This is a genomic window from Streptomyces herbicida (assembly GCF_032656585.1).
GTDB classification, from domain to species: Bacteria; Actinomycetota; Actinomycetes; order Streptomycetales; family Streptomycetaceae; genus Streptomyces; species Streptomyces herbicida.
Genome location: NZ_JAUYWJ010000030.1, coordinates 55,241 through 106,957 on the forward strand (window position 1 = coordinate 55,241; position 51,717 = coordinate 106,957).

Sequence of the window (51,717 nt, forward strand, 5' to 3'; positions counted from 1 at the left end):
CCGCCGTCTGGCTGGTCGTCGCCGCGCTCGGCTCCTACGCCATCGCCCACCGCTTCTATTCACGGTTCATCGCCCGCCGGGTCCTTCAGGTCGACGACACCCGCGCCACTCCGGCCGAGCGGCTGGAGGACGGGATCGACTACCACCCCACCGACCGGCGGGTGCTGTTCGGCCATCACTTCGCGGCCATCGCCGGCGCCGGGCCGCTGGTGGGCCCGGTGCTGGCCGCGCAGATGGGCTATCTGCCGGGCACCGTCTGGATCATCGCGGGCGTGATCTTCGGCGGCGCCGTCCAGGACATGATCGTCCTGTTCCTCTCCATGCGCCGGGACGGCAAGAGCCTCGGCCAGATGGCCCGGGACGAGATCGGCAGGGTGGGCGGTGCCGCCGCGCTGATCGGCGTCTTCGCCATCATGATCATCCTGCTCGCGGTGCTGGCGATGGTCGTCGTCAACGCGCTGGCCGAATCCGCCTGGGGCACCTTCTCGGTCACCATGACCATCCCCATCGCCCTCTTCATGGGCTTCTGCCTCCGCTACCTGAGGCCGGGCAGGGTCGTGGAGACCAGCGTCATCGGTGTGGGGCTGCTGCTGCTCGCCATCCTCGGCGGCGGCTGGATCCAGAACTCCTCGCTCGCCGACTACTTCGTCTGGAGCCCCACCACCCTGGTGTTCTGCCTGGTCGGTTACGGCTTCATCGCCTCCGTGCTCCCCGTGTGGATGCTCCTGGCCCCGCGCGACTATCTCTCGACCTTCATGAAGGTCGGCACCATCGCCCTGATGGCCGTCGGCGTAGTGATCGCCGCGCCCACCCTCAAGGCCGCCGACGTGACCGAGTTCGCCCGCACCGGCACCGGGCCGGTGTTCGCCGGATCGTTGTTCCCCTTCCTGTTCATCACCGTCGCCTGTGGCGCCCTGTCCGGCTTCCATGCGCTGGTCTCCTCCGGCACCACACCCAAGCTGATCCAGAAGGAGTCCCAGGTCCGGCTGATCGGGTACGGCTCCATGCTCACGGAGTCCTTCGTCGCCGTCATGGCGCTGATCGCCGCCTGTGTGCTCGAACCGGGCCTGTACTACGCGATGAACTCCCCGGCCGCGCTGCTCGGCCCGACCGTGGAGAGCGCGTCGCAGGCGGTGAAGGGCCTCGGGTTCACCATCACCCCGGACCAGTTGACGGCCGCGGCCAAGGCGGTCCAGGAGCAGACGCTGGTCGGGCGCTCCGGCGGCGCCCCCACCCTGGCCGTGGGCATGTCGGAGATCTTCTCCGGGGTGTTCGGCGGCGGGATGAAGGCCTTCTGGTACCACTTCGCCATCATGTTCGAGGCGCTGTTCATCCTCACCACGGTGGACGCGGGCACCCGGGTGGGCCGCTTCATGCTGCAGGACATGCTGGGCAACGTCTGGAAGCCGATCGGCCGGGTCACCTGGAAGCCGGGCATCTGGATCACCAGCGCCCTGGTCGTCGGCGCCTGGGGCTACTTCCTCTACGCCGGTGTCACCGACCCGCTCGGCGGCATCAAGCAGCTCTTCCCGCTGTTCGGCATCGCGAACCAGCTGCTGGCCGCGGTCGCCCTGGCCGTCACCACGACCGTGCTCATCAAGTCCGGCAAGCTGCGCTGGGCCTGGGTGACCGGCATCCCGCTGGTCTGGGACGTGGCCGTCACCTTCACCGCCGGCCGGCAGAAGATCTTCTCCGCCGACCCGAAGATCGGCTTCTTCGCCCAGCGCGACCTCTACGCCGACGCCATCGACGCCGGCCGGCTCCTGCCGGGTGCCGCGGACCTGGACGACATGCACACCATCGTCCTCAACAACACCGTCGACGGTGTGCTCATGGCGATCTTCCTGCTGCTGGTCCTGATCGTCCTGGTCAACTGCGCGGTGGTGTGCGCCCGCGCCCTGCGGGCCACCGGGCCGCTGCCGACGACCGAGGCACCCTACGTCGAGTCGCGCATCGGCGTGCCGGCCCAGCGCAGCGACGACACGCTGGTGGGGGCGGGCTCATGAGGACCGTACGGAAGGTACTGGACACAGCGCTCCGGTACGCGCGGGAACTGACCGGCGAGGCGGAGTACGACCGCTACTGCGAGCGGCACCTCCGCCACCACCCGCACGCACCGTTGCCGACCCGCCGGGAGTACGAGCGGATGCGCACCACGCGGCGCGAGTACGAGTCACCCGGCCGCTGCTGCTGATCCCACGGCGCTCCGACCGCGAGACGGGCGTGCCCTCCCGGCACCGGTGGCACGCCCGCCCCGTGGGCAGATGTGCGGGACGGCTCACACCACGGCCGGCTCCGGGTCCTCGCTCGGCCGCTCCGCCGCCTCGACCCGGTCGCGCAGCTCCCGTCGTACGAGAACCCACCAGCCGACCGGGACGCCCGCGGCGAACAGCCACCACTGGATCATGTACGCGTAGTTCAGCGGAGCGTCCTCCTTGCCGGGCCGGCCGATCAGCTCCGGGGTGTCGCCCTTCGGCTCGGGTGCCGTCTGCGCGATGTAGCCGCCGAGCACCTGGGCGCCGAGGCGCCGGGCCTCCTGTTCGCTGTTGATCAGCATGATCTGCCGGTCCGGCAGCCCCTTGAGGTCCTTGATGCCGCTCGCCGCGGTCGTCTCGTCGGGCATCAGCCGGCCGGTGACGGTGAGCTCGCCGCGGGGCGGGGCGGGGATCTCGGGGAACGCGGTCTGGCTCCTGCCGTTCGCAGGGATCCACCCCCGGTTGATCAGCAGTACCTTGCCGTCCGTCAGGACGAACGGGGTCAGGACGTGGTAGCCGATCTCGTCGTCGGAGTTGGTGCGGCGGCGCACCACGACCTCGCGGTCGGTGTCGAAGCGGCCCTTGGCGGTCACGGTGTGGTACCGCTCGCCGGAGGTCACGGTGTGCCCCGGCGAGGTCAGCTTCTCCACGGATACCGGCTTGGCGTTCAGCGCGTCGGAGACCAGCTGGTTGCGCGCGCTGCGCTCCTGGTACCGGTGCTCCTGCCAGAAGCCGAGCCTGATCATCGTCGGGATCAGTGCGATCGCGACGAGGGTGAGGATCACCCACTGGCGGGTCAGCAGGAAGCGGTAGCGGTGCACCCCACGACGGTACAACTCGGTCGTGGGGTGCAGTCGCGCGGGTACGGCTCACACGCGGTCGACGATCCCCACCTTCCCCGCCTCGCGGGCGCAGTGGGCGCCGCAGTAGAAGTTGCCGTCGGCCTCGGCGCCCTGGCCGATGATCGAGACCTTGCAGTGCTCGCAGACCGGGGCCATGCGGTGGATCGCACAGGAGAAGCAGTCGAAGACGTGCACCGCGCCCTGGGCATGGACCTCGAAGGTCATTCCGTAGTCATTGCCGCAAACTTCGCATTTCGCCATGGGCCACAGGGTGAGCGGTCGCCGTCGCCCGGGCGAGCGGGCTCCGGGCGAGTCGCACGGCAATCACCCATCCGTACGGTCACTTCTCCGACGCGGGCTCGACATCCCTGAGGAGTTGCCCGAACGCCGCCTCGTCCATCACCGGCGTCCCGAACTGCCGGGCCTTGACCACCTTCGACGTGCCCGAGTCGGGGTCGTTGGTGACCAGCAGACTGGTCAGCCGGGAGATGCTCGTCGCGACATGCAGCCCGGCCTCGACCGCCCGGTCCTCCAGCAGTTCGCGGTCGACCGAGGTGTCCCCGGAGAACGCGACCCGCATGCCCTGCTTGAGGCGTTTGCCGTCTTCGTACCGCCCGGGGTTGGGGTGGGGGCACGCGGGCCGCTTGCGGGACGGACGCCAACTCGTCGGCCGGTAGCCACCGTAGCCACCGCTCGTCTGACGGCCGATCAGGGCCGTCGGCCGGTCGCTCCACTCGGTCAGCGGCCGGCACTCCAGCAGCGGCAGCCGCACGCCGCCCTCCGCCGCGGCCCGCAGACTGGGCCGGAACGCCTCCGCCAGCACACGCGCGTCGTCCAGCGCGTGGTGCGCCCGCTGCTGTACGACACCGAAGTGCGCGGCGAGGGACTCCAGCTTGTGGTTGGGCAGCGGCAGGCCCAGCTCCTTGGAGAGTGCGATGGTGCACAGCCGCTGCCGCACCGGAGCCTCACGCTTCGCGCGCGCGTACTCGCGCGCGATCATCTGCCAGTCGAAGACCGCGTTGTGCGCGACGAGCACCCGGCCGTCGAGACGGGCGCCGAACTCCTCGGCGATGTCGTCGAAGAGCGGCGCGCCCTCCAGCACATCGCTCGTCAGACCGTGGATCCACACCGGGCCCGGATCGCGCTCCGGATTGACCAGCGTGTACCAGTGGTCCTCGACCTCGCCGCGCGCGTCCAGCCGGTAGACGGCCGCGGAGATTATCCGGTCGTCCCGGGCCAGGCCGGTGGTCTCCACGTCAACGACCGCGTATCCCTTCGGATACGCGGCCGGCCACCGGGTGGGGGAGGACGCTGCGGTCGTACGGTCATCGAGCATGGTCATTGAGGATACGGGCCGCGACCGACAGTCCCTTCCCCGGCCGTTTTCCTGACGCCTCGCCATGGCGGCCCGTGCGCACACCGCGCGCGCGTGCCGTGAATGGCGCGAATGTCGGGGCCCGCGGCTATGGACCTTTTCACCGCCCGGTGCAAGCGTGCTGCCGCCCGGGCGGATGACGGTCGACGGAAGGGCGGTACGGCGTATGGCACGCGTACGGTACGGCGCACGGACCGAGGCGGAGATCGCCGCCGCGCGCACCGCGAGCGCGAAGCTCCCCGACATCTGGTCCACCGGTGTGGTGGCCGTCTGGGAGACCGACCCGGACGCGGTCGCCGCGGTCCTGCCGCCCCCGCTCAAACCGACGGCACGGCCACTCGTCCGAGTGAACGTCAGCAAGGTCGATCTGCCCGGATACCCGCTAGGCGCCGGTTCGTTCGCGGTCGCCGCCGCCCATGACTCGGTCGAGGGCTGGTACCCGCTCGTCATGCCGATGACCCACGAGCGCGCCCTCACCGGGGGCCGCGAGGTCTTCGGGGAGCCCAAGAAGCTCGGTGAGGTGACCGTGGAGCGCGACGGACTCGTCGTCCGCGCCGCGCTCGCCCGGCACGGCATCGCCTTCGTGGAGGTGCGCGGGGCGGTGACCGGCCCCTTGCCCCTGCCGGAGCCCTCCCGGAAGACCGACTTCTACTTCAAGTTCCTTCCCGCGGTGGACGGTTCCGGCTTCGACGCCGACCCCGTCCTCGTGCACTGCGTGCGCCACGAGAAGGTCCGCAGGCTGGAGGGGATCACCGGGGACGTCGTCCTGCGGGAGTCCATGTACGACCCGGTCGCGGACCTGCCCGTGCGCCGCCTCCTGGAGATCACCCTCGCCGAGAAGACCAGCGACCAGAGCGGCCGGGTCGTCGAACGGGTGGACGCCCAGGCCCTGTTGCCGTACGTCCACCAGCGCTACGACGATCCGCGGCAGGTTCTCGACGCGTCTCCCGAGGGGAGCGTCTGATGGAACTGAGGGCGGGACAGGTCGCCGTCGTCACCGGAGCGGCGAGCGGGATCGGGCTGGCGATGGCCCGGCGGTTCGCCGCGGAGGGTCTCAGGGTGGTCCTCGCCGACGTCGAGGAGACCGCACTGGAGAAGGCCGCGTCGGACCTGCGCGCGGACGGCGCGCACGTGCACGCGCGCGTGGTCGACGTCGGCGAGCGCGAACAGGTCCTGGACCTCGCGGAGTCGGCGTACGACGCCTACGGAGCCGTCCACGTCCTGTGCAACAACGCCGGGGTCGGCTCGGGCGCCGAGGGGCGCATGTGGGAGCACGACCCGAACGACTGGCAGTGGGCGTTCTCGGTGAACGTGTGGGGCGTCTTCCACGGCATCCAGGCGTTCCTGCCGCGCATGCTCGCCTCGGGCGAGCCCGGTCACGTCGTCAACACCTCCTCCGGTGACGGCGGCATCGCCCCGCTCCCCACGGCCTCCGTGTACGCCGTCACCAAGGCGGCCGTCGTCACCATGACCGAGTCCTTGTACGCCCATCTCAGGGCGGAGCACGCGCGGGTGGGCGCCTCGGTGCTGTTCCCCGGGCCGCACATGCTGCGCACGGGCCTGTGGGAGTCGCACCGCAACCGGCCCGCCCGGTACGCCAAGCTGCGGCCCCGCAGAACCCCGTACCGCAGCCTCGGCCAGTGGGAGGCCGCGATGCGCGAGTCGGGCAAGGAGGTGCGCTTCACGCCGGTCGAGGAGGTCGCGGACCTCGTCGTGGACGGCATCCGCGCGGACCGCTTCTGGCTGCTGCCCGAGAGCGAGCACAGCGACGCCCAGATCCGGGCCCGGGCGCGGTCGATGCTCGACCGCGCGAACCCGTCGTACCTCGAGAGCTTCATCCTGGACCGAGACTGAGGAGGCCGCCGTGACCGGCCAGGACCCGTACCTGATCATCTCCTCCGACTGCCACGCCGGGCTGCCCACCGAGGAGTACCGCCCCTATCTGGACTCCCGCTTCCACCGGGAGTTCGACGAGTTCCTCGCGGGCCGCGAACGGCGCCGCGAGGAGATGACACGGCTCGGCATCCGCAACGAGTCGTTCGCGAGCAAGTGGTTCCAGGACAACGAGGAGGGGCTGCGCGGCGGCTGGGACGCCGCGCAGCGTCTGAAGGAGCTCGACGGGGACGGGGTGGCGGCCGAGGTGGTCTTCCCGGACGCCGACGCCGTGGACAGCGGGACGGCCGCGCCCTTCGGGGTCGGCCTGGGACTGTCCGGCGACCAGGACCCGGAGCTGGGCATGGCGGGCGCGCGGGCGCACAACCGCTGGCTGGCGGACTTCGTGTCGCGGCACCCCGAACGGCACTGCGGGGTCGCCCTGTTGCCGATCACGGGCGAGGTCTGCGACGTCGTCGCCGAGGTCCACCGGGCCAGGGAGTCCGGCCTGGGCGCCCTGATGATCCCGTCCATGTGGGTCGACAAGGAGCCCTATCACGACCGCCGTTACGACCCCGTGTGGGCGGCGGCCGCCGAGTGCGGGATGCCCGTGGTCACCCACTCCGGCGCGGCCCCGCGCCACGAGTACGGCGACCACCTGGGCATCTATGTCGCCGAGGTCACCTGGTGGCCCGCGCGGCCGCTCTGGTTCCTGCTGTGGTCGGGCGTGTTCGAGCGGCACCCCGGTCTGCGGTTCGGTGTCGCCGAGTCGGGCTGCTGGTGGCTGCCCAACCTGCTGTGGTTCATGGACCGGCTCTACCTCGGCGCGCACGGCGGCAAGAAGCTCTCCCCCTTCGAGGAACTGAGGCGCCCGCCGCACGAGTACCTCGACCGCCAGGTCTTCATCTGCGCGACCAACACCAAGCGCCGGGAACTCGCCCAGCGCTACGAGATCGGCGTCGACAACATCCTTTGGGGCAGCGACTTCCCGCACCCCGAGGGCACCTGGCCGGACACGCGCGCGTGGCTGCGGCGCACCTTCCACGACATCCCGGTCACCGAGACGCGCCGCATGCTGGGCCTGGCGGCGGCCGAGGTCTTCGGCCTCGACGTCGAGCGGCTCACCCCGCTGGCTCGCCGCATCGGCCCCACACCCGCCGACCTCGGCCAGCCGGACGACCAGGCTGCCGTCGAGGCGTCCTGGGCCCGCTCGCGCGAGGCGGGCCGGCACTGGCTGACGGACAACGACTTCCCGGTCCTGGGGGTGACGCCATGAGCGACGACCGCTACACGGTGATCTCGGCCGACTGCCACGCGGGGGCCGATCTGCTCGACTACAAGCCCTACTTGGAGAAGCGGCACCACGACGAGTTCGACGCGTGGGCGGCCACCTACGTCAACCCGTACGAGGACCTGCTCGCCGACACGGCCGACAGGAACTGGAACTCCGAGCGCCGTCTCGCGGAGCTGGAGCGGGACGGCATCGTCGCCGAGGTCGTCTTCCCGAACACCATCCCGCCGTTCTTCCCTTCCGGCTCGCTGATGGCCCCGGCACCGACCGCGGCGGAGTTCGGGATGCGCTGGGCGGGTCTGCGCGCCCACAACCGCTGGCTGGCGGACTTCTGCGCGGCAGCGCCGGGCCGCCGGGCGGGCGTCTTCCAGATCCTCCTGGGCGATGTGGAGGAGGCCGTGAAGGAGATCCGGTGGGCGGTGGCGGCGGGCCTCAGAGGCGGCCCGATGCTGCCCGGCACACCGCCCGGCTCCGGCCTGCCCGAGCTGTACTCGAAGGCGTACGACCCGATCTGGGCCGTCTGCGCGGAACTGGGCGTCCCCGTCAACCACCACGCGGGCTCGGCCTCCCCGCCGCTCGGCGACGAGGCGGCCGCCCGCGCGGTCTTCATGGTCGAGACGACCTGGTTCTCCCACCGCGCGCTGTGGCACCTCGTCTTCGGCGGCGCCTTCCGCCGTCACCCGGGGCTGAAGCTGGTCCTGACCGAGCAGGGTTCGGGCTGGATCCCCGGTGTGCTCGACATGCTGGACTACTACCACGGCCGCATGGTCGCGGCGGCGGCGCAGGCGTCCACGGCGGAGGCCAAGTTCGGTGCCGGCCTCGCGGCCGGCATGGGCGAGGCGCCGTCCCGGGTGTGGCGCGACAACTGCTTCGTCGGCGCGAGCTTCATGCGCCCGCACGAGGTGCCACTGCGCAACCGCATCGGCCTCGACAAGATCATGTGGGGCAGCGACTACCCGCACGACGAGGGCACCTACCCCTACTCCCGGGAAGGACTGCGCTTCGCGTTCGCGGGCGTGCCGCGAGAGGAGGTCGCCGCGATGCTCGGGGGCAACGCGGCCCGGGTGTACGGCTTCGACCTGGACTTCCTCGACCCGATCGCGGCGAAGGCGGGCCCCACGGTCGAGGAGCTGGCGGAGCCCCTGGCCGAGCCGCCCGCGGACGCCACGAGCCCGGTGTTCGCGCGGGGAGCGTCGGTACGGGTCTGGTGACACCGGGGGTGCGATCCTCGGTCATGTGACCGAACCAACCCATGACGAGGCGCACAGCGGTGCGCTCGGCTCCCGGCTGAACTGGCTGCGGGCCGCGGTACTGGGCGCGAACGACGGCATCGTGTCCACCGCGGGGCTCGTCGTCGGGGTGGCCGGGGCGACGGACGACCGGGGCGCCCTGCTGACGGCGGGCCTGGCCGGGCTGCTCGCCGGGTCGATGTCGATGGCGGCGGGCGAGTACGTGTCCGTCTCCACCCAGCGCGACTCGGAACTGGCCGCGCTGGCCCTGGAGAAGCGGGAGCTGAGGGAGTCGCCGGACGCCGAACTGGAGGAGCTGACCGGGCTGCTGGAAGAGCGCGGGCTCACCCGGGACGTGGCGCGGGAGGCGGCGGTCCAGCTGACGGAACGGGACGCGCTGAAGGCCCACGCGCGCGTGGAGCTCGGAATCGACCCGGACGAACTGACCAATCCCTGGCACGCGGCCTGGGCGAGCTTCCTGGCCTTCACCGTCGGCGCCCTGCTGCCGCTGCTCGCGATCGTCCTGCCGCCGGCCCAGGTACGGCTCGCGGTCACCGTGGCGTCCGTGCTGGCCGCGCTCGTCATCACCGGGTGGAGCAGCGCCCGGCTGGGCGCGGCCGACCCGAGGCGTGCGGTGCTGCGCAACGTGGCGGGCGGGGCGCTGGCCATGGGCGTCACCTATGCCGCCGGAAGTCTGCTGGGGGCGGCGGGCGTCTAGACCGCCCTGCGGGTCGCTTGGCGGAGATCGATAACAAGCAAGCGCGTACCCCCGGTAATACTTGTGGGTAGCAACCTCTAGGCGCGGTGCACGGGCGGCCCTACGGTGCACGCATGCCGAACCTCCCCGATGTAGTGCTCTGGTCCATACCGGCCTTCGTGCTGCTCACCGTCGTCGAGCTGATCAGCGTCCGCCTCCATCCCGACGAGGAGACGGCCGGATACGCGCCGAAGGACACCGCGGCCAGCCTCTCCATGGGGCTCGGCAGCCTGTTCTTCGACGCCATGTGGAAGATCCCGATCGTCGCGATCTACTCGGCGATCTACGCGCTCACCCCGCTGCGCCTGCCCGTCCTGTGGTGGACGGTGCCGCTGATGCTGCTCGCGCAGGACTTCTTCTACTACTGGTCCCATCGCGGTCACCACGTCATCCGCATCCTGTGGGCCTGTCACGTCGTGCACCACTCCAGCAGGAAGTTCAACCTCAGCACCGCGCTGCGCCAGCCCTGGACGAGCCTCACCTCCTGGCCGTTCTACGTCCCGCTGGTCGCCGCGGGCGTGCACCCGGCCGCCGTCGCCTTCTGCTCCTCGGTGAGCCTCGTCTACCAGTTCTGGATCCACACGGAGCGGATCGACAAGCTGCCCCGCTGGTACGAATTCGTGTTCAACACGCCCTCGCACCACCGGGTGCACCACGCGTCCCAGGGCGGCTATCTGGACCGCAACTTCGGCGGCGTCCTGATCGTCTGGGACCGCCTCTTCGGGTCCTTCGTGCCCGAGGCCGAACGCCCCGTGTACGGGTTGACCAAGAACATCAACACGTTCAACCCGATCAAGGTCGCCACGCACGAGTACGTCGCCATCGCCAAGGACCTGAAGGCCGCGCGCGGTTGGCGGGAGCGCGCGGGACGGGTGTTCGCGGGGCCGGGCTGGCAGCCGATGCCGATGCCGGTGGCGGACGCGGCCGAGGAGACCGCGACCGCGTGAGAGAGTCCCGTGTCCTGCTCGCCGCCTTCGCCCTCGCCACCGTCGTCGACCTCGTCTCCCTCGCGGTGGGGTCCGACGCGGGGCACATGACGGCCAAGCCCCTCCTGATGCCTCTGCTCGCCGCCCACGCTGCCCGCGGCGGCGCCCCTCGCCTCCTGCTCGCCGCCCTGCTGTGCGGCTGGGGCGGAGACGTCCTGCTCCTGTCGGACGCGCAGCCCGCCTTCATGGCCGGCATGGCCTGCTTCGCGGCGGGACACGTCTGCTACCTGGTCCTCTTCCGCGGTTACGGCCCCGCACGCGCGGGCGGCGGGCTTCTGGCCCCCGGCTACGCCGTCACCCTCGTCGTCACGATCGCCCTCCTGTGGCCGGACCTGCCCGCCGGCCTCCGTGTCCCCATCGCCTGTTACAGCACCCTGCTGACCGCCATGGCATACGGCGCGGCCGTCCGGCTCGGCCTCGTCGCCGGCCTCGGCGGTGCGCTCTTCATGCTCTCCGACACGCTCATCGCGACGGGCATCGCCGCCTGGCCACAGCCGCCCCGGCCCGACCTCTGGATCATGCTCACCTATGCCCTGGCACAGTCCCTGCTGGTCCGGGGCACCCTCCGCGAGCGGCCCGCGCCGGCGACGGCGTACCGTGAAGTGCGCTCGACCACCCCCTGAGCGCACTCGGAACCGCAGATCAGAGAAGGACCCTCGCCATGCGCGCCACCACCATCCACGCCCCGTACGACATGCGCGTGGAGGACGTCCCCGAGCCCGTGGTGCAGTTGCCCACCGACGCCGTGGTGCGCGTGCTGCGCGCCTGCATCTGCGGCAGCGACCTGTGGGCCTACCGCGGTGAGGCGGCCCGGCAGCCGGGCCAGCGGATCGGCCACGAGTTCCTCGGCATCGTCGAGGAGACCGGCTCCGAGGTGAGCACCGTGCGGCGCGGTGACCTGGTCGTCGCCCCCTTCATGTGGTCCGACGGCGTCTGCGACTACTGCCGCGAGGGCCTGACCACCTCCTGCGAGCACGGCGGCTTCTGGGGCTCCGTCGGTTACGACGGCGGCCAGGGCGAGGCCGTGCGCGTCCCGTTCGCCGACGGCACCCTCGTCCGGCTGCCCAAGGACGCGGCCTCCGACGACCACCTGCTGTCCGCCCTGCTGACCCTGTCCGACGTGCTCGGCACCGGCCACCACGCCGCCCTCGGCGCGGGTGCCCGGCCCGGCGCCACCGTCGCCGTCGTCGGGGACGGTGCCGTCGGCCTGTGCGCCGTGCTGGCCGCCAAGCGCCTCGGTGCCGAGCGGATCATCGCGCTCGGCCGCCACCAGGTCCGTACCGACATCGCCCGCCGCTTCGGCGCCACCGACGTCGTCGCCGAGCGCGGCGACGCGGCCGTCGAGGCGGTCCGTGAACTCACCCGCGGCCAGGGCGCGCACGCCGTCGTCGAGGCCGTCGGCACCGAGCAGTCGATGCGCACGGCGGTCAACATCACCCGCGACGGCGGCGCGATCGGCTTCGTCGGCGTACCCCACGGCAGCGGCACCGGCCTCGACCTCGGCGTCATGTTCGACCGCAACATCGCCCTGCGCGGCGGCGTCGCACCGGTCCGCGCGTACATCCCGGAGCTGCTGCCCGACGTCCTGGACGGCACCGTCGACCCGTCGCCGGTCTTCGACCTGACGGTCGGCCTGGAAGGCGTACCGGACGGCTACAAGGCCATGGACGAGCGCACCGCGCTCAAGGTCCTCGTCACCAACTGAGCCGTCGGCCGGTCACCAGCGGATCGGCAGCGGCAGCGCCGTCAGCAGCCCCGACACCGTGACGACCAGGCCGAGGGCGACGACCTCGGCCCGTGCGGGCACGCACGCGGTCAGCGGGTCGGGCGCCCGGCGCAGCCGGATCCGCGCCCACAGGGCGAGCAGGGCGACGACGGTCACCAGGATCACCTTGGCGAGCAGGGCACGACCGTAGGCGGTCGCCGTCAGCTGGTGCAGCACCGTGTCCGCCGGCATCCGGCGCAGGGTGCTCCACAGGCCGGTGGCGGTGATCGCCGCGAGCAGTACGGTGGCCACGCGCGCGTAGAGCCCCAGCAGCGCGGCGCCCGCCTCGCCGCCGCGGCCGGGCCAGAGCCGCAGGGTCCGCAGCACGTGCAGCAGGGCGCCCGCCCACAGGGCCGCGCACGTCAGATGCGCGAGCGTCAGGCCCGAGCCGACCAGCGGGCCGTGCTCCGTGGTGGGGTGTGCGCGCAGGGCCTCCGCGAGGACGACCGCGGCCAGTGGCCAGATCTGGGTGCCGGGCCGGCGCGACAGGGCGCACAGACCGGCGACGATGAACGCGTTGACCTCGATCAGCGCGAGCGCGCCTTCGCGTGTGGAGTACAGGCCCCCGATGTCGATCTGGGACAGGCTGTGCGGCACCAGGTTTCCCGTCGCCACGACCGAGGCGAGGCCGAGCGCGGCGACGAAACCCGTCGCGGCCGCGTAGGGGGACCAGCTGCGCGGTGTGTCCGGGGGAGCGCCGGGCAGCCGATGGGCCAGCCGGTTCACGAACAGCTCGCCCATCGGTATGCCCAGGGCCGTGAACAGCGCCGTGCGCAGCAGGGCCAGGCCGCCGACGCCGGGCGCGGCGGCCTCACCGGTGCCGTGCAGCGCGGCGGACGGCCCCAGCAGGGATATCAGGGCGGTCGACGTCACCAGGGCCAGGACGGCGGCGGCCCGGACCACTGCGGTCCGGCGGCCGGCCGGGCTCTCGCCGTCCGCCTTCGCGGTCGGTCGTATCAACGTCACCCCTGGATCCTCGCCAGTGGTCACAAAACAGGGCAAGTAAAGGACAGCAACCGGGGGATGGGCGGTCCGCCCACTGATACGGTTCCGGCCACCCCTGCGCTCAGGACCACCGGGGCGCGTCCGCCCCCCAGGATCCCGGCGGCCGCGCCCAGTCGACCGGCCCGCCGGCGAAGGACACCGGCGGCGGAGCGTACCGCAGCCGTCCCAGCGCGCTGTCCCGCTCGGCGAGCCGGGGGTGTGCCGCGTCGTGGGCGGTGTCGCCCGCCGGGCCGTGCTCGATCCCCTGCGTCAGCCAGGCCCCGGTCCGGGCCAGCGCAAGCCGCACGAACCGGCTGCCACCGTCGTACGACTGCTCCGTCAGCGCCCGCAGCACCGCGGCCGCCAGCAGATAGCCCGTGCCGTGGTCCAGGGCCTGCGCGGGCAGGGCACCGGGCTGCCCGGCGCACCCCTCGATCGCCGCGATGCCGGTCGCGACCTGCACCAGGCTGTCGAAGCCCCGCCGCCCGCCCCACGGCCCGTACGTGCCCCACGCCGATACCTGTGCCACGACCAGCCCGGGGCGCCGCTCGGCCAGCGCCTGGGGGGACAGCCCGAAGCGGTCCAGGGAGCCCGGCCGGTAGCCGGTGATCACGACGTCCGCCTCGGCCAGCAGTTCCTCGAAGACCGTGCGATCGGCGGCGAGATCCAGCGTCGCCGAGCGCTTCCCGATGTCCGTGTCCGCGTGCAGGTCCGGGAGTTCGGGCAGCCGCGGGGCGTCCACGCGCAGCACGTCCGCGCCGAGCAGGGCGAGTGTGCGGGTGGCGACCGGGCCCGCGAGGACCCGGGTCAGGTCCAGCACCCGCAGCCCGGCGGCCGGCAGCAGGGGAGTGCCCTCGACCGGTGCGAGCACACGCGCGGGTGCCGAGTCCAGCCGCTCGCGCTCCACCAGCGGCCGCTGCGCCAGCGCGGCGGACTGCTCGTGTGCGGCCCACTCCTCGGGAGTGCGCAGGGCGACGGCGAGGCCTCCGGCGCCGTACACCGCCTCCTCCACCTCCAGGGCGGACCGCTCGGCGAGCCGGGCGGCGACGTCCTCCACCGGGGCCGCGGCGTCCTCCGGCAGCCCCAGCGCGCCCAGCAGCCGCGCCCGGTGGTGCGGATAGTTGGCGTGGGTGCGCACCCAGCCGTCCGCGGTCCGCCAGAACCGGGACAGGGGCGCGAAGACGACCGGCGCCCGTCCGTCCACCTGCAGCAGCCGCTCACTGTGGAAGGCGGCCGCGACCGCCGCGTCGTCGACCCGGACCTCCGGCACCTCGGCGAGCCCGGCCCGCCGCGCGCCCAGCTCGGCGGCGGCCAGCGCGCAGGTGCCCACACAGGTGCGCGCCAACTCCCTGACGGGCAGCCTCGCTTCGAGCGCTCCCCGGCGTACGACGGTCGACACACGCGAGAGCAGAGCGGGATCGCCGCCCACCGCGTCCCAGGCGTACTTGGTTTCTGTCATGACTGCACTATGCAGTATTGATTCAATCAACCTTGGACGCAGCGGCCCACCACAGGCGCACCTCCTTGCCGACATCGGTGGGGCGCAGCTCCCAGCCCTGGGCGAGGGCGGCTTCGGCGACGTAGCGTCCGCCCACTCCGCGGTAGTCGCGCAGCGGTATCGCACACTCGACCGGCGGTCGCGGCTTCTTCGGCACGACCGGCCCCGAGGCCCGCCCGGTCCAGTCGGCGACCGTCTTGTCGACCCGCGCCCGGTAGTAGTCGGTGTCGCCCTCATGCCGCAGTTCAGGCCAGGTCACGCACCAGGAGGGCAGTCTCATCGTCCGGTCCAGCACTCGGTCCATGAACGTGTCGAACCACCGCTCGGAGTCGCTGAACGCGGCGATCACCTCGGCCACCAGCCCCACGGCGAAGAGGAAGGCCCACGACGCCGGGGCAAGCAGACACAGCACGGGCAGGTACGCGACAGTGGCCAGGAAGCGGAGCGCCAACTGTCCCCGGGGCCGGACCGGTTCGGGTCTCCAGGTCAGGGGATCTTCATACTCGAGCATGACGGAGATCCTGCCGCACGAGACGCCCGGGCCGGGCGGTCGTCCCGCCCGGCCCGGGTCATCTGCACACAGGCTCTACTTGGTCACCGCGGCCAGCGCATCCGCCGTGCCCCAGCCGTAGAAGCCGTTGTAGTTCTTCACGCCCTCGCACACCGCGTCGACCTTGCCGTCGCCGTTGATGTCGTACGGGTCCGTGCACGGCGTGGCGTCCGCCTCGGCGTACAGCAGCGCCTTCACCAGAGCCGCCGGGGCATGCGGATGCGTTGACTTGATCAATGCGGCCACACCGGCGACATGCGGGGTCGCCATCGACGTACCCGCCATGTAGCCCCACTTGCCGCCCGGCAGCGGGCCCAGGATCAGACCGCTGGTCGCCGGGGGCGCCGGCTTCTGGTAGGCCGTCGAGTCACCGCCGGGCGCGGCGATGTCGACGACCCCGAGGCCGTAGTTGGAGAAGGACGACTTGATGCCCTTGGCGCCGGTCGCCGCGACCGTCACGACACCGGGCAGCTGGGTCGGTATGTCGTAGCACTTGTGCGGGTCGATCACCCGGTCGCTGGGCGTGCCGTCGTTCGGCGAGACCGGGTCGGTGATCGAGTCGGACGCGAGGTCGTAGCTCTCGTTGCCCGCCGCCGCGACGTTGACCGTGCCCTTCTTCTCCGCGTACCAGGAGGCCCGGGTGATGGCGTCGACGAGCGCCCTCTGGTCCGGGTCGTCCTTGCAGTTGAAGTACCACGGGTCGGTGTAATAGCTGTTGTTGGTCACGTCCACGCCGTGCTCGGCCGCCCACATGAAGCCGCAGACCACGGCCTCCGTGTAGAAGTAGCCGGCCGTGGTGGCCACCTTGATGCCGGCAACCTTGACGCCGGGCGCGACACCGGTGATGCCGACGCCGTTCTTGGCGCCCGCGATCTCGCCCGCCACATGCGTGCCGTGCGGGCTCTCCGCCGCGCTGGGCCGCCAGGAGCCGTCGGTCGTGTCCGGCTTGCCCGACACACAGTTGGCGGAGGCGTCCCGGTCGAAGTTGGGCGCGATGTCGGGGTGGGTGTCGTCGACGCCGGTGTCGATGACGGCGACGGTCACGTCCCGGCTGCCGAGGGTCTTCTCGTGCGCCTTGTCCGCCTTGATGGCGGGCAGGTCCCACTGCAGCGGCTCCAACGGGTCCTGCCCGTCGGCCGCCTGCGCGTTCGCGACCTCTTCGGCGCCGAGCACCTTCGGCGTGCCGACGTCGGTGGTCGACTGCGCGGGCAGCGGCGCGTTGCGCGTGGCACCGGCGGAGTCGACCCCGTGCACCGTGCGGACGGTCTTGGCGAAGTCGGGGTTCGACGAGTGGACGACGATCACGCCGATCCGGTCGTACGAGATCACGACCGTGCCGCCGGCCTCGGCGATGGCCTTCTTCACTTGCGCGGAAACGCCGTGCCCGGGGCGGACATTGACGACATAGCTGAGCGAGGGTGCGTCATCGGCCACCGCCGTCGTGGCGTCGGCCGCGGACGCCGTGACGTTGGGCAGGAACGCGAGGGCCGTCGCCATGGCCATCCCGACCGGGATCGCCATGGCACGGCGGTAGCGCGACTGGGGCGCTGTCATGGTGTCTGTGTCTCCAGTTCGTTCGCGGTACTGGTGGTGCCGTGCGGGAAGTCCTGGAAGCCGGGCCTTACTTGACCGCGCGCAGCGCGTTGACCACGCCGAACCCGTAGAAGCCGTTGACGCGCTTGCCGCCGACGCAGGTGGCGTCCACGACCCCGTCGCCGTCACCGTCGTACGGGTCGCTCGGGCAGCCCGGGTTGTCCGCCTCTGCCTTGAGAAGGGCCTGCAACTGGGCCGGGGAGGCGTGCGGGTGGGTGGACTTCAGCAGCGCGGCCACGGCGGCCACGTGCGGGGACGCCATCGAGGTGCCCTGGAGGAAGCCGTACTGGTTGTTGGGCAGCGTGGACAGGATCCGGCCGTTCTTCGACGGCGTGTCCGGGATCTGGTACTTGTCGCCGCCCGGCCCCGCGACGTCGACGACGCCCCTGCCGTAGCTGGAGTAGTACGACTTGCTGCCCTTGACGCCCACCGCGCTCACGGTGACCACACCGGGCAGCTGGGTCGGCACGTCGAAGCACTTGTGCGGGTCGACCGTCCGGGTGGTGGCGGTCGAGTCGTCGGGGCTGGAGTCGTCGACGAGGGCGTCCGAGTCGAGGTCGTCGTTGGAGTTGCCCGCCGAGGCGACGTTGAGCGTGCCCTTGTGCTGGGCGTACATCTGGGCCCTGTTGACCGCGTCGACGATGGCACGTTGATCGGGGTCGTCCATGCAGTTGTACAGCCACGGGTCAACGTAGTAGCTGTTGTTGGTGATCTCCACGCCGTGGTCGGCGGCGAACACGAAGGCGCAGACGACGCTCTCCGGGTAGAACAGCTGCGTCGAGTCGGGCTGGGCGACGGTGATGCTCGCGACCTTCACCCCGGGGGCGACACCCGCAACCCCGATGCCGTTGCGGGCCGCGGCTATCTCGCCCGCCACATGCGTGCCGTGGTAGTGGGCGGCGTCCACCGGCCGCCAGGCGCCGTACGTCGTGTCGGCCTTGCCGCTCACACAGTTCGCCGACTGGGACGGGGAGAAGTTCGGGGCGATGTCCGGGTGGGTGTCGTCGACACCGGTGTCGATGATGCCCACAGTGACGTTCCTGCTGCCGGGGTCGATCGTGGCGGCCTTGTCGGCGCCGATCGCCCGCAGGTCCCACTGGTCGGCCTCGAGGGGCTCCTCGCCTGCCGCCGAGGTCTGCGCGACCTTCGCGGCCTCCGCCTTCGACAGGACCTGCACCGCGCCCTCGTCGGTCGTCCCCGCGGCGCTGAGCGGCGCGGTACGCGTGGCGCCGGCCGACTGCACCCCGCGCACGGCGCGCATCTGCTTGCCGAAGTCCGGGTTCGCGGAGTGGACGACGATCACGCCGATCCTGTCGTACGTCGCGACGACGGTTCCGCCGTTCGCGGATATCGCCTTCTGCACCGCCTCGATCGTCCAGTGGTCCGTCCGGGTGTTGACCACGTACGCGAGGTTGGGGCCGTCCGCCGTCCGGGACGCCCCGGCCGTCAGCGGGGCCGCCGAGGCCGCCGACGGCAGAAAGCCGAGCGAGGCGGTCAGCGACAGCACGACCGGCACGGCGAGAGCGAGCCGGCGTCTGGAGCGCAGATGAGCCATGGGATCTCCACATCATCCTGAAACGAAACCGCCCGGGCACAGGTGGTGCTCGGGCGGGTACATGACGGGTGGTGCAGGGCGAAGCTATCTCCCTGTCTCATTGGCCAGCAATGACTTGGTCAAGATGAGTTCTGAAAGAACTCATAGGACTTGAACCGGTCCTCGCGTGGCGCCGTGGACCTTCGACAGGGAGCACGAGCACGATCGGACTCCCCCCGTCGCACCCACCCGCAGCACGAGGAGAATCCGTGGCTACCGAGACACCGCCCCCCTCGAAAGCGCAAGCCCAACTCCCCTCCAGCGAGGAGTTCGCCGAGGTGCAGCAGAGCTCGGAGTTCGGTGATCTGCGCCGCTCCTACCGCTCCTTCGCCTTCCCGCTGACCGTCGCCTTCATCGCCTGGTACCTGCTGTACGTCCTGCTCTCCAACTACGCGGACGACTTCATGGGCACCAAGGTGGTCGGCAACATCAACGTCGCCCTGGTCCTGGGCCTCGCCCAGTTCCTCACCACGTTCCTCATCGCCTGGTGGTACGCGCACCACGCCGCCGCGAAGCTCGACCCCAAGGCGGAGGCCATCAAGTCCCGGATGGAGGGCGGCGCATGAGCATCGCGCAGCAGAGCGTGCTGGCGGCCGGCGAGGCAAGTGAGCACCGGCCGCTGATCATCACCCTGTTCGCGGTGTTCGTCGCCGCGACCCTGGTCATCACCGTCTGGGCGGGTCGCCAGACCAAGGACGCCGCCGACTTCTACGCGGGCGGACGGCAGTTCACCGGCTTCCAGAACGGCCTCGCCGTCTCCGGCGACTACATGTCCGCCGCGTCCTTCCTCGGCATCGCGGGCGCCATCGCCCTCTTCGGCTACGACGGCTTCCTGTACTCCATCGGCTTCCTGGTCGCCTGGCTGGTCGCCCTGCTCCTGGTCGCCGAGCCGCTGCGGAACTCGGGCCGCTACACGATGGGCGACGTCCTCGCCTACCGGATGCGCCAGCGCCCGGTCCGTACGGCGGCCGGCACCTCCACCATCGTCGTGTCGATCTTCTACCTGCTGGCCCAGATGGCGGGCGCGGGCGTCCTGGTCTCCCTGCTGCTGGGCATCACCAGCGACGGCGGCAAGATCGGCATCGTCGCCCTGGTCGGCGTGCTGATGATCGTGTACGTGACCATCGGCGGCATGAAGGGCACCACCTGGGTCCAGATGGTCAAGGCCGTGCTCCTGATCGCCGGCGCGATCCTGCTGACCTTCCTGGTCCTGCTGAAGTTTCACTTCAACGTCTCCGATCTGCTCGGCAAGGCGGCCGACAACAGCGGCAAGGGCGCCGCGTTCCTGGAGCCCGGCCTGAAGTACGGCGCGACGGGCACCACCAAGCTGGACTTCATCTCGCTCGGCATCGCCCTGGTGCTGGGCACCGCGGGCCTGCCGCACATCCTGATTCGCTTCTACACCGTGCCCACCGCCAAGGCCGCCCGTAAGTCGGTCATCTGGGCTATCGGCCTCATCGGCGCCTTCTACCTGATGACCCTCGCCCTCGGCTTCGGCGCGGCCGCGCTGATCAAACCGGACGAGATCATCGCCTCCAACAAGGCGGGCAACACGGCGGCTCCGCTGCTGGCCCTGCACCTGGGCGGAGTGGACTCCAGTTGGGGCGCCATCCTGCTCGCCACCATCTCGGCGGTCGCCTTCGCCACGATCCTCGCGGTCGTCGCGGGCCTGACCCTGGCCTCGTCCTCCTCGTTCGCCCACGACATCTACGCCAATGTCATCAAGAAGGGTCAGGCCGGCGAGAAGCAGGAGGTCAACGCGGCCCGGTACGCCACCGTCGGCATCGGCGCCGTCTCGATCCTGCTCGGCGCCCTGGCCCGCGACCTGAATGTGGCCGGCCTGGTCGCCCTGGCCTTCGCGGTCGCCGCCTCCGCCAACCTGCCGACGATCCTCTACAGCCTCTTCTGGAAGAGGTTCACCACGTCCGGCGCCCTGTGGTCGATCTACGGCGGCCTGGTCACCGCCGTCGGACTCGTCCTGTTCTCGCCGGTCGTCTCCGGCAAGCCCACGTCGATGTTCCCGGACGTGGACTTCCACTGGTTCCCGCTGGAGAACCCCGGCATCATCTCGATCCCGGTCGGCTTCCTGCTCGGCGTCGTCGGCACCCTCCTGTCGAAGGAGGCCCCGGACGCCATGAAGTACGCGGAGCTGGAGGTGCGGTCCCTGACGGGCACCGGGGCACACTGAGTGCATCGCACGGACGGCCGCGTCGAGGGGCATCGTACGGTCCTACGACGCGGCCGCGCCGTGCCTGGCGGTATAGCGGCTCGGCCTGTGTCAGTGGTGTCACGTAGGCTCGCAGGTGACGGAAAACGATTGACGCGGATGCGGGAGGGGGCCCACGTGCTCATCGACACCTACGGCCGAGTGGCCACCGACCTGAGGGTCTCGCTGACCGACCGGTGCAATCTGCGCTGCACCTACTGCATGCCCGAGGAGGGCCTGCAGTGGCTGGCCAAGCCCGACCTGCTCACGGACGACGAGATCGTCCGCCTGATCGACATTGCTGTCCGGACGCTGGGCATCAAGGAGGTCCGCTTCACCGGCGGTGAACCCCTGCTGCGCCCCGGACTGGTCGGCATCGTCGAGCGCGTCGCCGCGCTGGAACCGCGCCCGCAGATGTCCCTCACCACCAACGGCATCGGCCTGAAGCGCACCGCCGCCGCCCTGAAGGCGGCGGGCCTGGACCGGGTCAACGTCTCCCTGGACACCCTGCGCCCGGACGTCTTCAAGGCGCTCTCCCGCCGGGACCGCCACAAGGACGTCATCGAGGGCCTCCTGGCCGCCCGCGAGGCGGAGCTCACCCCGGTGAAGATCAATACGGTCCTGATGCCGGGCCTGAACGACGACGAGGCCCCGGACCTCCTGGCCTGGGCGATGGAGCACGAATACGAACTCCGCTTCATCGAGCAGATGCCCCTGGACGCCCAGCACGGCTGGAAGCGCGAGGGCATGGTGACGGCCGCGGACATCCTGGCCTCCCTGCGCACCCGCTTCGAGCTCAGGCCCGAGGGCGAGGGGGAGCGCGGCTCGGCCCCGGCCGAACGCTGGCTGGTCGACGGCGGTCCCTACCGCGTCGGCGTCATCGCCTCCGTCACCCGCCCGTTCTGCGCCGCGTGCGACCGCACCCGGCTGACGGCCGACGGCCAGATACGGACGTGCCTGTTCGCCACGGAGGAGACGGACCTGCGCGCGGCCCTGCGCTCCGACGCCCCCGATGAGGAGATCGCCCGTATCTGGCGCCTGGCGATGTGGGGCAAGAAGGCCGGATCCGGCCTGGACGACCCGTCGTTCCTGCAGCCGGACCGTCCGATGTCTGCGATCGGAGGCTAGGGAGTCGGGTGCGGGAGCTGAGGCGTCAGGACGACTCCTCGGCCGACGATTCCCATTCGGTCAGCAGGACGACGTCCTTCAGGAATCCCCGCACCCCGAGGAACTGCGACAGATGCTCCCGGTGCTCCTCGCAAGCCAGCCATGTCTTGCGGCGGTCCGGTGTGTGGATCTTCGGGTTGTTCCATGCCAGTACCCACACGGCGTCGATGCGGCAGCCCTTGGCGGAGCAGATCGGGGTCTCGTCACTCACGGGTTCGTCTCACAGGAATGGCTGAAAAGCGCTGTAGAAAAGGCGACGCCGAGCAGCCACGGGGGGAGCTGCCCGGCGTCGGTCCGTCGCTCCGACGGGGGATGCGGAGCGCGTACGCAGTATGTCATGGGTCACCCGCCGCCCGGCACTGGAACTGCATGATTGATCTGAGCTTTTCTTGAGCTTGGTGCGGAGTCGCCGTCCGTTTACCTGGCGCCGGTCACCGTCACGCCGGATCGGGCCGCTCACTGCGGACCCCCGGTGCCGGATCGGTCAGTACATCCTCCGGGACGGATTCCGCCTGCGTGTCCTCGGCCCGGGGAGGGGCGATCATCGGCCGCGTCGGCGCGGCCACAAAAGTCGACGGGAGGGACTGCGGCCGTTCCCGGCCCGCGTTGGCGATCACCACGGCGACATAGGGGAGGAGCGCCCCCAGAACCAACGCCACGATCGCGACGTGCCGTTCGACGTTCCAGAGGGTTGCCGCGAGGATCACCGAGATGGTGCGGACCGTCATCGAGATGATGTACCGGCGCTGCCGGCCGCGCACGTCCTCGGCCAGGCCCGTCCGGGCTCCGGTGATCCGGAACACCTGGGCGTTGCCTCCGCCGTGCTGCTTCCGCATCACATTCCACCATCCGCCCGCATCGGACTCTCCCCGGCCCACAACCATTCCCCGCACGGTCGGGGAACCGGGCCGGGCCGTCATCAACGTTACGCCGCGCCTGCGCAGCCTTCGAGACCGGGTCGCCTCCTGCCTGGGCGAACGTCCTGCGCCGGGCTGCGTACGGTCGTAAACCGTCCGGCCGTACCCGACATGCGCCGTACGGCGGACGGGCCGAGACTGACCGTAGTGCTCACGTCGAGCCGGACGAGGAGGCAGCCATGGGCTGGTTGTGGGCGATCATCGTCGGATTCGTGCTGGGTCTGATCGCCAAGGCGATCATCCCCGGCAAGCAGCACAGCCCCCTCTGGCTGGTCACCATCTTCGGCATCCTGGGCGCCGTCGCCGGCAACGCGATCGCCGCGGCGTTCGGCGTCGCGCAGACCCGGGGCATCGACTGGACCCGGCACCTCTTCCAGCTCATCGCCGCGATCATCATCGTCGCCCTCGGCGACATGGCGTACATGGCGCTGTGGGGCAACAAGAAGCAGCAGCGGGTCTGACGGCGGACCCGTCACCGGCACACAGAAGGGCGGCTCCCCTGCCGGGAAGCCGCCCTTCTCCGTGTCTCAGGCGCCCGTGACCTCGACCGCGGCCAGGTTCTTCTTGCCCCGGCGCAGCACCAGCCAGCGGCCGTGCAGCAGCTCCTCCTTGGCGGGGACCGCGTCCTCGGCCGTGACCTTGGCGTTGTTCACGTAGGCACCGCCCTCCTTGACCGTGCGGCGCGCGGCCGACTTGCTGGCCACCAGGCCGACCTCGGCGAACAGGTCCACGACCGGGCCGAGCTCGGTGACCTGGATGTTCGGCAGCTCGGACAGGGCCGCGGCCAGCGTCTTCCCGTCGAGGTCCGCCAGCTCGCCCTGACCGAACAGGGCCTTGGACGCGGCGACCACGGCGGCCGTCTGGTCGGCGCCGTGCACCAGCGTCGTCAGCTCCTCGGCCAGCGCACGCTGCGCGGCCCGCGCCTGCGGACGTTCCTCGGTCTGCCGCTCCAGCTCCTCGATCTCCTCGCGGGACTTGAAGCTGAAGATGCGCAGGAACTTCGACACGTCCCGGTCGTCCGCGTTCAGCCAGAACTGGTAGAACGCGTACGGCGTGGTGAGCTCCGGGTCCAGCCAGACCGTGCCGGACTCCGTCTTGCCGAACTTGGTGCCGTCCGCCTTGGTGATCAGCGGCGTGGCCAGCGCGTGCACCGCCACGTGCGGCTCGACCTTGTGGATCAGGTCGGCGCCTGCCGTGAGGTTGCCCCACTGGTCGCTGCCACCGGTCTGCAGCGTGCAGCCGTATCTCCGGTACAGCTCCAGGAAGTCCATGCCCTGCAGGATCTGGTAGCTGAACTCGGTGTAGCTGATACCCGCGTCGGAGTGCAGCCGCCGGGAGACGGCCTCCTTCGAGATCATCTTGTTGACCCGGAAGTGCTTGCCGATGTCGCGCAGGAAGTCGATGGCCGACAGACCCTGGGTCCAGTCCAGGTTGTTGACCATCGTCGCGGCGTTCGGCCCGTCGAAGTCCAGGAACTTCTCGATCTGGCCGCGCAGCCGCGCCACCCAGCCGGCCACCACCTCGGGGTCGTTCAGCGTCCGCTCCGCCGTCGGCTTCGGGTCGCCGATCAGACCCGTGGCCCCGCCGACCAGGCCCAGCGGTCGGTTGCCCGCCCGCTGGATCCGGCGCATCGTCAGGATCTGCACGAGGTTGCCGAGGTGCAGGCTGGGCGCGGTCGGGTCGAAGCCGCAATAGAACGTGACGGGACCGTCCGCGAACGCCTTGCGCAATGCGTCCTCGTCCGTGGAGAGGGCGATCAGCCCCCGCCACTTCAGCTCGTCGACGATGTCCGTCACGGTTCTCGCGTCTCCTTGGTGATCTTCGGGCAGCCGGGTGACAGCCGACTGCGAACGCCTACGAGGTTATACGCCCTGACTGACAGAGCTCATATTGAAGTCCGGCACCCGCAGCGCAGGCATCGCAGCCCTGGTGAACCAGTCGCTCCACTCCCGGGGCAGCGTCTTTTCCGTGCGCCCGGCCTCGGTCGCCCGCCCCAGCAGGTCCACCGGCGACTCGTTGAACCGGAAGTTGTTCACCTCGCCGGTCACCTCGCCGTTCTCGACGAGATAGACGCCGTCCCGGGTCAGACCCGTCAGCAGCAGCGTCGCCGGATCGACCTCGCGGATGTACCACAGGCAGGTCAGCAGCAGCCCGCGCTCGGTGGCCGCGACCATCTCCTCCAGCGAGCGGTCCTCGCCCCCGTCCAGGATCAGGTTCCCGCCCGCCGGGGCCACCGGCAGCCCGGTCAGCCCCGCGCTGTGCCGGGTGGTCGTCAGATGCTTCAGCTCGCCGTTCCCGACCCAGTCGACGGCGCCCGTCGGCAGCCCGTTGTCGAACACCGACTGATCGCCGCCGGAGGAGTGCGCGACGACGAACGGCGCGGACTCCAGGCCAGGCTCGTTCGGGTCGCTGCGCAGGGTCAGCGGCAGCTCGGTCAGCTTCTCGCCCAGACGGGTGCCGCCGCCCGGCTTGGAGAACACCGTGCGCCCCTCGGCGGCGTCCCGGCCCGACGCCGACCACAGCTGGTAGATCAGCAGGTCGGCCACGGCGGTCGGCGGGAGCAGCGTCTCGTAGCGGCCCGCGGGCAGCTCCACACGCCGTTCGGCCCAGCCGAGGCGCACGGCCAGCTCGGCGTCGAGCGCGCCCGGGTCGACGTCCTTGAAGTCCCGCGTGGAGCGACCGGCCCACGCCGAACGCGTACGGTCCGGGGACTTGGCGTTGAGCTCCAGCGTGCCGTTGGGCTGGTCGTGCCGCAGCCGCAGACCCGTGGATGTGCCGAGGTAGGTCGACACCAGCTCGTGGTTGGCGAAGCCGTACAGCTCACGGCCGCCCGCACGCGCGCGTGCGAAGGCCTCGCCGAGCGCCGGGGCGAAGTCCGCGAACACCGCCGACGAGGTCTCGGCCGGCGCGTCCGTGAAGTCCGGCGACTCCGGTACGTCCGTGACCAGCGGCTGTGCGTCCTCGGCGGGCCCGGCGCCGCGCGCGGCGGCCTCGGCGGCCCGGACCAGCGGCTCCAGGTCCTGCGCGGTCACGGCCGAGCGGGAGACGACACCGGAGGCCGTGCCCTCCTTGCCGTCCACGGTCGCCACGACGGTGAGGGTGCGCCCGCGCGTGACGCCGTTGGTGGTCAGCGCGTTGCCGGCCCAGCGCAGATTCGCGGTCGAGTGCTCGTCGGCGATGACGACGCAGCCGTCCGCCCGGGACAGCTCCAGTGCGCGCTCGACGATCTCGTGCGGCTTGTACGCCTTGTTGCTGCCCGCGCTCATCGACCCGCCTCCTGGGTGGTGTTGAGGATGTTGACGCCCTTGAAGAGGGCGGAGGGGCACCCGTGCGACACGGCGGCCACCTGGCCCGGCTGGGCCTTGCCGCAGTTGAAGGCACCGCCCAGGACATAGGTCTGCGGGCCGCCGACGGCCGCCATGGAGCCCCAGAAGTCGGTGGTCGTCGCCTGGTAGGCGACGTCCCGCAGCTGACCGGTGATCCGCCCGTTCTCGATCCTGAAGAAGCGCTGCCCGGTGAACTGGAAGTTGTAGCGCTGCATGTCGATGGACCAGGACCGGTCCCCGACGACATAGATGCCCCGGTCGACACCCCCGATGAGGTCCTCCGTGGACAGCCCCGCCGGATCCGGCTGGAGTGAGACATTGGCCATGCGCTGCACGGGCACATGCCCGGGGGAGTCGGCGAACGCGCACCCGTTGGACCGGTCGAACCCGGTCAGCCTCGCGATCCTGCGATCCAGCTGGTAGCCGACGAGCGTGCCGTCCTTCACCAGGTCCCAGGACTGCCCCTCGACGCCCTCGTCGTCGTACCCGATGGTGGCCAGGCCGTGCTCGGCGGTGCGGTCACCGGTGACGTTCATCAGGTCGGAGCCGTACCGGAGCTTGCCGAGCTGGTCGAAGGTGGCGAACGAGGTGCCGGCGTACGCGGCCTCGTAGCCGAGCGCCCGGTCCAGCTCGGTCGCGTGGCCGATGGACTCGTGGATGGTCAGCCACAGATTGGACGGGTCGACGACCAGGTCGTACGGGCCCGCCTCCACGCTCGGCGCGCGCATCTTCTCCGCGAGCAGCTCCGGGATCTGCTCCAGTTCGCCGTCCCAGTCCCAGCCGGTACCGGTGAGGTACTCCCAGCCGCGTCCGACCGGCGGCGCGATGGTCCGCATCGAGTCGAACTCGCCGCTCGACTCGTCGACCGAGACCGCCGTCAGCTGCGGATGCAGCCGTACCCGCTGCTGGGTGGTGACGGTCCCCGCGGTGTCGGCATAGAACTTGTTCTCGTGCACGGTGAGCAGCGACGCGTCGACGTGATCGACGCCGCTCGCCGCGAGCAGACGCGAGCTCCAGTCCGTCAGCAGCGCCGACTTCTCCTCGTCGGGCACCGAGAACGGGTCGATCTCGTACGAGGAGACCCAGGTCTTGTCGGTGTGCACCGGCTCGTCGGCGAGCTCGACCCGTTCCTCCGACCCGGCCGCCCGGATCACCTGGGCGGAGAGCTTCGCCATCGCGACGGCCTGCGAGGCGACCTTGGCGGCGGCGTCGAGGGTCAGGTCCACGCCCGACGCGAAGCCCCAGGTACCGCCGTGCACGACCCGCACGGCATACCCGAGGTCGGTGGTGTCCGACGAGCCGGCGGGCTTGGCGTCCCTGAACCGCCAGGACGCGCTGCGCACCCGCTCGAACCGGAAGTCCGCGTGCTCGGCCCCCAGCGCACGCGCGCGTGCCAGCGCGGCGTCGGCCAGGGCGCGTAGGGGTAGCGCCAGAAATGTCGGATCGATTCCGTGGGCCACAGGAGGCTCCCCCAAGTCGATGAGTTCTCTTCTGCTCAAGCGGATGTCTTGCGAGGTGAATGCGAGGTGAATGCGCCGCAGTGAAGTATGTCGCGCGGCCACCACGGGGCCGTAGCGGATATCCGCGCGGCGCTGCGCCGAGCCGCCCCGGAACCGCCGCGCACTCGTACCCTCAGAGTGATCACGAGGTGGCATTATGGCGCCACGCGGGACCGGAGGAGTGACATTCGCGCCTGACCGTGGACGCCCGACGAGCCGGGCATCCGCGGTGCGCCCCGCTCATTGATCCGCCGGCCTTGCTCCGGCGCACCGCCACCCGGTCGAAACTGTAGGGATCCGACAGCGACGCCCGCATGCCACTGTCGGTGCCCGCTTCACCACCGGCGGCCCCGTACCGATAGGTTTTCGATGAAGCCGCCTGTCATCCAGCTGTTCGGGCGGGTGTGTCAGACCGCTATCGAAAGGGTGATCCGTTGAGCCGCTCGGTTCTCGTCACCGGAGGCAACCGGGGCATCGGCCTCGCCATCGCCCGCGCTTTCGCCGACGCCGGCGACAAGGTCGCGATCACGTACCGCTCGGGTGAGCCGCCGGCCGCCCTGACGGACTTGGGCTGCCTCGCCGTCAAGTGCGACATCACCGACGCCGAGCAGGTGGAGCAGGCCTACAAGGAGATCGAGGCCGAGCACGGCCCCGTCGAGGTCCTCATCGCCAACGCCGGCATCACCAAGGACCAGCTCCTGATGCGTATGACCGAGGAGGACTTCACCTCGGTCATAGACACCAACCTCACCGGCACCTTCCGCGTGGTGAAGCGCGCCAACCGTGGCATGCTGCGCGCCAAGAAGGGCCGCGTCGTCCTCATTTCGTCGGTCGTCGGGCTCTACGGCGGCCCCGGCCAGGCGAACTACGCCGCTTCCAAGGCCGGCCTCGTCGGTTTCGCGCGCTCCCTCGCCCGTGAGCTGGGCTCGCGCAACATCACGTTCAACGTCGTCACGCCCGGTTTCGTCGACACCGACATGACCAAGGCGCTCACCGACGAGCAGCGCGCCACCATCATGGCGCAGGTGCCGCTCGGCCGGTACGCCCAGCCGGAGGAGATCGCCGCAACGGTGCGGTTCCTCGCCTCGGACGACGCCTCGTACATCACTGGAGCCGTCATCCCTGTTGACGGCGGACTGGGAATGGGTCACTGATCACCATGAGCGGAATTCTCGAGGGCAAGCGCGTCCTGATCACCGGTGTGCTGATGGAGTCCTCCATCGCCTTCCACACCGCCAAGCTGGCCCAGGAGCAGGGTGCCGAGATCATCCTGACCGCGTTCCCGCGGCCCACGCTCACCGAGCGCATCGCCAAGAAGCTCCCCAAGCCCACCAAGGTCATCGAGCTCGACGTCACCAACGACGAGCACCTCGCGCGCCTGGCCGACGTGGTCGGCGAGGAGCTCGGCGGCCTCGACGGCGTCGTGCACTCCATCGGCTTCGCCCCGCAGGACGCGCTCGGCGGCAACTTCCTCAACACTCCGTTCGAGTCGGTCGCCACGGCCATGCACGTCTCGGCGTACTCCCTGAAGTCGCTGACCATGGCCTGCCTGCCGCTGATGCAGAACGGCGGCTCGGTCGTCGGCCTCACCTTCGATGCCAAGTTCGCCTGGCCGCAGTACGACTGGATGGGCCCGGCCAAGGCCGCCCTGGAGGCCACCAGCCGCTACATCGCCCGTGACCTGGGCAAGCAGAACATCCGCTGCAACCTCGTCTCCGCGGGCCCGATCGGCTCCATGGCGGCCAAGTCCATCCCCGGCTTCGCGGAGCTCGCGTCCGTCTGGGACAACCGCGCGCCCCTGGAGTGGGACCTCAAGGACCCCGAGCCGGCCGGCCGCGGTGTGGTCGCCCTGCTGAGCGACTGGTTCCCGAAGACCACCGGCGAGATCATCCACGTGGACGGCGGTCTGCACGCCGTCGGCGCCTGATCGTCACCGCCGAGGCCTGAGCCAGGACCGGGGCCCGCACCCTTCGGGGGTGCGGGCCCCGGTCCTTGCGTGTGTCACCCGTTCGGCTCACCGGCCGGGCGCGGACGTGCCGCGACGGCGCACTCTGGAGTGCGAGTCCCCCTCGCGAAGTTCCTCCCCAGCACGGCCGAGGAGGTCCCCTTGTGCGCCTGTCCCACAGCCTGGCCTCACTGACCGTCGCCGTCGCTCTCGTGCTGTCCCTGCCGTACGAGGCGATGCCGCACGCACGCGTGAAGGACAAGAGATCCCCGGCCCCGTCGCTGTTCGGGGCGGAGTGCCGTACGAGCGTGCGCGGCTCCCATGTCGTGGCCTACTGCCACAACCCCTATGTCGACACCGATCGCGTGAGCCTGCACATCGAGTGCGCCCGCTGGTGGGACCTCGACACCGACGGCGACCCGGTCGACACCGGGCCCGCGATGACCGTACGGCTCTCCGGCCGGTGCTGGAAGGAAGTCGGCTCGGTGTGGATCAGCCACCAGAAGGCGGGCTGAACCGCCCCGGACGGCACAGGAACGGATAGCTCGCGGCCTCCGCCGCGGCCGCCTCCGTGTCACCCGCCCGGATCGCGTCGACCAGCCGGGCGTGGTCCATGTGCGTCTCGGGCGTGAGGACCTCGCCGACGTCCGCGCGCAGCCAGTCCCGCAGCACCTCGCCCAGGTCGGCGTACATCGCGGTCATGACCTCGTTGTGGGAGGCGGCGACCACCGCCAGATGGAAGGTCGCGTCCGCCGCCACGAAGGCCTCCGCGTCACCCGACGCCCAGACCTCCTCGCGCCGTACGAGGAGCGCGTCGAGCTGCTTGAGGTCCTTCTCGGTGCGCCGCTCGGCGGCCAGCTTGGCCGCCGCCGACTCCAGCGTGGAGCGCAGCTCCGCGATGTGCCGCGGGTCGGCGCCGGAGAAGCGGCGGTGCATCACGCCCGCCAGCTCACTGGTGGCGACCACAAAGGTGCCGGAGCCCTGGCGGATGTCCAGCAGGCCGTTGTGCGCCAGCGCCCGGACGGCCTCGCGCACCGTGTTGCGGGCGACGCCCAGCTGCTCGACCAGCTCCGGCTCCGTCGGGATGCGCGAGCCGACCGGCCACTCGCCCGAGGTGATCTGGTTCCGCAGCTCGGCGATGACCTGCTCGGACAGCGCCGAGCGGCGGGGGTGGCTCAGGGGCATGGCTCACCTTCGCACGAGAGGGCCGGGAGAAGCCGACCCGGGGATGGACAACCAATCATCCCATGATTCTATGATGGACAGCATGGTGAGCGAGGAAACCCGGACGAGGACGTCGACAACCGAATCCACCACGGCCCCGGACGCCGAACGCGCCGGGGCCCCGGCCGTCGACGGCACCCCGGCCCCCGCCACGCGCGCGTGGGCGACGCGGCTGGTCGTCGTCGGCATCGTGCTCGCGGCGGTGAATCTCCGCCCGGCCATCACCAGCCTCGGCGCGCTCCTCGAAGAGGTCCGCGGCGGGCTGGGCATGAGCGGCAGCGTGGCCGGACTCCTCACCTCGGTGCCCCCGCTCTGCTTCGCCGTCTTCGGCGTCATGGCACCCCGCCTCGCCCGCCGCTTCGGACCGGCCGCCGTGGTGTGCGCCGGCATGGTCGCCATCACGACGGGGCTGCTCATACGGCCCTACGCCGGGTCGACGGCCGGATTCCTGGCCGCCAGCGCGCTCGCCCTCATGGGCATCGCGGTCAGCAACGTCCTGATGCCGGTCATCGTCAAGCGCTGGTTCCCGGACCGGGTGGGCTCCATGACCGGCCTGTACTCGATGGCCCTCGCCCTCGGCACCTCGGCGGCCGCGGCGGTGACCGTGCCGATGACCGACGCGCTCGGCGGCGGCTGGCAGCCGGGGCTCGCCGTCTGGGCGGTGCTCGCCGCAGCGGCGGCCCTGCCGTGGGTCGCGCTGGCCCGGCACCGCAAGGATGCGGCGCCCGTACCCGGGGAGCCGGGACGGGAGGCACGCGCGCGTGCGGAGCAGCCGCCCGCGCTGCGGATCACCCGGAGCCGTACGGCCTGGGCGCTCGCTGTCTTCTTCGGGCTCCAGGCCACCGCCGCCTACATCACGATGGGCTGGATGGCGCAGATCTTCCGTGACGCGGGTGTCGCGGCGAGCACGGCGGGGGTGCTCCTCGCCGTCACCATGGTGATGGGCGTGCCGCTGGCCTTCGTCATCCCCCGGCTGGCCACCCGGCTGCCCCACCAGGGGCCGATCGTGCTGGCGCTCGGCGCGTGCGGTCTGGCCGGCTACGCGGGGCTGTACTTCGCCCCGGCCGCCGGTGCCTGGGCCTGGGCCCTGCTGCTCGGCGTCTCCAACTGCGCCTTCCCGCTGGCCCTCACTATGGTCGGCATGCGGGCGAGGACCGGCGCGGGTGTCGCCCAGCTCTCCGCCTTCGCGCAGAGCACCGGCTATCTGATCTCCATCCCCGGGCCGCTGCTGGTCGGCGTGCTCTACCAGCACAGCGGCGGCTGGGGCCTGCCGATCGCCCTCATGGCCGGCCTGATGCTCCCGCAGATGGTGGTCGGCGTCCTGGCGGGCCGGAACCGGACCGTGGAGGACGAGGCGGGCCGCTGAGCTCACATGCTGAACTCACCCGCCCAGCTCACCCCGGCAGTCCCGGCAGGAGAGAAGGGTGCGAGACTGGCCGCATGCCTGTGCTCGACCCGAACCCCCCGAACGGCCAGAAGAAGATGCTGATGGTCTTCGGCGCGTTCCTCGTCATCTTCGTGCTCATCGCCATCGTCGCGACCATCGCGTCCCCCTGACCACGGCCCCGCGGCCGATGGTGGGGCTAGCACCACCATCCCCTAGGGGGTGAGTGTCAGGGTCAAGTGGGTGGATCACCGGATGGGTTGGCGGCGGCGGATTCCGTAGTTTCGAGTTGTGCCCGCGGGATGCGGTCACGGACCACTCGCAGACCAGCGGAGGCGATCATGTCGGCCCGTACGCACACCCGGCCCCACCCGGCGACCACGGGCGGCGTCGACATCCGGCTGCCCTGGTGGGCCCTCGCCCTGCCCGCGCTCGCCTTCGTCACCCTGCTTCTGCTGATACTGAACCCGTCGGACGCCCACGCGGCCACCGGCGACCCCGCGGTCACCCATCTCGTCGAGCGTGCGCAGCAGCTGGTCGCGCGCTAGTCGCAGTGCCGTCCCGCACAGCAAATCCGCATGTCAACTCCCTGCGCCGCGTGGCCTGTTTCATGCGAAGCTGGGCCCATGAGCGTCGCAGAACCCCGCAGGATTGTCCTCTTCCGGCATGCGAAAGCCGACTGGCCACAGGTGACCGACCATGAGCGGCCCCTCGCTGAGCGGGGCCGCACGGACGCCGCAGTCGCCGGACGCAAGCTGACCGACACCGGAATCCCGTTCGATCTGGCCCTGTGCTCCACCGCGGTCCGTACCCGCGAAACCTGGAAGCTCGCCGTCCACGAGTTCCCGCACCGGCCGAAAACCGTCTATGAGGAGCGGCTCTACGAGGCCTCGCCCGGCGAGCTGATCGCCGTGCTCAACGAGGTCCCGGACGACGCCCAGAACGTGATCCTGATCGGTCACAACCCAGGGGTGCACGGCCTGGCCGAGATCCTGTCCGGCTCGTCCGACGACAGCGCCCGTGAGCGGATGAACCGCCGCGGCTTCCCCGCCGCCGCCTTCGCCGTCGTGTCCTACAGCGGCTCCTGGAAGAGCCTGGAGCCGGGCGCGGGCGAGCTGATCGACTACTGGGCGCCGTCCGAGTGACCCCGGCCGTGTGACGGTATGCAGCGAGGGGCCCCGCACCGCGCTGGTGCGGGGCCCCTCGTATGCGTCCGGTCGGGTGGCTCAGGCCTCGTCGTGCGTGTCCGCCGCCTCGACCTCTTCCCGGGTGACGCCCAGCAGATAGAGCACCGTGTCCAGGAAGGGGAAGTTCACCGCGGTGTGCGCGGCCTCGCGGACGACGGGCTTGGCGTTGAAGGCCACGCCCAGCCCGGCCGCGTTCAGCATGTCCAGGTCGTTGGCCCCGTCGCCGATCGCCACGGTCTGGGAGAGCGGCACACCGGCCTCGGCGGCGAACCGGCGCAGCAGCCGCGCCTTGCCCGCCCGGTCCACGATCTCGCCGGTGACCCTGCCGGTCAGCTTCCCGTCGACGATCTCCAGGGTGTTGGCCTGGGCGAAGTCCAGCCCCAGCCGCTCCTTCAGATCGTCCGTCACCTGGGTGAATCCGCCGGACACCACGCCCACTTGGTAGCCGAGGCGCTTGAGCGTACGGATCAGGGTGCGCGCACCCGGCGTCAGCCGCACCTCGCCGCGCACCTTCTGCACCACCGAGACGTCCAGCCCCTCCAGCAGGGCCACGCGCGCGTGCAGCGACTGCTCGAAGTCCAGCTCTCCGCGCATCGCGGCCGCCGTGACCTCGGCGACCTTGTCCTCGCAGCCCGCGTGCGCGGCGAAGAGCTCGATCACCTCGTCCTGGATGAGGGTGGAGTCCACGTCCATGACGACCAGGCGCTGGGCCCGTCGGTGCAGCCCCGCCGACACGACCGCGATGTCGACGCCGAGCGCGGCCGCGTCGGACACCAGGGTGGTGCGCAGCGGCTCGGTCTCCACACCGGACACCGCGAACTCGACCGCGGTCACCGGGTACTTGGCGAGCCGGAAGATACGGTCGATGTTGCCGCCGGCCTTGGCGATCCTGGCGGCGATGGCGGCGGTCGACTCGGCGGTGAGCGGGTGGCCGAGGACGGTCACCAGGGAGCGGCCGTGGCCGCGCGGGCGGTTGTCGCCGTGACCGGAGATGATCTCCGCCTGCATCTTCATCGACTCGGCCCAGCTGTGCACGGTGGCCCGGAGGTCGCCCTCCACCCCGGCGGGCGGCTGGGTCACGAGCGCGCAGAGCACCAGCCGGCCGCGCGTGACGACCTGCTCGATGTCGACCACGTCGACGGAGTAGGCGGCAAGGGTGTCGAAGAGGCCGGCCGTGATGCCCGGCCTGTCCTTGCCGAAAATCTTGACGAGGAGGGTGGGGACCTCGGAGGTCTGCGAAGCGCTCATGGTGTATCCACCGTATCCGGCACCCAGTGCCTACTGCCCATGCGGTCCGCCTAGCGGACAGGGAACAGTGGGTGACGGAGCAGTGTCCGACGCCTTACTTCATGGGCACGAGCAGATCACCCGACGATCGTCGGGCGGGCCCTGCATCAGCCGCGTCCCTTCGGCCTCCTGGGCGGAGGCGGAGGCGGAGGGGGAGGTGGCGGCGGAGGTGGCGGCGGGGGACCGTCGTCGGAGCCGGAGGCATCAGGGGGCCGGTCCCCGGGGCGAGGCCCGGGGCGGTGCCGTGGTGAGCGCGGCGGCGGGTCGAACGGCCGGGCCATGGTGGGCGCGCCGTACACGTCGGCGGCCGGCGGCGGAGCACCGGGCGAGTGCGCATCGTCCGGGGCCCGAGCGTCGCGGTCATCGGTTGGCCGGGTGCTGCCGTAGGACGGGGCGCCATCGGCCCGTCGAGCACGGCCGTACGGCCGGGACCCGCCGTACGGCCCGGCACCGCCGTAGGGACCGCCCCCGTCGGGGAACCGGCTGCTGCCAGGAGCCGGCGACGCCCCAGGAGCGGGTCGGGTGCGCGGGAAGTTCCGCCCGGGTTCCCGCAGCTCGTCCGGCACCTGCAGGTACGGGTTCGTGTCGGGGTTGGGCGGCCGGTACGGCGTACCGGGCACGTAGGGGCCGGACTGCCCGGCGCTCACCGCATCGCCGCCCCAGGCGTGTCCGGCGCGCTCCGGATACCCGGTGCCGTCCCCCGCGTCACCCAGTGCCAGCGGTGCCGCCCGTCGTCCCGCGGCGCCGGTGGCCCGGGCCAGCAGCGCCCCGGCCGCTCCGGCTCCCGCGCCCCAGGCGGCCCCGAGGAGCAGCGCCATGCCGAGATGGCCGTGGAGTTCGATCCCGGCGCCGAACGCGTCGAAGCCGAGCACGGACAGCGAGGCGTCCACGGACACATCCGTCAGCCGGGCGAGCAGGGGCAGCGCCAGCGCGGTCGCGATCCCCAGCCGCAGCGCGCACCGCCCCGCGAAACCGAGGGCACCGGAACCGCGTACACCCGTCCCCGGAGCCGCAGCGGTACCGACCCCCGCCTCCACCGGTGTGCGAACCGCCGTGAGCACGCCCGCGAGCAGCATCATCAGGGCCGCCGCCACCCCCAGCAGCCACACCCGCCCGTCCAGGTCCGCCAGCCGGCCCAGCGTCACCGGCTGGTCGGACTTCACGCTCAGCAGCTCGTCGAGGGGGTGCGGCAGCACCGTGGCCAGTGCGCCGGTCGCCTTGCCGTCCCACGGCACGAGCAGGCCGACGGGGATGCCGAGCCACACCCCGTTGGGCGCGCCCAGGAGTGCCGCACCCGCGATGCGCCCCGGGTGGTCGTCGCCGATCGCCGCGTACGCCGCCGCCGCGAGCCCGGCGGCCACGGTCACGACCAGCACGGTGACGAGCGCCGAGGCCGCGGGCCGGACGACCCGGTGCACGGCCTCCCAGCCGCGCGGCAGGGGAGTGCGGCGAGAGGCCAGCAGGGCGATCAGGAGGATGCCGGCGGACCAGCCGAGTCCGCCGAGGAGGGTGGGTGCGGTGTCCACCGTGAAGCCCACCGCCGCCTTCGCGTGGACGAGGTCGCCGATGCGGTCGGGCAGCAGTCCGCCGATGTCCCCGAGCCCGGGGATGCTCAGCCCGCCGCCCTTGCCCCCACCGCCGCCCAGCCCGGGCAGCTTGTCGAGGCCGATCGAACCCCCGTCTATCGTGATGACGTCGTGCCCCGCCCAGGCCAGCCCGCCCAGCGTCGCCACCATCAGCGCGACCACCGCGCCCGCGCGCGCGAGGAGTTCGGCCGGTGCGATCACAACTCCGGCCGTGCGCAAGGACCGTAGGAACATCCACGACAGCAGCAGGGCGCCCACCAGGCTCACCCCGAGTGGCGTGATCTCGATGGCGGTGTGCGCCTCCGCGCCTTTCAGGCCGAAAGCGGACACATCACCGGACGGCGTGACCGAACCACCCGCCCCGAGCGCCACAACAGCCGCCGTCATCGGGCCCAGTGAGCCCGCCGCGTCCGCCTGCAGGAGATGCAGACCGAGCGCGGCCGTGCCCGCCATTCCTATCAACGCCCAGCTCACCGCAGCGATCGCGGACAGCAGGACGTCTGCCCACGGCAGCCGCGCGCCGTGCCCAGCGGTCTCGACTTCCGTGGCAGAGCTCATGGCAGACCCCCCGATCCGCGGCGCGGCCGGCGGCCGCTCGTGTCCCCCTCGCGTGGGATTACCACTCTCCGGGTCGGTTTCAACCCCGTCAACGGGAGCAGTTGAAGCGCTCGGCGGCGTTCATCACAAGGCCCGACTTTCGGTCAGGGGGCCGAGCCTGAAATAGTTCCCCACGATGTTCGACATCCCTAGACTCCCTGTGATGGGGGTAACTCGGGGGACAACTCAGTGGGGCATGGAGTGCCGGAACTCGTACTGGAATCAAACGGACGGACCTGGACGCTCGATTCGTCCAGGACCTACACACTCGGACGCGATCCGCAGGGAGACATCGTGTTCGACGACGCCAGGGTCTCCTGGCGTCACGCCACAGTCAGCTTCAACGGGCGCAGTTGGGTCATCGAGGACCATGGCAGCACCAACGGCACGTTCGTACAGGGGCAGCGGATCGGTCAGATGGAGATCGGCCCCGGATCCGCCGTGCACCTCGGCAACGCGACCGACGGGCCGCGCCTGAACCTGTCCGGTGCCGCCGCCCAGCAGCAGCCGCAGGCCGCGCCGTACGCCGCGCAGGGCGCGAGCGCCGGCTGGGCGCAGCAGGCCCCGCCGCAGCAGCAGGCCCCGCAGGCCGGTTGGCAGCAGCCGCAGCAGGCCGCGCCGATTCCGCAGCAGCAGGGCGGGCCGGCCGAGCCGTACGCGCAGCAGGTGCCCGGTGGTGGCGCGGGGGCGCCGCCGGTCTACGGTGACCGCAGCCCGACCACGTTCCACCAGTTCTCCCTGGGTCGTGTGATGCGCATCGGCCGTGCCCTGGAGAACGAACTGGTCGTCTCCGACCTCCAGGTCTCCCGGCACCACGCCGAGTTCCACTCGACGCCCGACGGCCGCTTCGAGATCCGTGACCTGGGCTCGCACAACGGCACGTACGTCAACGGCCAGCCGATCGCCAAGGGCGGCTCGCAGCTGCTGGGCCCGACCGACATCGTCGGCGTCGGCCACTCTACGTTCCGTATCGTCGGCGACCGCCTCGAGGAGTTCGTCGACACCGGTGAGGTCTCCTTCTCCGCGCGGCATCTGACCGTCACGGTCGACGGCGGCAAGCAGATCCTGAAGGACGTCTCCTTCGGCGTCCCGGAGAAGTCGCTGATCGCGGTCATCGGCCCCTCCGGCTCCGGCAAGTCGACGCTGCTGAAGGCGCTCACCGGTTACCGGCCCGCCAACCAGGGCGACGTCCTCTACGACAACCGGAACCTGTACAAGCAGTTCGCCGAGCTGCGCCAGCGCATCGGTCTGGTCCCGCAGGACGACATCCTGCACAAGGAGCTGACCGTCAAGAAGGCCCTCAAGTACGCGGCCAAGCTGCGCTTCCCGGCCGACACCACGGCTGCCGAGCGCGAGTCCCGCATAGACGAGGTGCTGCGCGAGCTGAAGCTCGACATCCACAAGGAGAAGAAGGTCACCTCCCTCTCCGGCGGGCAGCGCAAGCGCGTCTCGGTGGCCCTGGAACTGCTCACCAAGCCGTCGCTGATCTTCCTCGACGAGCCGACCTCGGGCCTCGACCCGGGCATGGACCGCGATGTCATGCAGCTGCTGCGCGGCCTCGCCGACGACGGCCGTACGGTCCTCGTCGTCACCCACTCCGTGGCCGAGCTGGCGCTGTGCGACAAGCTGCTCGTGATGGCACCGGGTGGTTCGGTCGCCTACTTCGGCCCGCCGGAGGAGGCGCTGAACTTCTTCGGCTACGACACCTGGGCCGATGTCTTCTCCGCCTTCGAGAACTACCGCGACTACGACTGGGCGGGCCGCTGGAAGGGCTCGCAGCACTACCAGATGTACGCCGCGGACATCGACGCCGTTGCGCCGCAGGCCGTACAGATGCCTCCGATGCAGGCGATGAAGCCGCCGAAGCCGCAGGGCTGGATGTCGCAGTTCGTCACACTGGTACGCCGCTATGTGTCGGTGATCGCCTCCGACAAGGGCTTCCTGGCCCTGATGGTGATCCTGCCGGCCGTGCTCGGCGCGGTGAGCCTGCTCATCGACTCCGACAAGGGCCTGCTGCCCAACCCGGCCAACCCGCAGACCGGCCGGATCATCCCGAACGGCACGGCAACGACGGTCCTGCTGATCCTCGCGGTCGGCGCCTGCTTCGCGGGTGCCGCGAACTCGGTCCGTGAGCTGATCAAGGAACGAGTGATCTACGAGCGGGAGCGCGCGACCGGCCTGTCCCGCTCGGCGTACCTGATGTCCAAGGTGTTCGTGCTCGGCATGATCACCGTGTTCCAGGGCCTGCTGGTCGGTGTGATCGGCTTCACCAGCCGTGAGATCCCGAAGGAGGGCCTGGTCCTCGGCAAGGCGACGATCGTCGAGCTGTCCGTGCCGATCATGGCGCTCGGCTTCACCTCGATGATGTTCGGCCTGATCATCTCCTCGCTGGTGAAGACGTCCGAGAAGACCATGCCGCTGCTGGTCATGTTCGCGATCATCCAGGTCGTGTTCACGGGCTGTCTGTTCACGCTGCACGGCTCGATCGGCGTCAACGAGTTCTCGTATCTGATGCCGTCCCGCTGGGCGGTCGCGGCCGCGGGTGCCACGCTGGACTTCAACAAGATCAGCCCGCCCAAGGACGGCGCAGGCACCGACCCGCTGTGGGACCACACCGTCGGCGCCTGGGGCGTGGACATGGCCGCCCTGATCGCCCTCGGTGTGATCTGCGGCTTCTTCGTGGCCCGCTTCCTGCGCCGCCACGAGCCCGAGGTCATGCGCAAGTAACCGGGCCCGTACGACGCCGAAGGGCGGCACCCCGGCTGGGGGTGCCGCCCTTCGGCGTACGCGAGAAGAGGTCCGCGCGGCCTCAGTACGCGCTGTTGACGTTGTCCATCGAGCCGTACTTGTCGGCCGCGTAGTTGCAGGCGGCCGTGATGTTGGCGACCGGGTCGTAGATGTTCCACGAGGTGCCGGGCACGTGGTACGCGTTGAAGGTCGGCGGGATGACCTGGAGCAGGCCCTTCGACGGGATGCCGTTGATGGCGTTGATGTCCCAGTCGTTGATGGCCATCGGGTTGCCGGAGGACTCCCGCATGATGTTGCGGTGCAGGCCGCTGTACGAGCCCGGGATGCCCTTGGCCTTCATGATGTCCAGGGACTCACGGATCCAGCCGTCCAGGTTGTTGGCGTAGGACTTCGCGGGCTTGGCCGCGGCACGCTCGACGGTCCGGCTCGCGGCCTGCTTGGCGGAGCGCTCCTGGGCGGCCTTCTTGGCGGCCTCGGCGACAGCCTTCGCCTTGGCGGCGGTCTCGGCCTGCTTCTTGGCGAGCGCGTCGGCGGCGGCCTTCTTCTGCGCCGCGATCTCCTGGATCTTGACCGTCTGGGTGGCGAGCTGGTCGGTGACCGAGCCCTTGACGTCCTTGATCTGCTCGGTGCTGTACGCCACCCGGGCCTCGGCGGAGGGAGCCCCGGTCGTGATCGTCTCGGCGCTGCTGGGAACCGCCGAGAAGGCGATGGCGGCGGTACCGAGGGCGGCGACGCCGGCGATCGCGATCTTGTGGTGCTTGGTCAGGCGACGACTGAGACCACGAGTGTTGGTGTTCTTGTGCATGGCAGATGGACCTCTTCGAATAGCGCGGAGTCGCCTTCTGTCCGACGGCGGACCGGGTCCGGCCCGTACGAACGCCGCGGGGCGAAAACCCGCGGCGTCCGGCGACGAGAGCAATTCTTAGCGGCCGCAAAATCTCGTGGCAAAGGTGTGACGTACGACCCTGGATAGTGGATCGGGGAAGGGCAAAATGGGACAGACTGGAACGTCTGCCCCGTTCGGGACGCGGTGGTTTATCTCCTATGTCCGTTCGTACGTGATCCGCACCCTATGCGCGGGCTCACATCGCGGATGAGGTTTCCTCACCCAAAGTTGCCAAAGCAACGCTCTGTGTCAGGGCTCTCCTCCGGCAGGATGAGATGCACGTCGCCGAACTCGTGCCACAGATAGAGCCCGCGCAGCGCCTCCTCGTAGCTGCGGTCGACCGCCGCCCGCCCCGCGATCGCCTCCAGCATCAGCAGATGCGAGGCCTCCGGCTCGTGCAGCCCGGTCAGCAGCCCGTCGACCACCCGCACCCCCCGCTCGGGCGTCACCACGAGATCGGTCCACCCCTCGGCCGCACGCACGGTCCCGTCCGCCCCGGCCGCCGACTCCACCGCCCGCACCGCCGTCGTACCGACCGCGACCACCCGGCCGTCCCCGGCCCGCACGTTGTTGATCAGCCGCGCCGACGCCTCGGGCACCGCGTACCGCTCCGGATACGGCGGCTCGTGCGCCTCCGCCGACGCCACCCCGGTGTGCAGCATGACCGGCGCGAACTGCACACCCCGGCTCACCAGCTCCGCCACCAGCCGCGGTGTGAAGGGACGGGCGGCACTCGGCATCTCCGCGCTGCCCGTCCCGTCGGCCGACGGCAGGGCGAACACCGTCTGATACACGGACAACGGCTGATCCCGCTCCGTATAGGAGTAGCGAATGGGCCGCCCGTGCTCCCGCAGCAGCCCGGTCACCTCCGCCCCGGCCACCCGCGCCCACCAGAGCCGCTCGCCCCGTGGGCTCAGCGGCTCCTCCAGAGTCAGCCGCGCACTCCCGGGAAGCCGTACCTCCGTCCCCGCGGGCCCTCCCGTCCCTCTCCCGCCACCACCCTTCCAAGAAGCGCTTCGCGCCCCGCTTGAGCCACGCGCGCGCGTGGTGCCCCGCCCGTCCGGATCCCGCAGCTCGACCGCCCACCGCCCGTCATCCCCGAGCGTGGAGAAGTGCACCACCACGCGCGCGTGCCCGATCCGCCCGTCCACCGCGGCAGCCAGCGTGGGCGAGGTGTTCACCACCAGCAGGTCCCCGGCCCGCAGCAGCCGCGGCAGCGCCGCGAACACGTGGTGCGACACCTCGGTCCCGCGCGACACCAGCAGCCGTACGGAATCCCGCCCCAGCCCCGGCCCGCGCTGCTCGGCGGGCACCCGCGCCGACAGCTCCTCGGGCACGCGCAGCGCCAGCGTCATCGCCCCTCCAGCAGGGAGGGCGCCCCATAGCGGCCGCTCGCCGGACGCTCGTCCAGCAGCCGCAGAAAGGCGGGCACCACACCCGCCGGCTCCGGCCGTGGATCCTCGTCGTCCGGTACGGCCGCCGCATACAGCTCCGTGGCCATGTCCCCGGGGTCGACCGCCCACACCCGCAGCCCTGGCTCCTCCTCGGCGAGCACCGCCGCGAGCTGGTCCAGGGCCGCCTTGGACGCCCCGTAGCCGCCCCAGGTCTCATACGCCTCGGCGGCCGCGTCCGAGCTGACCGCGACCACCGCGCCCGCCGGGGACTCCCGCAGCAGCGGCAGCGCCTCCTGGACCAGGCCCAGCGCGGCCACCACATTCACCTCCAGCGCCCGCCGCAGCCCCTTCAGGGGCAGCTCCGCCAGTCGCACCAGCGGCTCGGCGCCCAGCGCGCTGGCGTTGTTCACCAGCAGATCGATACCGCCCAGCTTCCACGCCGCCGCCACCAGCTCGGCCCGGTGCCCCGCGTCCGTGACGTCCCCCGGCAGCGCCTCGACCCGCGTGCCGTGCCCGGACACGGCCGCGGCCGCCGCCGTGAGCGCCTCGGCGCCCCGGGCGTCGAGCACCAGATCCCAGCCGCGCGCGGCCAGCGCCTCGGCGAGCGCCCGTCCCAGGCCCTTCGAGGCCCCCGTGATGATCGCTACCGGCATGACAACCGTCCCCTCTGCCGCGCCGTCCTTCGATCGGCGGTGGCATCAACCTAGGAACGGGACCGCCCCGGCCGCCTCGGACGCGGGGCGCAGACCGGCGCGGTCCTTCGCCCTAAGCCGCACGTCCGGGGCCGGAGACCTACGACACGGGGACTAGGGCCACCGGCCCAGGCCGGGCCGCCACTGGTCCGATCCGCACTGTCACACCCCGCCGGTACCGTGAGGTCATGAGTCAAGGCCCCCGGTCCGGCCTCGCCGCGGTGAGTTCCGCGCTGCTGGCCATGAGCAGGCACCTGGAGGTGCGCGACGTCCTCAAGACGATCGTCGCCTCGGCCCGTGAGCTGCTCGACGCGCAGTACGCCGCCCTCGGCGTCCCGGACGACCACGGCGGCTTCGCCCAGTTCGTCGTCGACGGGATCAGCGACGAGCAGTGGAAGGCCATCGGCCCGCTCCCGCGTCAGCACGGCATCCTCGCCGCGATGCTCCAGGAGGCGCGGCCGGAGCGCCTCGCCGATGTGCGCAAGGACCCGCGCTTCGAGGGCTGGCCGGCCGCCCACCCCGAGATGTCCGACTTCCTCGGCCTGCCGATCCGTGACGGCGACGAGATCATCGGGGCGCTGTTCCTGGCGAACAAGCTGCGCCCGGTGGGGGGACACCCCCCGAGTCCCGAGCCCGAGGGAAGCTGCGGCTTCACGGAGGAGGACGAGGAGCTGCTGGCCATCCTCGCCCAGCACGCCGCGATCGCCCTCACCAACGCGCGCCTGTACGAGCGCAGCCGCGAGCTGACGATCTCCGAGGAGCGCTCCCGGCTCGCCCACGAACTGCACGACGCGGTGAGCCAGAAGCTGTTCTCCCTGCGCCTGACGGCCCAGGCGGCCGCGGCCCTGGTCGACCGCGACCCGTCCCGCGCCAAGGGCGAGCTGCACCAGGTGGCCCGGCTCGCTGCCGAGGCCGCCGACGAACTGCGCTCCGCCGTGGTCGAGTTGCGCCCCGCCGCGCTCGAAGAGGACGGCCTGGTCGCCACCCTGCGCACCCAGATCCACGTCCTCGACCGCGCCCACAGCGCACGCGTGTCCTTCGCCTCGAACGGCTTCCGCGCCCTGCCCGCCGCACAGGAGGAGGCACTGCTGCGCGTCGCCCAGGAGGCCCTGCACAACGCTCTGCGGCACTCCGGGGCGAAGCATGTGGACGTCACCCTGGGCCGCCGCGCCTCGGGAGCCGTCCTGTGCGTCGCCGACGACGGCAGCGGCTTCGAGCCGACGTCGATCCGCCGTGCGGGACGTCATCTGGGACTGGTCTCGATGCGGGACCGGGCGGCCGGGGTGGGCGGCTCGCTCACGGTGGAGTCCGCGCCCGGCAAGGGCACCACGATCGAGATGGAGGTCCCCGGTGGCTGACGCAATCAGGGTGCTGCTGGTCGACGACCACCAGGTCGTCCGCCGCGGCCTGCGCACCTTCCTGGAGGTGCAGGACGACATCGAGGTCGTCGGCGAGGCGGCCGACGGCACCGAAGGGATCGCCCGCGCCGAGGAACTCAAGCCCGACGTGGTCCTCATGGACGTCAAGATGCCGGGCATGGACGGCATCGACGCGCTGCGCAGGCTCCGCGAACTCGACAACCCCGCGCGCGTGCTCATCGTCACCAGCTTCACCGAGCAGCGCACGGTGGTCCCGGCCCTGCGCGCGGGCGCCGCCGGATACGTCTACAAGGACGTGGACCCCGACGCGCTGGCCGGCGCCATCCGCTCGGTGCACGCCGGGCACATCCTCCTCCAGCCGGAGGTGGCCGGCGTGCTGCTCTCCCAGGAGGAGGCCAACTCGGGCCAGATCAGGGGAGGTTCGCTCACCGAGCGGGAGCGCGAGGTGCTGGGCCTGATAGCGGACGGCCGCTCCAACCGCGAGATCGCCCGCGCCCTCGTCCTGTCCGAGAAGACCGTCAAGACGCACGTCTCGAACATCCTGATGAAACTCGACCTCGCGGACCGGACCCAGGCGGCGCTGTGGGCCGTTCGTCACGGTGTGACAGGGTGAGATTCATACCGTCGGGGGAATGTCACCCGGACGGCGCACCCTCCGGCGATCTCCGCCGTTCTCCAGTGCGTGCTGCGGCGACTGCCGCGGCGATCGCCAAGGAGGGGTTGAAAGTGAAGAACCTGAAGAAGGCAGCGGCCGTGACGATGGTGGCCGGCGGCCTGCTGGCAGCCGGTGCCGGAATGGCCTCCGCCACGAACGGCTCGTGGGCCGGCGGCGAGGCCAAGGGCTCTCCGGGCGTCGTCTCGGGCAATGTCATCCAGGCCCCGGTGCACGTCCCGGTGAACGTGGTGGGCAACAGCGTGAACGTCATCGGCGCCCTGAACCCGGCCTTCGGCAACGTGGGCCTCAACCACTGAGCCCACCCGCCTACCTCCGGCCTCCCGACACCTCACCGGGAGGCCGGTCACTTGTCGGCGCAGGTCGGTACGGGGGTCCGGGGGCAGTGCCCCCAGGCGGCCCACGCCGACGCCGATCACCACCGACCGGCGCTCACCGCCCGCGCCCCCGCTCCCGTTCCTCGACAATGGAGTTGTACGCCGCGACCTGCGCCCGCCGCGCCGTCCGCTCAACCGGCCGCAGCGCGGCCCCCCGCGCCGCCATCTCCGACGCGCTCACCGCGCCCCCGTGGCCGTTCTCATGGGCGAGGGAAATCAGCAGCCCCACCCGCTGAGCCAGCTCCAACACCCGCACCGCCCGCGGGGGATACCCCGGCGCCAGCACCTCGTTCCCCCGCTCGGCCCGGGCCCGGTACGCATCGATCGCCGCCTCCGCCACCGGCCCCGACCCCGCGACGTCCAGCCGCGAGAGCACCGCCGTCGCGTCCCGCAGGGCCTCCGCCAGCTCACGCTCGGCCTCGCCCAACGACGGCACATCGGCGGGCGGCGCCTCCCGCACCGGCAGACAGTGCCAGACCACCTCGGCATGCACATCGCCGGCGGGCCCGGCCTCGTACAGTTCGGGCACCAGCCCGAACGGGGCGTCGTGGCAGATCACCGCCTCCTCGGCCGCCAGCGCCCGAGCGTTGAACTCCGGCGGCCCGCTCAGCCCCAGCGGATGCCCCGGCGCGGGCAGCGCCACCCGCAGCCCGGTCACCCCGAGCGTCCGCAGCCGCCCCAGCGCCAGCGTGAGTCCGACCGGCGCCGACTCGTCCGGCAGTCCCTCCACCCGGTGCACCGCGTCGTCGCCGACGATGGCGAGTACGGCGTCATCCGGAGAGACAAGTCCGGCCAATAGGGCGTTTCCCCAAGCGGCGAGGCGTCCTGAACGCGGTTCCGAGAGCATGCCCCCACCCTAAGGACCGGACCGATGGAATGGACCGAGCCACCGGTGGCGTAGATTTCGTAGGGGCTGCGCCCACCGGCGCGGCGGACCGAGCCACAGGCGTACGCGACAGCCGAGACCGGCCACACTGCAAGGGGAGACAACGCGCTCATGAGCGATGTTCTGGAGCTTCAGGACGTATCCGTGGTCCGCGAGGGCCGGGCTCTGGTGGACCAGGTCTCCTGGTCGGTGAAGGAGGGCGAGCGCTGGGTCATCCTCGGCCCCAACGGCGCCGGCAAGACCACCCTGCTGAACGTCGCCTCCAGCTACCTCTACCCCAGCAAGGGCACCGCCAGCATCCTCGGCGAGACCCTCGGCACACCCGGCACCGACGTCTTCGAGCTGCGCCCGCGCATCGGCATGGCCGGCATCGCCATGGCCGACAAGCTCCCCAAGCGCCAGACCGTCCTCGAGACCGTACTGACCGCCGCGTACGGCATGACCGCGCACTGGCAGGAGGACTACGAGGAGGTGGACGAGCAGCGTGCCCGCGCTTTCCTCGACCGCCTCGGCATGAGCGACTACCTGGAGCGCAAGTTCGGCACGCTCTCCGAGGGCGAGCGCAAGCGCACCCTCATCGCCCGCGCCCTGATGACCGACCCCGAGTTGCTCCTGCTCGACGAGCCCGCCGCCGGCCTCGACCTCGGCGGCCGCGAGGACCTGGTCCGCCGCCTCGGCCGCCTCGCCCGCGACCCGATCGCCCCCTCCATGATCATGGTCACCCACCATGTCGAGGAGATCGCCCCCGGCTTCACCCACGTCCTCATGATCCGCCAGGGCAAGGTCCTCGCCGCGGGCCCGCTGGAGCTCGAACTCACCTCGCGCAACCTCTCGCTCTGCTTCGGCCTCCCGCTCGTCGTGGAACAAGTCGGAGACCGCTGGACCGCGCAGGGCCTGCCGCTGTCCTGACCCCCTTTGCGCCCTGTCCGCGGAACGACCCACGGTTCTAACATGACCATGTGAACGACATCGACGCCTGGGTGTGGTGGCTCGTCGGCGCTGCAGCGCTCGGAATCCCGCTCGTGGTCACGGCGATGCCGGAGTTCGGCATGCTCGCCGTGGGCGCCGTCGCGGCCGCGGCCGTCGCGGGCCTCGGCTTCGACGTCGTGGTCCAAGTACTCGTCTTCGTCGTCGTCTCGGTCGCTCTCATCGCCGTGGTACGGCCCATCGCGGCCCGGCACAGCGTCCAACGTCCCCAACTCGCCACGGGCGTAGAGGCGTTGAAGGGCAAGCAGGCCGTCGTACTGGAACGCGTCGACGGCGCCGGCGGCCGCATCAAGCTCGCCGGGGAGATCTGGTCGGCGCGTTCGCTCGACACCGGCCGCGCCTACGAAGTGGGGCAGGAGGTCGACGTCGTGGACATCGAGGGGGCAACCGCGATCGTCATCTGACCTCGCAGGACTCAACTGAACCGAACACCCCACGAGTTGCGCGACGGTCTGTCAGACTCGTCCAGCAAGATCTTCAACAGCCATAAGATCTGCCGAAGGCGCCGAGGCGGAGAAGGGTACGGGGAGCCACGATGGAACCGGTCATCATCGTATTGATCATTCTGGTGGTGTTGGTCTTCATCGCCCTGATCAAGACGATCCAGGTCATCCCACAGGCCAGCGCGGCCATCGTCGAGCGCTTCGGCCGCTACACACGGACGCTCAACGCGGGCCTCAACATCGTGGTCCCGTTCATCGACACCATCCGCAACCGCATCGACCTGCGCGAACAGGTCGTGCCGTTCCCGCCGCAGCCGGTGATCACCCAGGACAACCTGGTCGTGAACATCGACACGGTCATCTACTACCAGGTCACCGACGCGCGGGCGGCCACGTACGAGGTCGCCAGCTACATCCAGGCGATCGAGCAGCTCACCGTCACCACGCTCCGCAACATCATCGGCGGCATGGACCTGGAGCGCACCCTGACCTCCCGCGAGGAGATCAACGCGGCCCTGCGCGGCGTGCTCGACGAGGCCACCGGCAAGTGGGGCATCCGCGTCAACCGCGTCGAGCTCAAGGCCATCGAGCCGCCCACCTCCATCCAGGACTCGATGGAGAAGCAGATGCGCGCCGACCGTGACAAGCGCGCCGCGATCCTCACCGCGGAAGGTACGCGCCAGGCCGCCATCCTCACCGCCGAGGGTGAGAAGCAGTCCCAGATCCTGCGCGCCGAGGGTGAGGCCAAGGCCGCCGCCCTGCGCGCCGAGGGTGAAGCCCAGGCCGTCCGCACGGTCTTCGAGGCGATCCACGCCGGAGATCCCGACCAGAAGCTGCTCAGCTACCAGTACCTGCAGATGCTCCCGAAGATCGCCGAGGGCGACGCCAACAAGCTCTGGATCGTCCCCAGCGAGATCGGTGACGCCCTCAAGGGCCTGTCCGGCGCCATGGGCAACTTCGGTCCCCTGGCGGGTGGTTCGGGCGGCGGCGGGACCTCCGTCCCGCAGCAGAACAACGGCAGTGAGCGCCGCGAGAAGCCGTCGATCGACTGAGGCATCCGTGACACGAAGAGGGGCTCGCCCTCCCGGGAAGGCGAGCCCCTCTCACATACCGGCTACGCGGCCGGCTGGGACAGCCACTCCGGCAGCGCCTGGAAGTCCTCCTGCCCCAGCGCCAGCAGCATCGCGTCCTGGGGCGTCGGCTCGAACGGCTGCCGCAGCAGCGGCATGCCCGCCTGCTCCGGAGTCCGGTCGGCCTTGCGGTGGTTGTCCTCCGCGCACGAGGCGACCGTGTTCAGCCACGAGTCCGCGCCACCCTGCGCCCGCGGCACCACATGGTCCACGGTCGTCGCCCGCCGCCCGCAGTACGCGCACCTGTGCCTGTCCCGCACCAGCACACCCCGCCTCGACCACGGCGCTTGTCTTCGGAACGGCACCCGTACATACCTGCACAGCCTGATCACCCGGGGCGCGGGTATGTCCACATCGGCACCCCGCATACGCAGTTCGGGGTGGGCCTGCTCGACGACGGCCTTGTCCTGCAGCACCAGAACGACAGCTCGGTTCAGCGTCACCGTCGACAGCGGCTCGAAGCTCGCGTTCAGCACCAGCGTGTCCCGCATCCAGCCCACCTCCCGTGTGCACCTGCCCACCCCCCGGCGGGCTTGGATCAACTCTGGACGGGCGCGCCGAGATGGACAACGCAATAAAAAATGCCCGCCTCTGATCACTTCCAAGACCGGAGGCGGGCAAACGTTCAATGAACGCTGGGCTGAATCGACGCCGAGTCAGCCCTCGGCGGGGTTCTCGTACTCACCGATGAGCTGGGCACGCGCGATCGCGTGGAACCGCAGATTGAAACCGACGACGGCCGGAGAGGCGTCGGAATCCGGACCGAGCTTCTCCTGGTCCACGGCGTACACCGTGAAGACGTACCGGTGCGGCCCGTCCCCGGGCGGCGGAGCGGCACCGCCGAAGTCCTTCGACCCGTAGTCGTTGCGCGCGTGCACCGCACCCTCGGGCAGACCCTCGAACTTGCCGCTGCCCGCGCCCACCGGCAGCTCGGTCACGGAGGCCGGGATGTCGAACAGGACCCAGTGCCAGAAACCGCTGCCGGTCGGGGCGTCCGGGTCGTAGCAGGTCACGGCGAAGCTCTTGGTCTCGGCCGGGAACCCCTCCCACCGCAGCTGCGGGGAGGTGTTGCCGGCCGCGTAGACCTGAGCGTCCTTGAGCCTCGCGTTCGGCTCGACGTCCTCGCTCGTCACCGTGAACGACGGCACGGGCGGGTGGAAGTCATGGGGGAGCGGCCGCCGCTTGAGCTCGGTCACCTCGGTACCTCCTGATCGGTTCCTTCAGTAGGACCCGAGCCTAGAACCAGTTGCGCTTGCTGCCGACCTCGGACAGCCACTGGTTGAGGTATGCCGCCCAGTCGGTCCCGTGGAAGTCGTGCAGACCCACCTGGAAGGACCGGAAGGTGTCCGAGCCCTCGCTGAACAGACCCGGCTTCTTGTCCATTTCCAGGATGACGTCCATGGCGTGCTCGTCCGCCACGAAGCTCAGCTCCACCTGGTTCAGGCCCCGGTACTGCGACGGCGGGTAGAACTCGATCTCCTGGTAGAACGGCAGCCGCTGCCGCGTGCCCCGGATGTGACCGCGCTCCATGTCGGCGTTCTTGAAGCGGAAGCCCAGCTGGATGAACGCGTCCAGGATCGCCTTCTGCGCCGGCAGCGGGTGCACGTTGACGGGGTCCAGGTCACCGGAGTCCACCGCGCGGGCGATCTCCAGCTCGGTGGTCACACCGATGTGCATGCCGCGCAGCGCCTGCCCGTCGATCATCGTGATCGGCGTCTCCCAGGGGATCTCCAGCCCGAACGGAACGGCGTGCACGGCACCGGCCTGCAGCTGGAAGGCACCGCCGAGCCGCACCTTGGTGAACTCGATGTTCTGCTTGTACTCCTGGTCGCCGCTCTCCACCTCGACCTGCGCCTGCAGGCCCACGGACAGCCCCTCGATGTCCTGGTTCACGGACCCGCCCTGGATCCGCACCTCACCCTGGACGACGCCACCCGGGACGACGTTGACCTCGGTCAGCACCGTCTCGACCGAAGCCCCGCCGGCGCCCAGACTCGCGAGCAGCTTCTTGAACCCCATGACTCTCCCTTTACGTATGGATCCCTGATCCCTACAAACGCGATCCGGACGCGGCCGGTTCCGCGCCACACCCTGGCAAGCGGGGGATCCTTTGACCACCCCTTGGCACAGACACGTCTGGACTACGCTCGTACGACATGATCGTGCCCCCGGACCGTACGCCACTGCACAGGACGTTCTTCGACCGCCCTGTGCTGGAAGTCGCCCCCGACCTCCTCGGCCGGATCCTCGTACGGCACACCCCGGACGGACCGATCGCGGTGCGCCTCACGGAGGTCGAGGCATACGACGGCCCGAACGACCCCGGCTCACACGCCTATCGCGGCCGCTCACCCCGCAACGACGTGATGTTCGGTCCGCCCGGACACGTGTACGTCTACTTCACCTACGGCATGTGGCACTGCATGAACCTCGTCTGCGGTCCGGACGGCTCGGCGAGCGCAGTCCTGCTCCGCGCGGGAGAGATCCTCGAGGGCGCCGCGCTCGCGCGTAAACGTCGACTCTCGGCCCGAAATGACAAGGAACTGGCCAAAGGACCGGCACGCCTGGCCACAGCCCTGGACGTGGACCGCGCACTCGACGGCACGGATGCGTGCGCCTCCGGCGAGACGCCACTGAGGATGCTCACCGGCACCTCGGTGCCCCCCGACCAGGTACGCAACGGCCCTCGCACGGGTGTGGCCGGCGACGGGGGCATCCACCCCTGGCGTTTCTGGGTCGCCAACGACCCGACTGTGAGCCCCTATCGGGCCCACGTCCCCAGGCGCCGCTCAAGTTGACGCGTCCCTGGAAGGTGCGTAATGTAGCCCGAGCCGCTGAACCGGGTACGGCAATCGCCAGCAGCCGGAGCGGCCAACCCACTACCTGCTACATCCCCTCGACCGGGGTGAATTTCGGCGTGCCCGCATGCCCGAATTCAAGCCCGCGGAACTCGATTATGAGTTGCCGAGCGGATCGGCTAACGTAGTGAATGTCGAAAGGCCGACAAGCGAAAGCCGGAAGCCCCAGACAAATCCCGCCGACCGGGAATCGGACGCCGAAAGGATCTGATAGAGTCGGAAACACCGAAGGGAAGCGCCCGGAGGAAAGCCCGAGAGGGTGAGTACAAAGGAAGCGTCCGTTCCTTGAGAACTCAACAGCGTGCCAAAAGTCAACGCCAGATATGTTGATACCCCGTCCGTCGGACA

General features: G+C 70.8%; 52 protein-coding genes (1 of these 52 running past the window's edge). 29 read left to right on the forward strand and 23 right to left on the reverse strand.

What is annotated here, in order from left to right:
• Together Q8A52_RS42145 and Q8A52_RS42150 are read left to right on the forward strand one after the other, a co-directional pair.
• A protein-coding gene (locus Q8A52_RS42145) for a carbon starvation CstA family protein (protein WP_316762265.1) crosses the window boundary here: on the forward strand, positions 1–2,006 show its 3' portion. 142 nt of this gene lie to the left of the window's left edge; the window shows 2,006 of its 2,148 coding nt (coding positions 143–2,148); its start codon lies off the left edge, out of view; its stop codon occupies positions 2,004–2,006.
• Positions 2,003–2,194 carry a YbdD/YjiX family protein gene (locus tag Q8A52_RS42150; protein ID WP_316762269.1) on the forward strand — a complete coding sequence of 64 codons (192 nt, stop codon included), beginning with the start codon at positions 2,003–2,005 and terminating at the stop codon, positions 2,192–2,194. Before Q8A52_RS42145 ends, Q8A52_RS42150 begins: the two co-directional genes overlap by 4 nt.
• 84 nt (positions 2,195–2,278) lie before the next feature.
• On the opposite strand, the gene Q8A52_RS42155 is transcribed toward Q8A52_RS42150, so the two are convergent.
• From Q8A52_RS42155 to Q8A52_RS42165, 3 genes are all read right to left on the reverse strand, one after another.
• The gene (locus Q8A52_RS42155) at positions 2,279–3,076 is read right to left on the reverse strand and encodes an SURF1 family cytochrome oxidase biogenesis protein (RefSeq protein WP_316762271.1); all 798 of its coding nucleotides are present in this window, start codon (positions 3,074–3,076) and stop codon (positions 2,279–2,281) included.
• A 48-nt stretch (positions 3,077–3,124) separates the two neighbouring features.
• Entirely contained in the window at positions 3,125–3,358 is a 234-nt protein-coding gene (locus tag Q8A52_RS42160) for a hypothetical protein (protein WP_263207229.1), read from the reverse strand.
• A 79-nt stretch (positions 3,359–3,437) separates the two neighbouring features.
• Positions 3,438–4,433: a DEDDh family exonuclease gene (locus Q8A52_RS42165; protein ID WP_316762275.1), complete on the reverse strand. Its 996-nt coding sequence runs from the start codon at positions 4,431–4,433 to the stop codon at positions 3,438–3,440.
• A gap of 205 nt (positions 4,434–4,638) precedes the next feature.
• On the opposite strand from Q8A52_RS42165, the gene Q8A52_RS42170 reads away from it, so the two are divergent.
• The 8 genes from Q8A52_RS42170 (at position 4,639) to Q8A52_RS42205 (ending at position 12,312) form a co-directional block, all read left to right on the forward strand.
• Positions 4,639–5,436 (forward strand): acetoacetate decarboxylase family protein, encoded by a 798-nt coding sequence (locus tag Q8A52_RS42170; protein ID WP_316762279.1) that lies wholly within the window; start codon positions 4,639–4,641, stop codon positions 5,434–5,436.
• Positions 5,436–6,326 (forward strand): SDR family NAD(P)-dependent oxidoreductase, encoded by an 891-nt coding sequence (locus Q8A52_RS42175; RefSeq protein WP_316762282.1) that lies wholly within the window; start codon positions 5,436–5,438, stop codon positions 6,324–6,326. Before Q8A52_RS42170 ends, Q8A52_RS42175 begins: the two co-directional genes overlap by 1 nt.
• A gap of 10 nt (positions 6,327–6,336) precedes the next feature.
• A complete protein-coding gene (locus Q8A52_RS42180; RefSeq protein WP_316762285.1) occupies positions 6,337–7,620 on the forward strand; it encodes an amidohydrolase family protein in 1,284 nt (427 codons plus the stop codon).
• The gene (locus Q8A52_RS42185) at positions 7,617–8,846 is read left to right on the forward strand and encodes an amidohydrolase family protein (RefSeq protein WP_316762288.1); all 1,230 of its coding nucleotides are present in this window, start codon (positions 7,617–7,619) and stop codon (positions 8,844–8,846) included. The genes Q8A52_RS42180 and Q8A52_RS42185 overlap by 4 nt, the downstream gene beginning before the upstream one ends.
• 25 nt (positions 8,847–8,871) lie before the next feature.
• Entirely contained in the window at positions 8,872–9,582 is a 711-nt protein-coding gene (locus Q8A52_RS42190; protein ID WP_316762291.1) for a VIT1/CCC1 transporter family protein, read from the forward strand.
• 113 nt (positions 9,583–9,695) lie between these two features.
• Entirely contained in the window at positions 9,696–10,568 is an 873-nt protein-coding gene (locus Q8A52_RS42195; protein WP_316762295.1) for a sterol desaturase family protein, read from the forward strand.
• Positions 10,565–11,230, forward strand: a complete 666-nt coding sequence (locus Q8A52_RS42200; protein WP_316762297.1) for a lysoplasmalogenase — start codon at positions 10,565–10,567, stop codon at positions 11,228–11,230. The genes Q8A52_RS42195 and Q8A52_RS42200 overlap by 4 nt, the downstream gene beginning before the upstream one ends.
• A 38-nt stretch (positions 11,231–11,268) precedes the next feature.
• The gene (locus Q8A52_RS42205; protein WP_316762300.1) at positions 11,269–12,312 is read left to right on the forward strand and encodes a zinc-dependent alcohol dehydrogenase family protein; all 1,044 of its coding nucleotides are present in this window, start codon (positions 11,269–11,271) and stop codon (positions 12,310–12,312) included.
• A 12-nt stretch (positions 12,313–12,324) separates the two neighbouring features.
• Here the strand turns inward: Q8A52_RS42205 and Q8A52_RS42210 are convergent, their stop codons facing one another.
• The 5 genes from Q8A52_RS42210 to Q8A52_RS42230 form a co-directional block, all read right to left on the reverse strand.
• Positions 12,325–13,338 (reverse strand): CopD family protein, encoded by a 1,014-nt coding sequence (locus Q8A52_RS42210; RefSeq protein ID WP_408649353.1) that lies wholly within the window; start codon positions 13,336–13,338, stop codon positions 12,325–12,327.
• A 100-nt stretch (positions 13,339–13,438) separates the two neighbouring features.
• Positions 13,439–14,815 carry a CoA transferase gene (locus tag Q8A52_RS42215; RefSeq protein ID WP_316762302.1) on the reverse strand — a complete coding sequence of 459 codons (1,377 nt, stop codon included), beginning with the start codon at positions 14,813–14,815 and terminating at the stop codon, positions 13,439–13,441.
• Between the two features lie 22 nt (positions 14,816–14,837).
• Positions 14,838–15,365 carry a hypothetical protein gene (locus Q8A52_RS42220; protein WP_316762304.1) on the reverse strand — a complete coding sequence of 176 codons (528 nt, stop codon included), beginning with the start codon at positions 15,363–15,365 and terminating at the stop codon, positions 14,838–14,840.
• Between the two features lie 75 nt (positions 15,366–15,440).
• Positions 15,441–16,958 carry a S8 family peptidase gene (locus tag Q8A52_RS42225; RefSeq protein WP_316762306.1) on the reverse strand — a complete coding sequence of 506 codons (1,518 nt, stop codon included), beginning with the start codon at positions 16,956–16,958 and terminating at the stop codon, positions 15,441–15,443.
• Positions 16,959–17,025: 67 nt separating this feature from the next.
• Positions 17,026–18,552 (reverse strand): S8 family peptidase, encoded by a 1,527-nt coding sequence (locus Q8A52_RS42230; RefSeq protein WP_316762308.1) that lies wholly within the window; start codon positions 18,550–18,552, stop codon positions 17,026–17,028.
• 248 nt (positions 18,553–18,800) lie between these two features.
• On the opposite strand from Q8A52_RS42230, the gene Q8A52_RS42235 reads away from it, so the two are divergent.
• The 3 genes from Q8A52_RS42235 (at position 18,801) to moaA (ending at position 21,925) form a co-directional block, all read left to right on the forward strand.
• Positions 18,801–19,157, forward strand: coding sequence for a DUF485 domain-containing protein (locus Q8A52_RS42235; RefSeq protein ID WP_316762310.1), 357 nt, complete (start codon positions 18,801–18,803; stop codon positions 19,155–19,157).
• Entirely contained in the window at positions 19,154–20,779 is a 1,626-nt protein-coding gene (locus Q8A52_RS42240; RefSeq protein ID WP_316762313.1) for a solute symporter family protein, read from the forward strand. Before Q8A52_RS42235 ends, Q8A52_RS42240 begins: the two co-directional genes overlap by 4 nt.
• 156 nt (positions 20,780–20,935) lie before the next feature.
• Positions 20,936–21,925: a GTP 3',8-cyclase MoaA gene (gene moaA, locus Q8A52_RS42245; RefSeq protein WP_316762315.1), complete on the forward strand. Its 990-nt coding sequence runs from the start codon at positions 20,936–20,938 to the stop codon at positions 21,923–21,925.
• A 25-nt stretch (positions 21,926–21,950) separates the two neighbouring features.
• Here the strand turns inward: moaA and Q8A52_RS42250 are convergent, their stop codons facing one another.
• Together Q8A52_RS42250 and Q8A52_RS42255 are read right to left on the reverse strand one after the other, a co-directional pair.
• Positions 21,951–22,175 carry a hypothetical protein gene (locus Q8A52_RS42250; RefSeq protein ID WP_316762318.1) on the reverse strand — a complete coding sequence of 75 codons (225 nt, stop codon included), beginning with the start codon at positions 22,173–22,175 and terminating at the stop codon, positions 21,951–21,953.
• Positions 22,176–22,401: 226 nt separating this feature from the next.
• On the reverse strand, positions 22,402–22,800 hold the full coding sequence (locus Q8A52_RS42255) for a DUF3099 domain-containing protein (protein ID WP_316762321.1): 399 nt from the start codon (positions 22,798–22,800) through the stop codon (positions 22,402–22,404).
• 260 nt (positions 22,801–23,060) lie between these two features.
• On the opposite strand from Q8A52_RS42255, the gene Q8A52_RS42260 reads away from it, so the two are divergent.
• Positions 23,061–23,342 carry a GlsB/YeaQ/YmgE family stress response membrane protein gene (locus Q8A52_RS42260; RefSeq protein ID WP_316762323.1) on the forward strand — a complete coding sequence of 94 codons (282 nt, stop codon included), beginning with the start codon at positions 23,061–23,063 and terminating at the stop codon, positions 23,340–23,342.
• Positions 23,343–23,408: 66 nt separating this feature from the next.
• On the opposite strand, the gene tyrS is transcribed toward Q8A52_RS42260, so the two are convergent.
• The 3 genes from tyrS to Q8A52_RS42275 form a co-directional block, all read right to left on the reverse strand.
• Positions 23,409–24,677: a tyrosine--tRNA ligase gene (tyrS, locus tag Q8A52_RS42265; RefSeq protein ID WP_316762325.1), complete on the reverse strand. Its 1,269-nt coding sequence runs from the start codon at positions 24,675–24,677 to the stop codon at positions 23,409–23,411.
• Between the two features lie 66 nt (positions 24,678–24,743).
• The gene (locus Q8A52_RS42270) at positions 24,744–26,147 is read right to left on the reverse strand and encodes a metallopeptidase TldD-related protein (protein WP_316762328.1); all 1,404 of its coding nucleotides are present in this window, start codon (positions 26,145–26,147) and stop codon (positions 24,744–24,746) included.
• Complete coding sequence (locus Q8A52_RS42275; protein ID WP_316762329.1) at positions 26,144–27,667, reverse strand: TldD/PmbA family protein; 1,524 nt, start codon at positions 27,665–27,667, stop codon at positions 26,144–26,146. The genes Q8A52_RS42270 and Q8A52_RS42275 overlap by 4 nt, the downstream gene beginning before the upstream one ends.
• A gap of 473 nt (positions 27,668–28,140) precedes the next feature.
• Here Q8A52_RS42275 and fabG point away from each other — a divergent pair, with 473 nt between their 5' ends.
• The 3 genes from fabG (at position 28,141) to Q8A52_RS42290 (ending at position 30,166) form a co-directional block, all read left to right on the forward strand.
• Complete coding sequence (fabG, locus tag Q8A52_RS42280) at positions 28,141–28,860, forward strand: 3-oxoacyl-[acyl-carrier-protein] reductase (RefSeq protein WP_316762332.1); 720 nt, start codon at positions 28,141–28,143, stop codon at positions 28,858–28,860.
• A gap of 5 nt (positions 28,861–28,865) precedes the next feature.
• Complete coding sequence (gene fabI, locus Q8A52_RS42285) at positions 28,866–29,633, forward strand: enoyl-ACP reductase FabI (protein ID WP_316762335.1); 768 nt, start codon at positions 28,866–28,868, stop codon at positions 29,631–29,633.
• Positions 29,634–29,815: 182 nt separating this feature from the next.
• Positions 29,816–30,166 (forward strand): hypothetical protein, encoded by a 351-nt coding sequence (locus Q8A52_RS42290; protein ID WP_316762337.1) that lies wholly within the window; start codon positions 29,816–29,818, stop codon positions 30,164–30,166.
• Here Q8A52_RS42290 and Q8A52_RS42295 read toward each other — a convergent pair.
• On the reverse strand, positions 30,144–30,836 hold the full coding sequence (locus tag Q8A52_RS42295; protein ID WP_316762339.1) for a FadR/GntR family transcriptional regulator: 693 nt from the start codon (positions 30,834–30,836) through the stop codon (positions 30,144–30,146). The genes Q8A52_RS42290 and Q8A52_RS42295 overlap by 23 nt on opposite strands.
• A 70-nt stretch (positions 30,837–30,906) precedes the next feature.
• Between Q8A52_RS42295 and Q8A52_RS42300 the strand changes: the two genes are divergently transcribed.
• The 4 genes from Q8A52_RS42300 to Q8A52_RS42315 all read left to right on the forward strand — a co-directional run bounded on the left by Q8A52_RS42300 (position 30,907) and on the right by Q8A52_RS42315 (position 33,404).
• Positions 30,907–32,241 carry a CynX/NimT family MFS transporter gene (locus Q8A52_RS42300; RefSeq protein WP_408649354.1) on the forward strand — a complete coding sequence of 445 codons (1,335 nt, stop codon included), beginning with the start codon at positions 30,907–30,909 and terminating at the stop codon, positions 32,239–32,241.
• A 74-nt stretch (positions 32,242–32,315) separates the two neighbouring features.
• Entirely contained in the window at positions 32,316–32,432 is a 117-nt protein-coding gene (locus tag Q8A52_RS42305) for an SGM_5486 family transporter-associated protein (RefSeq protein WP_316762343.1), read from the forward strand.
• 168 nt (positions 32,433–32,600) lie between these two features.
• Positions 32,601–32,807 (forward strand): hypothetical protein, encoded by a 207-nt coding sequence (locus tag Q8A52_RS42310; protein WP_316762345.1) that lies wholly within the window; start codon positions 32,601–32,603, stop codon positions 32,805–32,807.
• Between the two features lie 78 nt (positions 32,808–32,885).
• Positions 32,886–33,404, forward strand: a complete 519-nt coding sequence (locus Q8A52_RS42315; protein WP_316762347.1) for a SixA phosphatase family protein — start codon at positions 32,886–32,888, stop codon at positions 33,402–33,404.
• Between the two features lie 81 nt (positions 33,405–33,485).
• On the opposite strand, the gene serB is transcribed toward Q8A52_RS42315, so the two are convergent.
• Both serB and Q8A52_RS42325 read right to left on the reverse strand, forming a co-directional pair.
• The gene (gene serB, locus Q8A52_RS42320) at positions 33,486–34,694 is read right to left on the reverse strand and encodes a phosphoserine phosphatase SerB (protein WP_316762350.1); all 1,209 of its coding nucleotides are present in this window, start codon (positions 34,692–34,694) and stop codon (positions 33,486–33,488) included.
• A gap of 146 nt (positions 34,695–34,840) precedes the next feature.
• A complete protein-coding gene (locus Q8A52_RS42325) occupies positions 34,841–36,877 on the reverse strand; it encodes a streptophobe family protein (protein ID WP_316762352.1) in 2,037 nt (678 codons plus the stop codon).
• A gap of 228 nt (positions 36,878–37,105) precedes the next feature.
• On the opposite strand from Q8A52_RS42325, the gene Q8A52_RS42330 reads away from it, so the two are divergent.
• Positions 37,106–39,643 (forward strand): ABC transporter ATP-binding protein/permease, encoded by a 2,538-nt coding sequence (locus Q8A52_RS42330; protein WP_316762354.1) that lies wholly within the window; start codon positions 37,106–37,108, stop codon positions 39,641–39,643.
• A gap of 82 nt (positions 39,644–39,725) precedes the next feature.
• On the opposite strand, the gene Q8A52_RS42335 is transcribed toward Q8A52_RS42330, so the two are convergent.
• The 3 genes from Q8A52_RS42335 to Q8A52_RS42345 all read right to left on the reverse strand — a co-directional run bounded on the left by Q8A52_RS42335 (position 39,726) and on the right by Q8A52_RS42345 (position 42,597).
• Positions 39,726–40,469: a transglycosylase SLT domain-containing protein gene (locus Q8A52_RS42335; protein WP_316762356.1), complete on the reverse strand. Its 744-nt coding sequence runs from the start codon at positions 40,467–40,469 to the stop codon at positions 39,726–39,728.
• Between the two features lie 299 nt (positions 40,470–40,768).
• Positions 40,769–41,905, reverse strand: coding sequence for an S-adenosylmethionine:tRNA ribosyltransferase-isomerase (locus Q8A52_RS42340; protein ID WP_316762358.1), 1,137 nt, complete (start codon positions 41,903–41,905; stop codon positions 40,769–40,771).
• Complete coding sequence (locus tag Q8A52_RS42345; protein WP_316762360.1) at positions 41,902–42,597, reverse strand: SDR family NAD(P)-dependent oxidoreductase; 696 nt, start codon at positions 42,595–42,597, stop codon at positions 41,902–41,904. Before Q8A52_RS42345 ends, Q8A52_RS42340 begins: the two co-directional genes overlap by 4 nt.
• A gap of 227 nt (positions 42,598–42,824) precedes the next feature.
• Between Q8A52_RS42345 and Q8A52_RS42350 the strand changes: the two genes are divergently transcribed.
• From Q8A52_RS42350 to Q8A52_RS42360, 3 genes are all read left to right on the forward strand, one after another.
• Positions 42,825–43,994: a GAF domain-containing sensor histidine kinase gene (locus Q8A52_RS42350; RefSeq protein ID WP_316762361.1), complete on the forward strand. Its 1,170-nt coding sequence runs from the start codon at positions 42,825–42,827 to the stop codon at positions 43,992–43,994.
• A complete protein-coding gene (locus Q8A52_RS42355) occupies positions 43,987–44,628 on the forward strand; it encodes a response regulator transcription factor (protein ID WP_316762364.1) in 642 nt (213 codons plus the stop codon). The genes Q8A52_RS42350 and Q8A52_RS42355 overlap by 8 nt, the downstream gene beginning before the upstream one ends.
• Before the next feature lie 113 nt (positions 44,629–44,741).
• Positions 44,742–44,987, forward strand: a complete 246-nt coding sequence (locus Q8A52_RS42360) for a chaplin (protein ID WP_316762366.1) — start codon at positions 44,742–44,744, stop codon at positions 44,985–44,987.
• Between the two features lie 133 nt (positions 44,988–45,120).
• Here the strand turns inward: Q8A52_RS42360 and Q8A52_RS42365 are convergent, their stop codons facing one another.
• Positions 45,121–45,912, reverse strand: a complete 792-nt coding sequence (locus Q8A52_RS42365) for a hypothetical protein (protein ID WP_316762369.1) — start codon at positions 45,910–45,912, stop codon at positions 45,121–45,123.
• Between the two features lie 150 nt (positions 45,913–46,062).
• Here Q8A52_RS42365 and Q8A52_RS42370 point away from each other — a divergent pair, with 150 nt between their 5' ends.
• The 3 genes from Q8A52_RS42370 to Q8A52_RS42380 all read left to right on the forward strand — a co-directional run bounded on the left by Q8A52_RS42370 (position 46,063) and on the right by Q8A52_RS42380 (position 48,433).
• Complete coding sequence (locus Q8A52_RS42370) at positions 46,063–46,860, forward strand: ABC transporter ATP-binding protein (protein WP_316762372.1); 798 nt, start codon at positions 46,063–46,065, stop codon at positions 46,858–46,860.
• 50 nt (positions 46,861–46,910) lie between these two features.
• Positions 46,911–47,342 (forward strand): NfeD family protein, encoded by a 432-nt coding sequence (locus Q8A52_RS42375; RefSeq protein WP_316762374.1) that lies wholly within the window; start codon positions 46,911–46,913, stop codon positions 47,340–47,342.
• A gap of 131 nt (positions 47,343–47,473) precedes the next feature.
• Complete coding sequence (locus tag Q8A52_RS42380; RefSeq protein ID WP_316762376.1) at positions 47,474–48,433, forward strand: SPFH domain-containing protein; 960 nt, start codon at positions 47,474–47,476, stop codon at positions 48,431–48,433.
• 62 nt (positions 48,434–48,495) lie between these two features.
• Here the strand turns inward: Q8A52_RS42380 and Q8A52_RS42385 are convergent, their stop codons facing one another.
• From Q8A52_RS42385 to Q8A52_RS42395, 3 genes are all read right to left on the reverse strand, one after another.
• Positions 48,496–49,002: an HNH endonuclease gene (locus Q8A52_RS42385; RefSeq protein WP_316762379.1), complete on the reverse strand. Its 507-nt coding sequence runs from the start codon at positions 49,000–49,002 to the stop codon at positions 48,496–48,498.
• Positions 49,003–49,167: 165 nt separating this feature from the next.
• Positions 49,168–49,707 (reverse strand): YbhB/YbcL family Raf kinase inhibitor-like protein, encoded by a 540-nt coding sequence (locus tag Q8A52_RS42390; protein WP_316762381.1) that lies wholly within the window; start codon positions 49,705–49,707, stop codon positions 49,168–49,170.
• 40 nt (positions 49,708–49,747) lie between these two features.
• Positions 49,748–50,530, reverse strand: coding sequence for a sporulation protein (locus Q8A52_RS42395; RefSeq protein WP_316762383.1), 783 nt, complete (start codon positions 50,528–50,530; stop codon positions 49,748–49,750).
• Between the two features lie 137 nt (positions 50,531–50,667).
• Between Q8A52_RS42395 and Q8A52_RS42400 the strand changes: the two genes are divergently transcribed.
• On the forward strand, positions 50,668–51,309 hold the full coding sequence (locus Q8A52_RS42400) for a DNA-3-methyladenine glycosylase (protein ID WP_316762385.1): 642 nt from the start codon (positions 50,668–50,670) through the stop codon (positions 51,307–51,309).
• The last annotated feature ends 408 nt before the right edge of the window (positions 51,310–51,717 follow it).

Bases quoted from the DNA above. Each gene is read 5' to 3' on its own strand.
- Q8A52_RS42150 (WP_316762269.1), top strand. From the start codon at position 2,003: ATGAGGACCGTACGGAAGGTACTGGACACAGCGCTCCGGTACGCGCGG.
- Q8A52_RS42160 (WP_263207229.1), bottom strand. From the start codon at position 3,358: ATGGCGAAATGCGAAGTTTGCGGCAATGACTACGGAATGACCTTCGAG.
- Q8A52_RS42165 (WP_316762275.1), bottom strand. From the start codon at position 4,433: ATGCTCGATGACCGTACGACCGCAGCGTCCTCCCCCACCCGGTGGCCG.
- Q8A52_RS42170 (WP_316762279.1), top strand. From the start codon at position 4,639: ATGGCACGCGTACGGTACGGCGCACGGACCGAGGCGGAGATCGCCGCC.
- Q8A52_RS42175 (WP_316762282.1), top strand. From the start codon at position 5,436: ATGGAACTGAGGGCGGGACAGGTCGCCGTCGTCACCGGAGCGGCGAGC.
- Q8A52_RS42185 (WP_316762288.1), top strand. From the start codon at position 7,617: ATGAGCGACGACCGCTACACGGTGATCTCGGCCGACTGCCACGCGGGG.
- Q8A52_RS42195 (WP_316762295.1), top strand. From the start codon at position 9,696: ATGCCGAACCTCCCCGATGTAGTGCTCTGGTCCATACCGGCCTTCGTG.
- Q8A52_RS42205 (WP_316762300.1), top strand. From the start codon at position 11,269: ATGCGCGCCACCACCATCCACGCCCCGTACGACATGCGCGTGGAGGAC.
- Q8A52_RS42215 (WP_316762302.1), bottom strand. From the start codon at position 14,815: ATGACAGAAACCAAGTACGCCTGGGACGCGGTGGGCGGCGATCCCGCT.
- Q8A52_RS42220 (WP_316762304.1), bottom strand. From the start codon at position 15,365: ATGCTCGAGTATGAAGATCCCCTGACCTGGAGACCCGAACCGGTCCGG.
- Q8A52_RS42225 (WP_316762306.1), bottom strand. From the start codon at position 16,958: ATGACAGCGCCCCAGTCGCGCTACCGCCGTGCCATGGCGATCCCGGTC.
- Q8A52_RS42230 (WP_316762308.1), bottom strand. From the start codon at position 18,552: ATGGCTCATCTGCGCTCCAGACGCCGGCTCGCTCTCGCCGTGCCGGTC.
- Q8A52_RS42240 (WP_316762313.1), top strand. From the start codon at position 19,154: ATGAGCATCGCGCAGCAGAGCGTGCTGGCGGCCGGCGAGGCAAGTGAG.
- Q8A52_RS42255 (WP_316762321.1), bottom strand. From the start codon at position 22,800: ATGCGGAAGCAGCACGGCGGAGGCAACGCCCAGGTGTTCCGGATCACC.
- Q8A52_RS42260 (WP_316762323.1), top strand. From the start codon at position 23,061: ATGGGCTGGTTGTGGGCGATCATCGTCGGATTCGTGCTGGGTCTGATC.
- Q8A52_RS42270 (WP_316762328.1), bottom strand. From the start codon at position 26,147: ATGAGCGCGGGCAGCAACAAGGCGTACAAGCCGCACGAGATCGTCGAG.
- fabI (WP_316762335.1), top strand. From the start codon at position 28,866: ATGAGCGGAATTCTCGAGGGCAAGCGCGTCCTGATCACCGGTGTGCTG.
- Q8A52_RS42295 (WP_316762339.1), bottom strand. From the start codon at position 30,836: ATGCCCCTGAGCCACCCCCGCCGCTCGGCGCTGTCCGAGCAGGTCATC.
- Q8A52_RS42300 (WP_408649354.1), top strand. From the start codon at position 30,907: ATGATGGACAGCATGGTGAGCGAGGAAACCCGGACGAGGACGTCGACA.
- Q8A52_RS42305 (WP_316762343.1), top strand. From the start codon at position 32,316: ATGCCTGTGCTCGACCCGAACCCCCCGAACGGCCAGAAGAAGATGCTG.
- Q8A52_RS42310 (WP_316762345.1), top strand. From the start codon at position 32,601: ATGTCGGCCCGTACGCACACCCGGCCCCACCCGGCGACCACGGGCGGC.
- Q8A52_RS42315 (WP_316762347.1), top strand. From the start codon at position 32,886: ATGAGCGTCGCAGAACCCCGCAGGATTGTCCTCTTCCGGCATGCGAAA.
- serB (WP_316762350.1), bottom strand. From the start codon at position 34,694: ATGAGCGCTTCGCAGACCTCCGAGGTCCCCACCCTCCTCGTCAAGATT.
- Q8A52_RS42325 (WP_316762352.1), bottom strand. From the start codon at position 36,877: ATGAGCTCTGCCACGGAAGTCGAGACCGCTGGGCACGGCGCGCGGCTG.
- Q8A52_RS42335 (WP_316762356.1), bottom strand. From the start codon at position 40,469: ATGCACAAGAACACCAACACTCGTGGTCTCAGTCGTCGCCTGACCAAG.
- Q8A52_RS42340 (WP_316762358.1), bottom strand. From the start codon at position 41,905: ATGACGCTGGCGCTGCGCGTGCCCGAGGAGCTGTCGGCGCGGGTGCCC.
- Q8A52_RS42345 (WP_316762360.1), bottom strand. From the start codon at position 42,597: ATGCCGGTAGCGATCATCACGGGGGCCTCGAAGGGCCTGGGACGGGCG.
- Q8A52_RS42350 (WP_316762361.1), top strand. From the start codon at position 42,825: ATGAGTCAAGGCCCCCGGTCCGGCCTCGCCGCGGTGAGTTCCGCGCTG.
- Q8A52_RS42365 (WP_316762369.1), bottom strand. From the start codon at position 45,912: ATGCTCTCGGAACCGCGTTCAGGACGCCTCGCCGCTTGGGGAAACGCC.
- Q8A52_RS42370 (WP_316762372.1), top strand. From the start codon at position 46,063: ATGAGCGATGTTCTGGAGCTTCAGGACGTATCCGTGGTCCGCGAGGGC.
- Q8A52_RS42380 (WP_316762376.1), top strand. From the start codon at position 47,474: ATGGAACCGGTCATCATCGTATTGATCATTCTGGTGGTGTTGGTCTTC.
- Q8A52_RS42385 (WP_316762379.1), bottom strand. From the start codon at position 49,002: ATGCGGGACACGCTGGTGCTGAACGCGAGCTTCGAGCCGCTGTCGACG.
- Q8A52_RS42395 (WP_316762383.1), bottom strand. From the start codon at position 50,530: ATGGGGTTCAAGAAGCTGCTCGCGAGTCTGGGCGCCGGCGGGGCTTCG.
- Q8A52_RS42400 (WP_316762385.1), top strand. From the start codon at position 50,668: ATGATCGTGCCCCCGGACCGTACGCCACTGCACAGGACGTTCTTCGAC.